The sequence below is a fragment of the Corynebacterium pilosum DSM 20521 = CIP 103422 genome (assembly GCF_000373805.1).
GTDB lineage: Bacteria > Actinomycetota > Actinomycetes > Mycobacteriales > Mycobacteriaceae > Corynebacterium > Corynebacterium pilosum.
In genome coordinates this window covers 46,997-104,667 of the sequence record NZ_KB892469.1, presented here as the reverse complement: position 1 = coordinate 104,667, position 57,671 = coordinate 46,997, and the positions used below count along the sequence as shown (strand labels likewise).

The following is a 57,671-nucleotide window of genomic DNA, read 5'->3' as shown; positions in this document are numbered from 1 at the left end:
ACTCCGTACTCGCCGCTAAGACCGTCGCGCCGCCGCAGTTCCAGCCCTGGCCGGTCATGGCGTAAGGGTCAACTTCGCACACCAGGTGCTCGATGGGTTCTGTCCACTCCGAATAAGCCGAACTCAGCTCAACTTTCTCCCGCACAGCTGGCGGATCCGGCAACGCCCACACGGCTAAAGCCGGAGCAGCAAGAAACGCCACTACCGCTGCCAGTGAGGCCGCGAACAGGCGGCCTGTGCGGCGCGGACCGAAGCGATAAGAAGGCGAATACGAAAGCATGGACCCAGCCTAATAGTTAGAGTAGAGACATGAACGATCTCTATCAATTTGTCAACGGACCTTGGTTGAAGTCCCACGTCATCCCCGACGACCGCGGTGTCGACGGCACCTTCCACAAGCTGCGCGATGATGCCGAAACAAACGTGCACGATATCGTGGCCGAAGGTAACGGGCTCGCCTCCACCTTGTTCGCCTCCTTCATGGACACCGACGCGATCAACAACGCCGGGGTTGCCCCGCTTGACGACGATTTCGCCCTGTTGTCCGTCGCAGATATCGACGAGTTCGCCGCCGCCTTGGGCAAGCTCGAGCGCGTCGGTGTCGGTGCCCCGCTGACGTATTTCATTGAGAAGGATTCCCAGGGCGAGAACTCGGTCGCCTACTTGGTGCAGTCCGGTCTGGGGCTTCCCGACGAGGCCTATTACCGCTCCGAGTCCCACGCGGACACGTTGGCCGAATATGAAAAGCACGTGGCCGAGATGCTGGGATTCTTGGACCCCGAGGTGCTCTTCGGGCTGCCCGTGGAGGCCGCTGCCACCCGCATTGTCGCCATGGAAAAGGAACTGGCCGCCGGCCACTGGGACGTGGTGAAGACCCGCGACGCGATGGCCACCTATAACCCCACCGACATCTCCGAGCTGCCGGAGATTATCCAGACCATGCTGGCGGGATCTGGGCTGACCGAGGGCCGTGTGATCAACATGATGCCGTCCTTCACCGACCACTTGGCCCGCCTGCTACGCCCCGATAACTTGGCGGACTGGCAGCTGTGGGCCACCTGGGCCATTCTGCGCTCCCGCGCCGGCGTGCTGGCGGAAGAGATCGGCGCGAAGAACTTCGAGTTTTATGGCACCACTCTTTCCGGCGCAACGCAGCAGCGTGACCGGTGGAAGCGCGGCGTCGGGCTTGCTGAATCGCTGGTGGGCGAAGACATCGGTAAGGAGTACGTGGCACGCTTCTTCCCGCGTGAGTCCAAGGAAAGCATGCTGGAGCTGGTGACCTACCTGATCCGCGCCTACCGCGAGCGTATCTCCCAGCTGGAATGGATGACGGAGACGACCCGCGTGCGTGCCACCGAGAAACTGGCGCAGTTCAATGCGAAGATCGGCTACCCCGACATTTGGCGCAGCTTCGATACTTTGGAATTCAGCCCGGCGGGGACGCACGTGGTCGACAATGTGCGCCGCGGGGCCGAGTTCGAGCACGACTACCAGCTGAACAAGCTGGGCCGTCCCGCCGACCGCGACGAGTGGGTGACCACCCCACAAACCGTCAACGCCTTCTACAACCCGGTGGTCAACGACATCACCTTCCCGGCCGCGATCCTGCAGCCGCCATTCTTCGATCCAGAGGCCGACGCCGCCGAGAACTTCGGCGCCATCGGCGCGGTGATTGGCCACGAAATCGGCCACGGCTTCGACGACCAGGGCTCCCGCTACGACGGCCTGGGCAACTTGAATTCTTGGTGGACGGAGCAGGACCGCGAGGCCTTCGACAAGCTCACCTCAACGCTGGTCAAGCAGTTCGACGGCCTGATCCCCTCCGTTCTGGAGGGCAAGGAAGGCATCGATGGTGTCAATGGTGAATTCACCTTGGGCGAAAACATCGGTGACCTGGGTGGACTGGGCATCGCGGTGGTGGCCTACCAGATGTATCTGAAGGACAAGGGCCTGGACGACGGCCCCGAGCAGCCCTTCGACGTCGAGGGCGCCGACCCCGCCTTGGACGAAGAGGAATACACGGGCATGCAGCGCCTCTTCCTGGCCTGGGCACGCGTGTGGCGCACCGCCATCCGCCCAGAGATGGCGGAGCAGTACTTGGCGATCGACCCACACTCGCCCGCCGAGTTCCGCTGCAACGTGATCGCCGCGAATATCGACGACTTCTACGAGGCGTTTCCCACTATCGACGAATCCTCCCCGATGTGGATCGCCCCGGAGAACCGCGTCACCATCTGGTAGCGCTAGCGGTCCATCCAGGAGAGCTCGGCCAGGACACGCTTGTCCTCCGGGTTCTCCGGCGGCCAACCAGTCAGGCGCATCCTTGAGGTGGTGTGACCCCTCGCGATTTCGCGGCCGGGCACCAACAGGTTCGGGATGCGCAGCAGGAAAGAGCGGGGCTTATCGTCGATAAGCACTGTTCCGACGGCACGCTGGCGGGTGTACTCCGAAATTTTTACTGCGCCGACGCTGGACAATTCCTCCTCGGTTCCGGAGCCACGCACGTCGACGGCGGGGCCGGAACCGTTAGAGTATTCAGCGCCGTTGTCGGCTTCGAGGATCACGCGGATCACCTCGCGCACCGCCACCGCGTTCGAGGTCAGCGGCGCTACATAGCGGGTGCCCAACACCGGGTGCTCGGTGGCGGTGAACAGCGCCTCGGGTGCCTCGTCGGTCTCCGTGTACACGGTGGCGAACTGCATCAAGCGCCGCTCCATGTCGTGGCCGATGTGGATTTCGATCCCCACCTTGCCGTCCGGGTCGACGAAACGGTAGGAACCGAGCAGGTCCTGAATCGCGCCGAAATGCGCGACGATCGATTCCTTGGTCGGGTCTAGTTCGACATCATAAATTTCTGCAACACCACTCATGTCGCTCTCCTTGGGGTAGCTGGGCCAGCGTGGACGTGTTGCCATTCAAATGTACCCCTCTGCCATCGCCTACGCTTAGGAGCTATGACTCCTCCACCGAAACTAGAACCGGGCGACCCCACGGACGACTACCCCATCAACGAGCAAGGGACCGCAGAATTCAACGTCGGGGGCGTGCGCCGCACCCTCCCCGAGGATAAGCAGTTGGAACAGTTGGTGTCCTACATGGACGCCACCTATCCCCTGCCCGAGTTCACCCCGCCGTGGAAGGGCGGGTCAGGCGATCCGGCCCCCGCTGATCGGTATACGGCCCTGCTGCCAGACCGCATCACGCACGCCGCGATGTTGATGCTGGGCTCCGCGGTGGATCACACCATGCCGGGGGTGGCGTTCTCCGAAGGCGTAGAGGCCACCGAGGTGGCGCTGGGTTCGTCGTTAAGCGCGGCCCAGTTCACGCCTTCGGAGCCAACCGGGCGCTGGGCTGTGTCTTTGCACTCGGGCGGCTGGTGGCGCGGGTCCGGCAATGCGCTGGAGCATTCCTGGCGCCCCGAGGTGGCTGCGGCGGCCCAGCTGTCCGGCACCACGATCCTGGATCTGGACTACCCTCTGCTGCCCGACAACACCCTTGACCAGGTGCTCGACGCGGTGCTGCGCGCTATCGATTATGCGCGTGAGCAGGACGCTGCCTCCGTGACCGCGTGGGGGTATAGTTCCGGTGGCGCTCTGGCTGCGCTGGTGGCCGACGAGGTTGACGCGCTGGTGCTGACATTTCCGGATCTCGCGTCGGTGGCAGCACTTCCCGACGAGCTGCGCGCCGGCCTTGAGGTCCCGGAGGTGACGCGGTGGCCGAAGACTTTCTTGCAGGTAGCGCTTAACGACGAGGTGGCCGCACGGCCGGAGGTTGGCGATGCCGCTGAGAACGTGCAGGTAGCGAAGTATTACTCCACGCACCGAATTGCCACGCCCGCGGTCAACCGCACCAAAATTAAAGACGCCGCGGAATTTCTCCGCGGCGTCTGAGGGAGGGGCTGGCTGCTTAAGGCAGTGCCGACATTGGCACATCCGGAAGCTGCAGTTCCGGAATCTGCGGCAGCTCAGGCAGCACGACCTCCGGTGCCCCGGTCGGGACCAGCCAGTCGCGTGGGATCGCGTTGGTGATTTCCTTCGGTGTGTTCGGAGGTAGGGCATCAACCACGCGCTGTGCCGGCGCCTGGATCGGGCCAACGGAGCTGGTCAGCGGCTGGCCTGGTGCGCCTGCTCCACCTGCAGGGCCGCCGACGAAGCCACGCACGGCGTCGTCAGTGTTCACAGACGCGGGGCCGTAGGTGATCGCTGCGACGGTGAATCCGTGGCCGTAGCTTGCGGTCGCGGTGATGGAGGTGCGGTCATCGGACCAGCCGAACTTGGTGCCCTGCACTCCTGGCAGGCGGGAGGTGCCATAGTTCTGAGCGAACCCGTCTGCGGCGATAGGGGCTGCACCCGACATACCGCGGAGGACAGGTGCTGCCACGGGGTCTGGCTTGATGGCCTCGATGAAGCGGGCGACATCCACCGCGGAGGTGCGCGAGTATCCCCAGTAGCCGGAGGAACGGGTGGCGCCGAGGCCGAACTGGCGGGCGACATCGTTGATCGCGTTCGGGTACGCCCGGTCGAGCTGGGTGGCGATGTTGTCATCAGAGACGCGCAGCATGTGCTCCACCTGGGCCTTGTGCCCTGGGGCACCGTGGTGCAGAACCCAGTAGCCCAGGTAAAGCTTGGCCAGGCTGAGCGCCGGGCGCGATTCGTGCCCGTTCGGCGACGCCGCAACCCTGCCGTCGGAGTAGACCACGGCCAAGGAGGTGCGCGCGGGCACTCCTGCCGGGTTCAGCGTCATGGCATTGGCGGCAGGCACTAGGCCGAGCGTGACGACGAGGGCGAGAAAAACGCCGACTAGTTTCCTCATGGTGTTCGCATCCTCACCTGTTTTAAGTTTCTTCGGAAATCGGTTCCGTGTGAGTATAGCCCAGGCGTCCAGTTCTAGAGGGTTTTTGAGATTGTTCGCGCATCGATGACGAAACGGTAGCGCACATCGGAGGCCACAGTGCGGTCATAGGCGCGGTTGATGTAGTCGGCGTCGATGACCTCGATTTCTGGGGTGACATCGTGGTCCGCGCAGAACTGCAGCATCTCTTCCGTTTCCGGGATGCCGCCGACGAGGCTGCCTGAGAGCTTGCGGCGCTTGCTGGTAAAAGCGCGCGCGGGCACCTGAAGCGGCTCATTCGGCAGCCCTAGCTGGACGAACGCGCCATCAAAGCGCAGCAGCTGCATATATTCCGCCACGTCCAGATCCACAGAGACCGAATTGACGATCAGATCGAAATAGTTCAGGTAATCGTCGTTAAGCCCCTGCGCTGTGGGGATCAGCTCGCGCGCGCCGAAAGCCAGGGCGTCCTCGCGCTTGCGGTCGGAGTGGGAAAAGACGGTGACCTCCGCGCCCATCGCCACCGCGATTTTCACGGCGACGTGGCCGAGGCCGCCCATGCCGACGATCGCCACCCGTTTGCCGGGCCCTGCTCCGAAGTGCTTGAGCGGGGAATACGTGGTGATTCCCGCACACAGCAAGGGGGCTGCCGACGCCGAATCAAGCGCCTCCGGGATGCGGACGACGAAGGCCTCTTTCGTGATGATCTCGCGCGCATAGCCACCCTGGGTGTACTCGCCGCCGGCGTACTTGTTCTCCGCGCCGTAGGTCATGGTGGGGCCGTTGTCGCAGTAGGACTGCTCGCCGGCCTGACAGGGCGCGCACTGGCCGCACGAATCGACGAATACGCCCACACCGACTCGGTCGCCTACTTGGTGCCTGGTCACTGCGGGCCCGACCTGGGTGACACGCCCCACGATCTCGTGGCCTGGGACCAGCGGATACGTCCGCGGGCCGAACTCATCGCGCACTGTGTGGATATCCGAGTGGCAGATGCCGGAATAGTCGATGGCGATGCGGACATCGTCGTCACGCATCTCGCGGCGGTCGATGGTCATTGCTTCCAACGGGGCGCCGCCCGACGGGGCACCCCACGCAGTCGTTGTATTCATGCTTTTAAGATACGTCGAACAGTGCGCGGGCGCCGGTTGTGCGTTAGAGATCCAGGATCGAATCCGCCTCGCTGAGCTCCTCCTCGTAGACGGGCTCTGGAGTTTCGCACAACATGACGGTGGCACCCGTGGCGTCGCTGACCAGCAGCAGTGGGCCGAATGATGATTGTTCGGGCCCGCGAATGATCTCGCCGCCGAAGTCCTTCACCAGGCGGGCTGCCTCGTCGATATCGCGTACGCCAAGGTAGGACTGCCAGAAGCCGGGCACCTCATTGGGGAACTGCTCGGTCGCGTCCCACAGGCCGGCAAAAGCTGCGCCGTCTTCGAGGACGAGGGAGTAGCCGTCTTCGGTGGCGGTCTCCCAGTTGAACAGGTTGCGGTAGAAGTCCGCGGCCTGCTCGAAGTGGCCGGTGGCGGTGTACTCGTGCCACACCGGGGTGCCGGGTTCGCCGGCGGCGACGAAAGCGTCCTCCCCTGCAGGCTGGATCAACCCGAACAGGCCGCCGGCGATGTCGGAGCACAGTGCCATCTGGCCCAGCGAGACCTCCGTGGCTGGGGAGAGTACGCGCCCGCCAAGCTCTTCCACGCGCGCGCTATCTGCCGCGATGTCGGCCGAGAGGAAATGGGTCACCCACGTATCTGGGCTGGTGGATTCATGCGGCTGCTGGATAAATCCTGCTACGGGCAGGCCCTGGAGGCGGGCGATGGTGTAGTCCGAGGAGACGTCTTCGTCACTGCTTGCCACACCAGCCGCCGCCTCGTCCCCGCCAGCCCCGCCGATGTCCCACCCCAGCAATTTGGCATAGAAGTAGGTGGATTTGCGCGGGTCCTTGGTGGACATGTCCACCCAGTAGGGCATTCCTGGACGGGCTTCAAAAGCTGGCATGGGTTTAGAGATTCCTCCACTTTTCGGGGTCAAAGTCATCGTTTGCGGTGCGTTCGTCGAAAAAGTCGGCGCTGTCCGCGTCGGTGGTCACGGTGGCGGTGACGCCACCAACGGTGACCTGGTCGCCATCGTGCAAGGTCAGCCCCCGCTGGGTGGCTTCTTCACCGTTGACCAGCACCTCACCGGTGGCGATGAGTTCTTTTGCGTGGCCGCCGGTGTCGACCAGGTTGGCTAGTTTGAGGAATTGGCCGAGTTTGATGGAATCTCCGTTAATCGCAACGTCCATAGTGCACCACCTTAACGGAAAACTCAGGCCAACAGCGTCATCGCGCCTTCCACCACCATCCAGATACCCAGCGCCACAAAGATCACGCCCGCCAGCATGTCGATAAGCCAGCCGTAGCGCTGCAAAGGCTTCGCCACCATGGTGATCAGGAGCGCGAAGGAGACGAACCAAATCACGCCCACCACCGCGAGCGTGACCGCGACGACCGCCATCCAGCCCCACCCCATGTCAGGGCGCACAAACTGGGCAAACACCGCCCCGAAGAACAGCACCGCCTTGGGGTTAGAGAGGTTCGTCGTTAAGCCCAGCCCGAACGCGCGTGACGACGGCATCTCCGGCGCACGCACCACATGCGCGGCGTTGACACCGCGCGACCGCAGCCCACTGTGCACCGACATCGCACCCATCCAGGTCAAGTAGGCGCCGCCCACCAGCTGGAGCACGCTGAGAATCTGCGGCACCGCCTGAATCAGGGCGGACAAGCCCAGCAGGGAGGCGATGATCCAGATGGTGTTTCCCGCCATGATGCCTAGGGCGCAGGCCACACCGTTGGCGCGTGACTTCGCGCCGATGCGGATGATCTGGAACAGATCCGGGCCCGGGCTAGCAATCGCGACGATCCACACACCAATCAAGGTGAGGAGGGAAGCAGTGGTCATGCGCAGAAATCTTAGTTCACGGGGCTAAGCCTGGTCCCTCGGCATGATGGTCATCGTGTCGATGTTCACGTGCTGCGGCAGGCTGGCCACCCAACGCACCGCCTCCGCAACGTCGTCCGCGCTGAGGTTGAGCTTGTCCTCGTAGACGGCGTCGGCACGCGCACCATCGCCCTTGAAACGCTTGCGGGAGAAGTCAGTCTGCACGCGCCCCGGGTCGATCTCGCTAATCCGGATCGGATTATCGGCCTCCTCAATGCGCATCGCGCGGGTCAGCGCCCGCACGCCGTGCTTCGCGGCGTTATAGCCCGCGCCGCCGGCATAGGGGGTGAAGCTGGCCATCGAGCCGATGTTGATGATCTGCCCTTCCGCTTCAATCAGCTTCGCGTACAGCGCCTTGGTCACGCGCACCAGGCCCAGCACGTTGACCTCATACATAAAGCGCCAATCGTCCTCGTCGGCATCACGCACCGGGTCCAGCCCGCGGGCCCCGCCGGCGTTATTGACCAGCAGGTCGACCCGATCAAGCTTATCGACGAGGGCGTCCACCGATTCCTGGCTAGTCACATCAAGCTCAACGGCAATCCCGCCGATCTCTTCTGCCACACGGGTGATGTTGTCTACGTTGCGGGCCGCAACGTAGACGGTCCACTCATCCTTGGCTAAAGCACGGGCAATGGCTTCCCCAATACCTTCGGAGCCGCCGGTCACTACTGCAATTCTTTTGTTCTGTGTGTTGGTCATGGCCCCAGCCTAGCGAGATGTGAACTCCTGCACATGGGTTGAACTGAGATAATTCATTTCCAATTGGCGGGCAGTATTTCTAAGAGAGCACGCGTCCTCATAGCCACCAACCGGGGACCGTGGCCCCGACCGCTTCGACAGATACCACTAACCATTACCCCCACGCGCAAACAACTTGGCATACCCACAAACCATGATGGCAACGGCAATTATGGCCGTTAACGCGAGGTCAAAGACGAGATCCTGATTCTGATTCATAGGATCAGCTACGAGGAGCCCCGCACAGACAATCCACACCCCGAGAAGAAGTACCGCTAGCGTAGCCATCTTTCGCGTCCCCCTCTCCGTCGCGGGAAGGAAACGAAGCCCATGGACGCAAAGGGCTAACGCTAGAAGTACTCCCATCGTGATAACTAATGGGCGTGAATCCGAACTGGTGAAGTCCATCGTCCGGCTTACTATTAGCGGTATGAGCAGAATGACCACTAATGGGATGAAATCAATCTTTCGACTCACAGTGCGCATCACTCCGTCACCTCAAATCCTTTCCACCTTTTGCAGTTATCAGTGAGTGCCTATCACTGATATTATTCTGCTGCATACCACTCCGAAAGGGTTTGGTTCATTCACTACACTCACAGCCATGTCTTTCAACCTCGACGCGATCGGCACCGGCCTTCCCGTGGCTGGTGTCATTGACCAGCTTCCCGCTACCGGTCCCCTTGTCGTCGAGGCTCCTCCCGGCACCGGTAAAACCACGCTGCTTCCTCCGGCGATCAGCAAGATAGCAGGAAAAGTACTGGTCACTGCCCCGCGCAGGGTGGCGGTGCGGGCGGCGGCACGTCGGCTGGCGCAGCTGGATGGGTCGCGGTTGGGTGACCGCGTCGGTTATTCCATCCGCGGCGAGCATTACGACGCCTCCCTAGTGGAGTTCGTGACCCCAGGCGTGCTGCTTAACCGGTTGCTGCGCGACCCAGAACTCACCGGCATCGGCGCTGTCATCGTCGATGAGGTACATGAACGCCAGTTAGACACCGATCTGGTTCTGGCCATGGCCATGGAGGTCGCCGCCCTTCGCGAGGACCTTTATCTTGCCGCCATGTCCGCCACCCTCGACGCCCAAGCACTCGCAGATCACATGGGGGCCACCGTACTGTCGACAGAGGCCGTCACCCACCCCCTTGACATCAGCTACCATCCGCACGAGGGCCGCGCGCGCGGCACCCGCGAGTTCTACCAACACATCGCAGACCTTGCTGCCACCAATCAGTCCAGCGAGCGAACGCTAGTCTTCGTACCCGGCGCGCGCGAAGTAGAGCTAGTCTGCCAGGCACTCCCCCACGCAGCGCCCCTACACGGCCGCCTCACCAGCAAGGAACAGGACGAGGCCCTCAACGGCGACGCACCAGTAGTCGTAGCCACCACCATCGCCGAATCCTCCATCACCGTGCCGGGCGTGCACCGTGTGGTTGATGCCGGCTTGGCCCGCGTCCCACGCCGCGACGCCGCCCGCGGCATGACCGGCCTGGTCACCGTATCGACCGCCCGCTCCAGCGCCGATCAGCGCGCCGGCCGCGCCGGACGTCTCGGCCCCGGCACAGTACTGCGCGCCTATTCCCAGGACGACTACCAGCACTTCGCACCCGAGATCACCCCGGAGATCGCCACCAGCGACCTCACCTCCGCGGCACTGACCTTGGCCGCGTGGGGTACACCCCGCGGCACCGGCTTACCGCTTATCGACGATCCACCCGCCCCTGCCATCCGTGACGCTCAGAAGGTACTTCAAGCTCTCGGTGCTGTTGACGATGCCGGACACATTACCGATCACGGCACCACCCTGGCCCGCATGCCTTTGGACCCGCGCCTGGCATCGGCACTGGTCATACATGGTGCCGGCGCCGCTAACACTGTCGCCGCCCTAGCCGAAGGATTATCGGGCGATCTGGATCAGGTGCGCGCCCCAAAACGGCAGGTGGAAAGGTTGGCACGCCTCGTCGATAAGCAAGGGCCTGTACCCGCCGGCGACGTGGTGGCCAGCGCTTTTCCGGGCTGGGTGGGCAAGCGTGTCGGCGAGGAGTACCTGCTAGCGGCGGGCACGCGGGCGAAGCTCGACTCCTCACTGGTCGGCATGCGATCGTCGGAGTGGATCGCCGCCGCTGAAGTGCAGCTCACCGCACGCGGGGCCATCATCCGCTCGGCCGCGGCTTTAAGCGGGGTGCCCGAGGACCGCGTCGCTGAAGAAACGCGCGCCAGCCTCGACGGCGGCAAGGTGCGGGGACGGAAGGTTAAAGCAGTCGGGGCTATTGAGCTGAGCTCAACTCCTGTGAAGTTATCGCCCGCTGAAGCCGCGGAGGCACTCCACGATGTGGGTTTGGAGCACTTCACTTTTTCCGAGAAGGCCCAAGCGCTGAAGGACCGCATGGACTTCGCACACCAACACCTAGGCGAGCCGTGGCCCGATGTCGCGGAGGGCGACTACTCTCCGGAGATCATGCAACTGGCCAAGGGTGCGTCGATAAGCGCGATCGATATGTACCCGGCGCTGCACCGCCAACTGCCCTGGCCGGAGGCTTCGCGTTTCGACGAGCTGGTGCCCGCCCGCCTAAGCGTGCCCAGTGGGTCCAATCCACGGATTTCTTATGCGACTGGGCGGCCCATTGTCCGCGTCAAGCTGCAGGAATGTTTCGGTTTAGCCACTTCGCCGGAGGTGTGCGGGGTGCGCGTGCTGTTCCACCTGCTGTCGCCGGCGGGTCGTGAGCTCGCCGTCACCGATGACCTGCGCAGTTTCTGGGACGGGCCCTACCAAGACGTGCGCAAAGAGATGCGGGGGCGCTACCCCAAGCACCCGTGGCCCGAAGATCCGTGGACTGCGCAGGCGACCGCGCGAACCAAGAAACGGATGTAGGGGCGGGGCTGGTGCGGGGCTGGTGCGCTTCGGGGCCTTCCCCTGTTTCACAAACCGATATAGTCCTCTGGCTATAGTGCTCCCCTTTTCACAAACCGATATAGTCCTCTGACTATAGTGCGAGTGGGCTGTTGAAAACCTAATGGCAACGTGCAGTATGTAGCGAGGACTATAACGGTTTACAAAATAGGCCGGTTCCGAACCGGTCGGTGGCCGGTCTCCACCACCAAAACCGCAGGACGCCTGCAATGCAGGCGCGTGCAGGTTATCAATCAGCTGCGATTGCCAACCTGCACGTATAAAACTTATCTCGACCAGTCGTCCAGGACCTCAAGATGGTCAGCCGCCGGAGCCCAGGGCCACAAACCGATATAGTCCTCTGCCCATAGTGCGACCAACTTGTTGAAAACCTATCGACAACGCGTAGTATGTAGCGAGGACTATAACGGTTTACAAATGGGCCGGTTCCAAACCAGCCGGCGGCTGGCATCCGCCACCAAAAACCGCAGGAGGCCTGCAATGCAGGCATGCGGCTTGGTTGCCACAAACCCCTACGCGAAGAGGCGCGCCTCGTTCTCCGCGATCACGGCGGCCATGTCTTCGTCGCGGAGTTCGGTCAATTTCTCAACGACACCGCGCAAAGAGGTCGAGACTTCGTCGGCAAGCGAACGCGGGTCGTGGTTGCCGGGGCTGCTGGGCAGATCGGTCTCCAGCAAGAGGCGGTCCGCGGGCACCTGGGAAACATAGGCCCGGCCGCGTTTGGTCTCGAGCATGCGTGGGTTGATACTGATGTGGCCACCAGTGCGGATGTGGCGGGTTAGTTCGTCGCTGGTGCCAGAAAACCAGTGGATGATCGGCACCACGCCGCGCTCGACGACGCGCAGCTCCTCCAGCACATCAAGGACAGCCGTCACGGAGCGCACGGCATGGATCGATGCCACATACTGCACACCACGGGAAGCGGCGGCATCGCAGGTCACCGCCATCACGCGACGGAACACGTCCACTTGCAAGTCGGCGGAATCCATATGGCGGGGTGCGAAATCCAGACCCACCTCGCCCACGAAACGGGTCTGCTGCAGCGCCGCCTCAAAAGCATCGAGCCCGCCGTCATCGACGTACCACGGGTGGTATCCCACCGCGCTTCGCACCCCGGGCACGGCCTCGAAATCGGTGGGCACAACGGTTTGGGCGACGATCTCCACGTTGCGGGCGGAGAGCCCGTCGATAAGCACCGTGCGGGAAAAACGAGGAAGAAAATCGAGGTGGAAGTGGGTGTCAAGCATCGGCGGTTTCCTTGCGCATGCGCGGGGCGTTCGGGAAAGGCTCCAGACCGGCGAGGCGGCGAATGGCCACTCCGGCCATCATCTGGCCCATGATCGGCGGCATGTAGCTCATCGACCCCAACGTCTCCCCTTTCGTGCGCGCGCCCGGATTGGCCACGCGAACCGGTTCCTCCGCCGAGTACAGAACCTCGATGCCGCGGATCCCGCGCACCAGCGCCTCGTGGCGGATCACCTTGGCCATCGGGCAGTTCTGTGTGCGTCGGATCTGGGCCACGCGCAGGTGGGACGGGTCCAGCTTGTTCGCCGCGCCCATCGCGCTGAGCAGGTAAATGCCCCGCTCAGCGCACCACTGCGCCACGGCCAGCTTCTGCGAAATGGTGTCGATGCAGTCCAGCACGTAGTCCGGCCGCGGCAGCGCACTGAGCACATCGGACACGTTGTCGGGCATCAGTTTGATGTCGCGGACGGTGACCTGGCAGTCCGGGTTGATCTCATGGATCATCTCCGCCATCACCTCCGGCTTGCGCCGCCCCAGCGTGGAGCTAAAAGCCAGCGCCTGCCGATTGATATTGGATTCTTCGATCACGTCGCAGTCCAGGATCACCAAGCGCCCGACCCCACCACGCGCCAGCGCTTCCGCACACGCCGACCCCACCCCACCAAGGCCGAGCACCAGGACGGTCGCCCCGAAAAGTTTCTCCAGGCCCTCCTCGCGGAGGATCAGTTTCAGCCTGGCATGGCGCTCGCTATAGCGCATCCGCTTCCCCTTTTTTGCTTAACGACGATTTCTCGCGCAACTAAGCATACTTAGCCATACTTAGGCCGCCCACTCCTGCCAGCCCAGGTACACACTTAGAACAACGACCAAGGTCAGCAGCGCGTAGCGCACCAACTTCGCCCCGCCTCCCAGCACGGTGCGCGCACCCAGCTGAGCACCCCCGATATTGGCCACCGCCAGGGCCAGCGCCAGCCCCCACTGCACGTGGCCGCCCACGATGAATACCGCCAGCGCGCCCACATTGGTCGCGGTGTTGACCACCTTGGACATCGCCGCTGATTTCAGGAAGTTCTGGGAGAAGATGGCGGTAAAACCCATGATCAGGAACATTCCGGTCCCGGGGCCGAAGATGCCGTCGTACAGCCCCACGGCCGCGACCAGCAGCACACCCAGCAGTACTCGGGTGCGGCCGGCCACGCCCTCCCCTTCTTCCTGGCCGAAGGACGGTTTGAACGCCACGAAAAGGCCAGCGGCCACGAGCAACACGATGATGAAGGGCCGCATGAAGGTATCGTCGATAAGCGATGCCAGCGTGGCACCCACACCCGAACACACCGCCGCCGCCAGTGCAAAGGGCCACACGTGGCGGGGCACGCCGACGCGGCGGACCAGCGTGAATGCCGCCGACGCCGTGCCCGAGACCGCGGCGACCTTATTCGTAGCCAGCACGCTGGCGGCGGGCATGCCGGTGGTGGCCATGAGCACGGGGATCAGGATCAAACCTCCACCGCCGATGACCGCGTCCACCCACCCTGCGATGGCCGCAGCTGCGAGAAGAAGGGCAAGCACCTTTTCTACGATAATGTATAGGCCGTGTTGAGGTGGATTCTGGTCATCGTGGCGTCGTTGGGGCTCGGCGCGCTTTTTACCTACCTCAATGTTCCGGCGGCGTGGATTCTGGGCGCGATCATCGCGTCGGGCGCCATGGCGTTGGGGACGGGCCGCGAGCTGAAAGTCGACCGCACTTTTCACCGCTTCGGCCGTGGCATCATCGGCGTGCTGGCCGCAGTTCCGCTGTTCGGCGTGCCGGCTTCAGAACTGCTGAGTTATCTGCTGCCTGGGCTGGTGGTCGCGGCGGTAACAGTAGGTATTGGCATCGGCGGAGGGCTACTGTTGTCGCGCTACGGGGTCTCGCGCGAAACGGGCGTGCTCTCGATGTTGGCCGGCGGCGCGTCGGTCATGCCCGCGATCGCCACGGATCTTGGCGCCGACGTCCGCTATGTCGCCCTCACCCAGTACCTGCGCCTGCTCGCCGTGTCCATGACTTTGCCGATTGTTGCGTCTTTCTTGGACACTCCCGGCGCGAGCACGATGGCGCTTGACGACGATATCCCCTGGTGGATGTGGCTGATTGTCGCAGCGATCGCCTTAGTGGGCGGCCCCATCGCGCAGGCACTGCGGATCCCGGTACCTAGCGTGTTCGGGCCGTTGATCATCACCGTGCTCGTGTCCCTGATTATCCCCGGTGGCGTGGTCGCCCCACCGTTGTTGGGCGTGCTGGCGTTTCTGGCCATTGGGTGGGAATGCGGCGGTGCCTTGTCGGTGCCGGCCTTGAAACGGTTCGCGCGCCTTCTGCCCGCAACGATCACCTTCATCATCGTGGTCATGGGAGCATGCGCGCTGACCGGCGTGGGGCTGATGTACTGGCTGGACATCTCCTACTTTGAGGCCTACCTGGCCACCAGCCCCGGCGCACTAGAGACCGTTCTGGCGCTCTCCGCCGAGGGTGGCGCGGGCCCAGCAGTGATCGCCATCCAGCTGATTCGCCTGATCAGCATCCTGGTGATCGCCGGCTACCTGCCGAAGATCCTGCGCCGGATTTAGCCGGGCGGGGCTTGCCCCGCCCCTAGCCGTTGAGGATCTCGTCGCGCAGCAGGTCCATCGGCATGGAGCCCAGCTTCAGCGCGGCATCGTGGAACTCGGTGAGGGTCTGCCCCTCAGCCAGTGCGTCATGGCGCAGGTTGTGCCAGGCGCGCTCGCCCAAGGCGTAGGACGGGGCCTGGCCCGCCCAACCGAGGTAACGGTCCAGCTCAAAGGACAGGTTGACCTCATCCATGGCAGTGTTATCGCGCAGGAACGCCTTCGCATAGGAGGCATCCCACACACCAGTGCCCTCCGGGACCTTCTTGTGCAGGTGCACACCGATATCCAACACCACGCGTGCGGCACGCAGGCGCTGGGAATCCAGCAGCCCCATCTGGAAACCCGGATCCTGCAGGTAGCCGAACTCGGCCATCAAAGACTCAGCGTAGAGCGCCCAGCCTTCACCGTGGCCGGAGTGCCAGTTGACGGCGCGGCGCCACAGGTTCAGGTTGTCCTTCTCCGTCAGGGTAACGCCCAGCTGCAGATGATGGCCGGGCACGCCCTCGTGGTACACGGTGGACAGTTCCTGCCAGGTGTGGAACACGTTCTGGCCCTTGGGAACGGACCACCACATGCTGCCTGGACGTGCGAAGTCATCGCTTGGCGGGGTGTAGAAGATGCCACCGGAACCGGCCGGGTCGATCTTGCATTCCAGCGTCTTCAGCTCTTCGGGGATGGTGAAGTGCGTGCCGTCCAGCTCCTCGAGGGCACGGTTGGACACCTTCTGCATCCACTCCTGCAACGCCTCCACGCCGTCGAGGCGGTAGCGGGGTTCCTCGTTGAGTCGTCGATAAGTAACACGGACGGGGCAGTCATCGTCGTACAGCGTGCGCGCGAGCTGCTTTTGCTTGCCGACGATCGCGTGGAGCCTTTCGAGACCCCACTCGTAGGCCTCGTCCAAATCGGTCTGGAAGCCCAAGAAGTATTCGGAGAACAGTTCGTAGCGTTCGCGCCCGAAGGCGTCTTCGTGGGGAGCAAGCGGGGACAGTTCTGTCGACAGCCAGTCCGCCATCTCAGAAAAGGCCTGCTTTGCAGAATCAACGGGTGCAGACTCTGGATCCACTCCGAGCCCTTCAAGCATGCTGCCTTCGTCGGCAAGCTCCTCGCACTGGCTGATCACAGCGTCAATCTGGCGGTGCGCGGCGACGCTGCCCTGGGAGGCGGCCTCGGCCAGGGACTCGCGGTAGCCGTGCAGGGAATGTGCCACCTGGGAGAGGCGGGCGGCGATGTTGTCCAGCTGCTCAGGGGTATCGCGCGGCATCAGCAGGAACGTGTCGCGGATGGTCTGCACCGGTGATTCGATGTTGTTCAGCAGGCGCAGCCATTCGCCCTGGTGGTGCAGTTCCAGCTGCAGGCCTAGGCGGTCGCGCAGGATGGCGGCGGTGACGTGGTCGATATCGTCGAAATCATCGTCATCGTCGGAGTCATCGGTGCCGTCGTTAAGCGCGTCGACATCGGCGATGAGGTCGCGGATGCGGTCAGCGATGGAATCCCAGTACTCGGGCGAGAAGTCCTGGAGCTGGTCGTCGTAACCAACCAGGCCCAACTCTGTGGCTTGGGTCGGCGAAATCTCCGCCATGTCATAGACGAAGTTTTCGCACGTCGCGTCCAACAAAGACGGTTGGCGCGCTTCGGACATCTCGGATTCGGAATGAAAATCAGAAGACTGTGAAGTCATGGTTAGGAAGTGTAACGAATTCTGTAATGGGTGCCTACTTATATGTCGATAATGCTAACTTTAGACCCCCGTTTGTGCAGGTCACTAGTGAACATTGAGAACATCACTAGACTTAAAGACATGACTGGACACGATAAGGAACTACAAGACTCATTAGAAAAAGCTCATGCCCTAGTGTCCGATGCACAACACATTGAAGTTTTCACCGGCGCGGGCATGTCCGCAGATTCCGGTATTGCCACCTTCCGCGACGCCGAGACTGGCGTGTGGGAAAACGTAGATCCCAACATCATGGCCTCCGTCGATTCGTGGGCAGAGAACCCCGGACAGATGTGGGCGTTTTCCCAGTGGCGCTCCTACTTGGCCGGCCAGGCTGAGCCCAACGCCGGACATATCGCGATCGGCGACTGGGGCAAGCGCGACGGCGTGAAGGTCACCGTGACCACCCAAAACATTGATGACCTGCATGAACGCGGAGGCTCCACCGATGTGGCTCACCTGCACGGCTCCCAGTTTAATTACCGTTGCAGCGTCTGCTCGCGCCCATGGGAGGGAGAGGTGGAGTATCCCACCGAGCCTGTCGAGCGCCTCACCCCACCCACGTGTCCCGCATGCGGCAATTTAGTCCGCCCAGGCGTGGTGTGGTTCGGCGAGGCCCTTCCGCAGGGCGGGTGGATGAAGGCAGAACAGCGGATGCGCGAGGCAGACCTAGTGGTGATCGTCGGCACGTCCGGCGTGGTCTACCCGGCTGCCGCCCTGCCACTGATCGCACGCGAGCGTGGGGTGCCGATCATCGAGGTCACCCCGAAAAGGACGGAACTGTCGAAGATCGCCACCGTGGTCGTCGAGACCACCGCAGCGGAAGGGCTGCCGCGCATCTTCGCCGACTAATTGCAGGGCATAATTGCAGAACTCGGCGCCGCGTGGCCCTAGAGTAACTAGGCATGCGTGAGATTTTCGCCGATACGCGCCCCCTCAAGGTGCGCGCCTATCGCACTTTGTGGATCGCCAACATTCTGACCCAGCTGGGCGCCCAGATGACGGTGGTGGCGGTACCCGCGCAGATCTACGCGCTGACCGAGTCCTCTGACTATGTCGGTTTGACCGGACTCTTTGGCTTGGTTCCCCTGATCATTTTCGGGCTTTACGGCGGTGCCATTGCTGATGCCTTTGACAAGCGCCTCGTCCTCATCGCCTCCACCGTGGGCATGATCGCAGCCTCGGTGGCCTTTTTCGTGGTCACGGTGGCGGGCAACCCGAACGTCTGGGTGCTGCTCAGCATTTTCGCCCTCCAGCAGGCGTTTTTCGCGGTGAACCAGCCCACGCGCACAGCGGTGTTTCGCTCAATTCTCCCGCTGGATCAACTCGCAGCCGGGGCCAGCCTGAACATGATGGTGATGCAGGCCGGCGCCATCATTGGCCCACTGGTGGCGGGCGCCTTGATCCCGTTTATCGGCTTTTCGTGGATCTACTTCATCGACGTCGCCTGCCTAGTTCCCACGCTGGGCGCGGTGCTCACGCTGCCCTCGCTGCCCCCGACCGGGGAGCAGGCCGAAGCGCCAGGGTTGCGCTCTATTGCCTCCGGCCTGCGCTACCTAGGGACGAAACCGGTGCTGCTGATGGCGATGGGCCTAGACGCCGTGGCCATGGTGTTTGGTATGCCGCGCGCCCTCTACCCAGAGATGGCTGGTGTGAACTTTGGCGGCTCCCCGCTCATGCTCTCGCTGCTGTACTCCTCCATCGCGATCGGCGCTGTCGCCGGCGGGCTTTTCTCCGGCTGGGTCTCGCGCGTGGTAGAGCAGGGCAAGGCGGTGGTGGTGTGCATCGTGGTGTGGGGCGCGGCCATCACGCTTGCTGGCCTTTTCACCATGGTCAGCCCGCCTGCGGTGACGGTGTGGGCGTGGTTGGTCGTCGCCATGCTCATCATCGGTGGTGCTGCGGATATGTTTTCAGCCAGCCTGCGCAATGCCATCTTGCAGCAGTCCGCCACCCCGGAGATGCAGGGGCGCACGCAGGGTGTGTACATCATCATCGTGGTCGGCGGACCACGCATCGCGGATCTGTTGCATGGGTGGGCCGCGCAGTTTTTGGGAGCAGGCTCCGTCACCCTCATTGGTGGGGTGCTCGTCATTCTGGGCGTTGGGGTATCGGTGCTGCTAGTTCCACAATTTCTGCGTTATAGGAAGCCCAACTAAACCGCTCTGTCTAGAAAACGGGGGTACCGAAAGACAATGCGGTCTACCAATTGTTTAGAATTACTTTCATGCCTTTGTCACGTCCCCCGTTTTCCAGCCCGCGCACCCCTGCGTCGAAGTGCCTGCACTTGATCCGGCTCAACCCGATTACGTCGCGGAGTGAACTAGTAGAGGCCACCGGCCTTTCTCAACCGACCATTACCCGCGCGATCGCAGCCCTAGTCAAGGCCGGCTACGTCGTCGAGCGCAATGACCTCACCCGTTCCCAGGGCCGCGGCCGCCCGACCATTCCGCTCGAGCTGGCTGAACCGCACGGCATCCACGCCGGCATTGCCGTAGGCACCACCTCCACCTACGTGGCGCTCTTTGACCTGAAGGGGCGCACGTTGCGCGACACGGACATCGATATCCCCGTGGCCAACCTCAGCCAGGATGACTTCATCCAGCACATCATGGCGGGCCTCAATCGACTTACCGCCGGCCTCGACAGGCCTCTCACCAGCGTCGGCGTGACCACCTCCGGTTCCGTCACACCCGATGGCGTGGTCAATGCGCCCAACCTGGGCTGGCACGATGTGGATATCGCCTCCCAGCTGCGCGAACAGTTCTCGGTACCGGTGACGGTCTCCTCGGCAGTCCCCGCGATCATCGGCTCTGAGATCCAGTCGACCATCGATGTCGCCGCTCAGCACATCATGACCCTTTTTGTCGACGACTCCATCGGCGCCGCCGTCTCCTCCGAGGACGGCGTGACCCCCATCGTCATCGACCGGCCCGACCTGACTACCTCCGGGCTTATCGACGACATCGGCTCCCCTAGCGTGCGGACCCTCGTCGAAGCGGTCGAGCACGCTGAGGAGGACTCGTCGGCACGCGCCGCTTTGGACAAACGCGCCGAGGCCCTCGGCGAGGTCGCAGCCGGGCTGGTACAGAAGCATCGCCCCACCATCCTGGTGGTTGCGGGCTCCGCTTTCGTCGATGATCAGGCAGGTCCTGGCATTTTTGCCCGGGCTGTTCGCGCTACCCTGCCGGACGACCAGACCGTGGAGCTGCGTCTGATCCCTACCCACCGCGAAGTGGTGCGTGATATTGCGCGTGCCGTGGCCCTCGATTTGGTGCTTCGCGAACCGCTCTCGCTAGACACGCGCTAGCAGTCACAACTCCGCAATATCGGCCACGCTGGTGAACACCCGCCCCTGCAGGCCGGCGGCTTTGGCGGCGGCGACGTGGGCGGGGTCGTCGTCGAAAAAGATCGTGTCAGAGGCCGTCGCCCCCATCGCGTCCACCGCCACCGTGTACACCCTGGTATCCGGCTGACGCACCCCGATATCGCAGGAAAAAATCACTGCGTCGAACTCGTCGAGCCACTCCTGGCGCGCGCGGAGACGCTCCGCGATGCTCACCGGAAGATCCCCCACCACACCGCAGGTATAGCCTGCGTCGTGGAGCTTCAGCACCGTATCGACATTTTCGTAGAACGGGTTCATCAACGTTTCCCAATCCGCGGTGATCGCGGCCTCCACGTCCAGCTCCGGCGCGCCCGCAAACGCGGCCACCTTCTCCCACCAGTGCTGATCAGAGTGCGCCCCGACCTCATAGGCCGGGCGTAATTGGTGGTAGGCAGTCCACAGCGCGTCCACGTCCGACACCCCAGCCGCCACTTCCACCCGACGGCACCCCTCGGCAGTCCTGCCTTCCATCAGCACGCCGTAGAGGTCGAACAGTAACGCGGTCATATGCCCAACTCTACCCGCGAAAAGCAGGCCTACACATCGCAGGCGTCCAGCACAGCATCCAGCGCAGGGGCAAGGCGCGTGCGCCACACAATGTCCACGCGGTGGTCCGCCCGGCCTGGCCCGCCATTGATCACCGCCACCGGCATACCGCGTTTCTGTGCTTCCAGCACCACGCGGTATCCGCTCATCACCGCCAGCGAAGACCCCAGCACGAGCAGCCCGGTTGAGGCTTCGACCAGGTCCTGGCTTGCTTGTCGACGAGCGCGTGGCACCGCTTCACCGAAGTACACAACGTCCGGCTTCAACCGGGGCGAGCTGCACCGAATGCACGTGATGGTGTTGAAGCGAGCGGTGGTGTCGTCGTCAAGCTCAATGTCCCCATCCGGGTTGATCTGGTACTGCGACACATCGACGGACTCGCGGTAACCGGGGTTGGCGGCGGCCAGGCGCTCGTCGAACTGCGCGCGCGGCTCGCGGAAGCCGCAGTCTAAGCAGACCACGTTATCCATGTCGCCATGCAGCTCCACCAGGTGCTCGGTGCCGGCGCGTTCGTGCAGGCCATCGACGTTCTGGGTGATCACCCCGCTGATCAGCCCGGCGCGCTCAAGCTCCACAAGCGCGAAGTGGTTGCGGTTGGGGTCCACCGCGCGCATCTGTGCCACGCCGATATAGGCGCGCGCCCAGTAGCGGTGCAGTGCCTGCGGTGAGTGGGCGAACTCCTGGTAGGTCATGGGACGGCCGGAGCTCAGCCGCCCGCCGGGGCTGCGGTAGTCCGGCACGCCGGAATCGGTGGACACGCCGGCACCGGTCAACGCGGCAACGGGCCCGGCGCGCAGCATGTCGACCACACCTGCCAGCGCCTCCTCCGGGTCGGTGGGCGTGGTCGTTTCTTCTACCACGCGCTGGATAGAGCGGACTGCAGAAGCGTGGACGCGCTGGACCTCGGGGTCGTCGAAGGTGTTGCCGGAAGGATCTGCCACTACCGGAATGGCACCTCCGCTAGCGCGCGGCGCAGCTTACGGGTCCGCAGGCGCTCTGGGTTTTCGGTGAGCGATTCCATGGCGCGCACAGCGCACATCACGTGCGCTTCCTTGGAGTTGGAGTAGAACGCCTGGGCGCCGGCCGGCAGTTTCGGCACTGCGTGCAGTGGCAGGTCCGAGACCGCCAACAGGGTGCCGTAGGGCACGCGGTAGCGGTAGCCGTTGGCGGCCAGGGTGCACGATTCCATGTCCACAGCCACGGCCGTAGAGCCGCGCAGCCACTCCCACAGGTCCTGCGGGGTGTGCCACTCCCAGTTGCGGTCGTCGGTAGATAGCACGGTGCCCGAACGCATCAGGGAGGACGCGTCGCCGTAGATCTCGCGCACGCTGCGNTCTAGGGCGCGCTGGATCTCCGGGATCGCGGGCACGGGCAGGGTGGGGCTGATGTGCGTGTCCAGGATGTGGTCCTTGCGCTCATAGGCGTTTCCGCTGATCAGGTCGCCGATGCGCATGCGGGCGTCGAGGCCGGCGCAGTGGCCGATCATGATCCACGCCTCGGGGCGCAGCACCGCCAGGGAGTCCGTGATGGTCTTCGCATTCGACGGGCCCACGCCAATATTGATCATGGAGATGCCGGTGCGGCCTTCCGCCACGAGGTCGTAGCGCGGCATCTGGAAGTTGGAATCCAGGGAGAGGTCCTCCACCGCAATATCTCCCGCATGCTCGCGGGTGATCTTCCTGCCGTTTGGCAGGATCAACGCTGTGTAGCGCGATCCTTCGCGTGCCAGCTCGCCCAGCCCGAAGCGGACGAACTCGCTGGTGTGCATGTCATAGTTAGTGAACAGGATGTACTTCTGAATCGTGTCCACTTCGATGCCGGTGTAATGCTCAATACGCGCGCACGCAATATCGAAGCGCTGCGGCCCAAAGTGGAACAGGGGCTTTTCCTCGCCGTGGAAGGCGTCCCACTCACCGTCGATGATCGCGTCGTGGACCTCATCCAGCGTCGGGCGCGGGATCGCCGCGGCATCCTTCCCGGATCGCCGTGCTTCAGAGATCCCCTCCATACCGCGGATATATTCGGGCGGGACGCACGTGTCCGAGTATCCCACTGAGATCTCGCTGGGATAATTGTCCGTCAATCGCGTGAGCTGGTGGCGCAAATAATCGCCCATCAGGTCCGGCCGCGACACGGTGGCCGAGTAGGCCCCTTCTTCGTCCACATAACCAAATGGTTCGGTGCGGTCAATCGGCGCCCAGTCCATGATGTCTACTCGGACCTTCGGGTAGCGGACTTCGTCGTAACGCGCGTAATCGCCCTGTTCGATGATTTCGCGCGCCTTCTGGCACGACGCCTGATACATCTCAATCAGCGCGTCGACGGCCTGGTCAACTGTCTGAACGTGCTCCATAATCCCACCTTAGCCATTCCCGCGTGGCTGCGCGCATCCTTAGACGGCGCAGCGGAATCCGATGTGGCTTGTCGACGAATCCTCCGTCTGCCCTTGGCGCGCTTGCGGGCGGTACCGGTGGCAATACTCGGGGGCGCACAGATGCGAGCCTCCCTTGACCACCCGGCGCGGGTAGCGCTCACCTACCGATGTTGCTTGTCGACGAGCAGCCTGCCATTCTGCCTCAGGGGCGCAACACGTGGCGGCAGCCTGAAACTGCTCGCGCTGCGGGCCTGTGCCATACAAGGTGGTGGTCCACTCCCACGTGTTACCGATCAAATCAGCGAAGCCCCACGGATTAGTCCCGAAATCACCCACCGGGGAAGTTCCGTGCCAAATGCCGGTGGCGCCTTTCGCACCCTTGTTGTCGTAGGGGAAGTGGCCTTGGTAAGTGTTGGCCTGCAGCTGTTGGTTCGGCGCGTACTCATCACCCCAGGCATAGACGGTGGCAGTCCGACCAGCCCGCATGGCGTATTCAAGTTCGTCCTCGGTGGGCAGGCGGCGACCAGCCCATTCGGCGTAGGCTTGGGCATCCTTAAAACTGACATGAACCACCGGGTGATCTTCGTCACGCGTATCACGCCAATTAGCGCCGGGCTGAAAGCGCCACCACTGCGACCAATCCCGGAGGTCCACCGGGCCGACCGTCGGGGTGAATACCAGCGAACCGGCAACAAGCAGTGCAGGATCGACACCGGGATATTCGGCAGGATCTGGCTGTTGCTCGGCGGTGGTGACATAGCCCGTTTCCTCGACAAATGCTGCGAATTGGGCTTTGGTCACTGGGTGTTGCTCGAGCTGGAAGTCGTCGACATGCGTGGCGCGCGGCGGGCCTTCCTCTGGGTAGAAGTTGTTCGTGCCGGCGGTAAACTCGGCACCGCGAACGTCGATAAGGTCGGTGAGAACGCTTCTAGTATTCCTAATCATTAGATGCTCGAATCTTCATAGATTTCTATACCGTGGTGAGCTAGTACGCCTACAGTCGAACGTAACACTTATTCCTTATAATTCCGGGAGTTCTTATATGTTTGAATTTTTTCAGTGGCTATCATCAACTGCCACCACAATTTTCGTTTTAACCTCAATGTTTAACGTGGGCCTAACCCAAAACCCCAAGAAGATTGTGCAACACCTATCAAACTGGCAGTACCTCACCCGCATGGTGGTGGCCAACCTATTCGTCGTCCCTGCGGTGATGCTGCTGTTTATTACCATCTTCGAAATCGACGGCCCCTACGCCATTGCTCTGACAATCTTCGCGTGTGCGGCTGGGGCACCCCTGTTAATCAAGCTTACACAGCAAAGTGACAACGATATCTCCGCCGGTGCCACTATCCAAATGGTGCTCATGGTGGCCACTGTATTTATTCTTCCGTTTTACCTTTCACTGCTCCTAGAGGGCGTAGAGGTGGGCATTTGGGACATAGCGAAGCCTCTGCTGCTGCAGATGATTTTGCCACTGGTAATTGGCATGATTTTGCACCAAGTGGCCGAAAAGTTTGCGGGTGTGATTCAGCCGTGGATCGCGAAGATATCGAACATCGCTCTGTATACGCTGCTGGGTGCCACCATCATCGGATACCTGCCACAGTTGGCTGACTGGCAGCTTTGGAAAGCCATTGCCGTGGGCATGGTTGCGCTGTTGCTTACCTTCTACATTGGCTACGGCACCGGGCATGGCAACGAAACCCGCTCTCAACTCGGCGCTTTGGGCACCGCGCAGCGCAACACAGCTGCTTCCATGATTACTGCCGGTTCTTTTACAGACCCGATGGTGTTTGTGACCATTGCAATGCTCAACACCTTGATGATGTTCGTGCTGCTCGGGCTGGCAACACGGCTTGGCAATGACGCGAAGATCGCCTTCCTCGAACCGCTCGAGGCCGACATGCCCGGTGATGCCAAGCGCCCCTACGCTAACGCCTAGCTGGCTGGTTGGCTGGCTGGCTGGTTGGCTGGTTCGGCGGCTGGTTGTTCCCCGCCACCACGACCGCAGCGCACCACGACCGCAGCGCAAAAGGAAGTAATCACACTCTGAGGTCTTTCACTCTGGCCCCAAAAACGCCGGAATTTGAGAATCCTCAATGTGTGATTACTTCCTTTTGCGGTGTATCGGGGCCGCCATCGAGGCGTATAAGGCGATTCGGGGATGCCCAGAGGCGATTCGGGGATGCCCAGGGGCGGTTCGGTGCCGCAGCGAGGTTACCGGCAACGCCGTATCTGCAAAACCGGCACCGCAGCTTCTAATCGCCAGCATGTAATCGCCTGCACCTAATTATCGGCACCGCCTTCCTCAAGCACCTAGTCGGCCGGGTCGGCCCGGAAAGGGTTGGGCCGCTGGGATGTGATCTGGATGCTCTCCTGGGGCATTTCGATTCCTTCGCGGTCGAAGGCCTCTTTTACCGCGATCATCGCTTTGCTGCGTACACCCTTGTTGGAGAGATTCGGGTCGTACCAGAACCACACCAGCAGCTCCACCGAGGACGACTGAAACTCATTGACCCATGCCTCAGCTGACGGGTCTTTTAGATCGTTTACGCTGTTCACAGCGTCGATAGAAATCTGTCGAGCGTGGTTTAAGTCCGCATCGTAGCTCACCCCCACGACGAATTCGCCGCGCCGGGAGCCGTTGCGCGTCAAGTTGACGAAGGATTCTGTCAGCATCGTCGAATTTGGCACATACACCCGTAGCCCGTCACGTGTGCGCAGCCGCACGTAGCGCAGGCTGAGTTCTTCTACTCGGCCAGCAATTTGATCAGCCACGATGATTTCATCGCCGATCACGAAGGCTCGTCGAAAAGCGAGGATGGTTCCCGCAATATAGTTTTCTGCGATATCTTTCAGCGCAAATCCAACCACGATGCCTACGACGCCTGCGCTAGCCAGCACCGGGCCGAGGTCAATACCAACCATGCGTAAAGCCGTGGCCACAACGACAATTACTACCAGGGATTGCACAATGCGTGAGACAATCGCTACAGCGTTTGCCTGCTGGCCGTCATCAGCGGTGTAGTTACGCCCGAAGCTGCGGATCCGTTTTGCTAGCCACGCTGCAAGAACAATGCCGATAATCACTAGGGCGATGGCGAATATCCAGTCCACCACGATCGATTCGCGGGCTTGGCGCAAAAACTCATTGAGGTCCATTTTGGGTTCCTTCATCGATGAACGGATTTATCAAAATTCCTTTAAATTATTGCCCAACCTACCTACAGTGGGGGCTATTACTCATTTTCCTAAGTGCCAGAAAGTAATCTTCAATGACTAGCGAAGCAACAAATAAAGCAACAAATGAAGCAGTAAATCAGGATTCTTCTCAAAAATCTCAGCCCAATATCCTCGTTTTGTGTATGGACCAGTGGGATATGCATATGGACCTGCCTGAGGGCGTGGAGCTGCCTAACCTGAAGCGCCTCGAAGACAAGGGCGTGACTTTGGAGCAGCACTATTGCACGGTGCCGCAGTGCACTCCGTCGCGTACGACGATGTGGACCGGCCAGCACGCCAAAACTTTGGGTATGTGGGACAACACCGACTTTGCGTGGATTAAACCGCTGGGCCCGGACACCCCTACCGTGGGCGATATGATGCGTGAGCAGGGCTATTACACTGCTTTTAAGGGCAAGTGGCATCTTTCGGAGATCAATGCTGGCACGCAGGACGCGCTGGAAGATTACGGTTTTTCGGACTATCAAACCTGGGGCGATAATTGGGGCCGTCCGATGGAGGGCCAGACCCACGACGGCACGGTTGCTGAGGAGACGGTGGATTGGTTGCGCTATAAGGCGCCTCAGGATCAGCCGTGGTTGCTGGTTTCCTCCATGGTTAACCCGCATGACATCATGTTTTTCCGCGCCAGCGATGTCGAGGAAGGCGATCCGCGTGGCTTCACCTATGCCAAGCAGCATGGTGTGCAGTCGATGGGCATCCTTGAGCAGTGGCATGATCCGTCGCTGCCGAAGTCGCTTGACGACGACTTGGCTGACCAGCCTCTTGGCGTGCACAATTACCGGGATTTTGCCCGCATGAATTACACGGCTCCCCCTGAGAGTGAGGAGGGCCACGAGGTGTGGAAGCAGCGCCGCAACTACTTGATTAATTCGATGCGCTTGGTGGATTATCAGTTTGGTCGAATTTTCGACGAGTTGGATCGCCAGGGCCTGTGGGAGAACACCGTGGTGCTGTTTACTTCTGATCACGGCGAGATGAATGGTGCTCATGGCATGACGCAGAAGGGCGGTATTCACTACAACGAGGCCACTGTGGTGAACATGACGGGTGTGGTCCCTGGTGGTGCGCAGGGTCAGCGTTCGTCGGCCGTCGGCTCGCACGTGGACGTTACGCCTACTATCCTCGCTTTCGCTGGGCTTAACGACGAAAAACGTGCTGAACTCTACCCGGACCTGCCGGGGCGTGATCTCTCTGGCATCTTCACTGCTCCGGAAACCACCACCCCGCCTCGTGGTGATGCGGATGAGCCTGGCGATGGTGCCTTGTTGATGTGGGAGGGCTTGCACCAGCTGGATCCGCAGTGGGGTATTGAGGGTGCGCTTGGTGAGTTGACGGGGCTGCCGCTGGACACTGAGGCACGTGTGGAGGCGATGAAGGAGACCGGTAAGAAGTATGGTGCGCCCGATTTTAAGCGCCGGACGTTTTTCCGCGCTGTGGTTGACGGCCAATACAAGTTGGTGCGCTGGTTCTCTCCCACCGAGTACGCCCCACCCCAGACTGTCGAGGAGCTTTATGAGACCAGCGATGTGACTGTCCATGATCTGGTTAATGACCCGGATGAGCTGGAGAACATTGGTAACCCAGATAATCCAAAGTTTGACAGGGATCTCGTCGATAAGCTCTTGGCTAAGCTCAACGCACTGATTAAGCATGAGCTTGGCGACGACGATTGCCCGATGGACTTGGACATGTTTGGCACCCGCGATGTCACCTACAACGCCTAGGTAGGTTTCGAGGCGCGCCATGGATTCATCGTCTTTCAAGCATCAACTGGCGAAGATCTGGAACGTTGATGCCTCTGATCTTCCCGACGAGTTGGTGAAGCACGCGAAGAACGTCCACGTGGATCGTATCGACGAGGATATTGCTGGCAGTTTAGCTGAGCTTGACGTACAAACGGAACCTGCAGAACAGCTGCCGTTTGTGCCAAAAGTGCGGGGTAAGAATTACTTCGAGGATGACTTCCGCCCCGCTGAGCAACCCTGGCCTGTAGTGATGATCCATGGCACAGGCGCTGACCGTGACTATTGGCACCCCATGGCCGAAAACCTCCGTGCCGACGGCTGGGGTGTCTACGCCCTTAACTTTGGTAATCATGGCACCCGCCTGATTGAAGATTCTGCCACCGAGGTGGAGGCCTTCATCAGCGCGGTGCTGAGGCATACAGGTGCAGACCGGGCGATTTTGATCGGCCATTCCCAAGGCGGGTTGTTGGCACGGTATTGGATGCGGCATTTCGATGGGGCGAGGCGCACCAAACACCTGGTCTGTCTCAGTTCTCCGAACCATGGGACGACATTGGGCGGGATCGCCAGCCCGCTGGTGACCAATAAAGTGGCGGAAAAGGCGATGCGTTCGTTGATCCGCTACGCGCTTGGCCCGGCGGCCTTCCAGCAGATCTCTGGTTCTGAGCTGTTGCAGAAAACCAACGCGGGTGGTGATGTGGAGGAGGGCGTGACCTACACGTGTGTGGCCACGCGTTTTGATGCCATTGTCCAGCCGCCGGAATCTTGTTTTTTGCGTTCTTCGACTCCCGGCCAGGTGCGTAATGTGTGGGTCCAAGACTTAGAGCATGGTGCCCAGGTACATCACGACGAGATGCCCCAGGATGTGCGTGTGATCCGTTTAGTTCGGGCAGTGCTGGACAACCTGGCAGAAAAAGAAAAGAATATGGACAAGAACAATGACACCAGCAGCGCATAACGACGAAGCAATCGCCAACTACTGGAGTGGCCGCGCCCCGCACTATCACAACCACCAAGTAGCTAGTCAGCGTGCCAACAAAGACCGTGCTGCGTGGCGGAAAATTTTAACGCGCTTCCTCCCAGCTCTGCCAGCCCGAATTTTAGATGTGGGTTGTGGCTCCGGCTACCTCTCCCATCAGATGGCTCACCTTGGCCATGAGGTCACCGGCATTGATTTTTCTGAGACGATGCTTGAGCAGGCGCGCCTGGCAGGGGAATCGTCGTCAAGCACTGCTACTTTCTTAGCGGGTGAGGCAGCCAACCCGCCCGTGCAGGGTCCTTTTGATGTTGTTGCGTCGCGCTATCTGCTGTGGACGCTGCCGGATCCAGCAAGCGCACTGGCGGCGTGGAATGAACTGTTGGCACCGGGCGGGCGGATCATCGCTTTCGACGCGAATTGGTTCCCGGCCGGTGCTAACGTGGAGGTGTCTGTGGAGTCTGATCACGGCGCGGACGCGTTTACCAAGGTGTATCACCGCGAGCAGCTGGAAGCCTTGCCCCTGGCGATGGCTACTAGCACCCAGCCTTATCTGGACTTATTTCAGGCTGCGGGCTTTGAACAGGTGCAGTGCTATGAGCTGGAGGAAATCTCTGCGTTGGACAAAGAATATGGTGTTTCAAAGGGCCATACCTATGTCACACAGTATGGTTTTGTGGGTATAAAGCCAGGTCAGTGACCCTGGTACGCCGCTGGTACGCTGTTGGCACACCTCTGGTACACCGCTGCGCACCCTAGGGCAACCAACCCACGTCTCGCCCGGTATTGTCACCGTTATGGGTTTATCAGATATCGTCCGCGCTGCAGAACGTCGCATTAACCGCCGCGGAGTTCGCCGCAAATCTGAAAGTGGTTGGGTTCCACAAGTTACGGGGTTTACCGGCTATGGTTCCGCCCGGCGCGCCCACGTGCTGGGTCGGGTGGTGATGGGCGACCATGAAGAACCCCAGCTTGAAGTGGTTCGCGGCTACCGCCAGTTTTTCACCACACAGGTTCCGCATATCGGTGTGTCGGTGCGCCTGGGTGAGCAGGAAGTTCGCTCTGAAACTAACGATAACGGCTATATCGATGTGCTTATTGCCGATCATGGTTTGGACCCCGGATGGCATGAGGCTGAAATCACTGTGGACGGTGGCACTACCGCGAACGCGCCGGTCCAGATTGTGTCGAAAGATGCGCGCATTGGCCTGGTGAGCGATATCGACGACACGGTAATGGTCACCATGCTGCCGCGCGCTGTCTTGGCCGCCTGGAATTCGTGGGTGAAAAAGACCAACACCCGCCAACCTGTGGAGGGCATGGACGCATTTTACGCCGAGTTGCTTGCCGACGACCCTCACGCGCCTGTCTTCTATTTGTCCACCGGCGCATGGAATACCTATGAAACGTTGGTGCATTTCATCAAGAAACATGATCTGCCCGAGGGCCCGTTGCTGCTGACCGATTGGGGCCCCACCCCAACTGGATTGTTCCGCTCCGGCAAGGAGCACAAGAAGGTGCAGCTGCGTAACCTGTTTATCGAGTTCCCCGAAATCAATTGGATCCTTGTCGGTGATGACGGCCAGCACGACCCGTTGATCTACGGCGATGCCATTTTCGAGCATCCAGACCGGGTGAAGCAAGTGGCAATCCGCAAACTCAGCGCCCAGGAGCATGTCCTGTCTCACGGTACAACCAGCGCCCTGGCCCAGCCAGCGCACTACCCGGATACTCCTACAGTGTACGGCCATGACGGCTACGAGCTGTTGCGCAAGTGGCGCGCCCAGAAAAGTCGTGCGTCGGATCGTCGATAAGCAGCGTTAACTCCGCTCCAATGGCGAACTAGCCGATTTTGTATTACCCTCCGAAGCACGCTGAAAATTTTAAGGGGGGATTTCTATGCGTACAGAATTACGCGTACTTGCATTACTCATCGGGGTGGCGCTTACTACGAGCGCTTGCTCACCTGCTTCTACTGCTTACAAAAAGAAAGAGCCTACAGCAGTTGATCAAGAAACTGTGGCGGCACTGTGTGATGCGGCCAGACAACACGATAATGTACTTGCTGAGCAGCAACGGAAATTCACAGCCGTTGCTGATCGCACTGCAACGGACGCATCTGTGGCGCACTACATTGAAGAAGCCCACGCCCAGGCACAGTGGTACCGCACCGTTGCGGAACACACGCCAGAGAACCAGAAAGCGCTGGCACTAGCAACCTCGTCGCGTTTCGACGAGGTAGTTTCTGATGTGCTTGATGCGCTTCGCCAGGAGGACGCGGGCAGCCCAGAGCTGGAGCCTCTGAGTACACTGCGTGCTTCCGAGGTCGATGCTTTTGTGGACAGCATGTGCGGAGCTGTCTCAACCAAGGACGCCTCTGAGGTGGTTGAGGTCGCGCAACACAATGACCCGACGCAGATATGCACGGTGTCTGAGCAGGCGGCGAAGTCCATGGGCTAAGTCATTGAGGCCTACGGCAACCCTACAATGCAAAAACAACCACGTGAGTATTTGGAAATGGCTGTGGAGGCGAATGCTTACAATTCGGCGTGGTACTCAGCAGTTGCATCACTTGTCCCCGAAGATCTGGCCCGAGCGGCCCAATCGTTGTCTGAAACTTCCGGGATGACCCAACAAATGATTGTGACCTACCTGACCGCGGGGGAATCGATCGACAATGCCGCGGACTACGATCCCGCAGCTTTGTCCGAAGTGCACGGCTACATCGCGGATACCTGCAACTATTCCTTCAACGGGACGCGATTAGGGGTCGACGACGTCTTAGGTAGAAATTCCACCTCAACAGCCCAACCACCCGCCGAGGCGACTCCAGAAACCACTCCAACTCAACAAGCTTTTGGGAAGTCTGGCATTTCGACACCTCCTACTGACCATGACGCGCTGTGTGCTCTCGTCCACGACTACTATTTATCTTCCATAGACGACCTACTTGCCCTTTGGGCACGCGAGGATTACTCCCTCACGGAGGAGATGATCCATGGTGCCGAATACGATGCGAAGTGGTACCCGCAATTTCGCCCCTACGTACCAGACGAGTTGACCCCAGCCATCGACTATGTCTTGGAGAATGCTGATGCCTTCCTTGGCCATCTCCGCACCAACGGTTTTGATGTTTCGAAACCACAGCCACACTTCATGTCTCCTTTTATCGAAAACCAATCCATCGTCAGCACCTACTTGGGCGAACAGTGTGTTCCTGATTATGAGGACACCATGGCAGGTAACCAGGCACCCTGACTATCTGCTGTGATGCTGCACCGCTGAGCTGCCCGCGCTGGGTCTGGGATTTCGTGGAATAATACTGCTATGAGGTTTCGTATTGGAGCTTTAGCGGTAGCCGTCTCGGCTGCCGCTTTGCTTACGTCGTGCTCCTCGGCCGATGGTGGGCGGTCGCTTGCCGCTGGTGATGCATTTCCTCGTACCACGGTCGTGGCGGATTCGTCGTCACCTGGCTCCAATAACTCGTTGACATCCACGCGGGGCACGAAGACCAGCCTGGCGTCGTTAGATCTTGACGACGCTGTGGCCAACCTCGAAGACGAGTACGACGTTGAGATCGGTGTAGCGCTGTATACGCCGAAGACTCAGTACTTTGCGGGATCGCTGAAGACACTGCCAGCCTGGTCCACGATCAAGGTTCCCCTTACACTGGTGGCGGAGGCGCACTGCGACATCAACGAGCGTTCACGAGAGAACCTGATTCGTGCCTCCTTGGAGTGGTCGGACAATGATGCTGCATGGCGCTTGTTTAAATGCGAGGGAATATCTGAGGAACAGGCCCGCTCCAAGATCGAAAACGTGATCGCTCGGGCAACTCCGGGTGTTGAGGTCCCCGATGCCTACGGCATGACTGACTGGACCTTCAAAGACCAGGCAAAGTTCGGGTACTACCTCAGCAGGCTTCCGAAAAACGTGCTAACGGTCGATGCGATGTACGAGGTGGTAGAAGAGCAGCGTTGGGGTCTCGGCGAGATTGATGACGCTGCGTTCAAAGGTGGCTGGTCTGACGATGATGACGGCTCATTCCACTCCCGCCAGTTCGGGTTCGTCGAACTTGATGGAACCGTGTACGGCATTGCGCTGGGCGCGCGGTCAGAATCGGGTTCGGAAGAGGATAGCCAGGATGCTTTAAGCGACTTGGCGACAGAGTTGGGCACGGTGGGTTAGAGCGCTAGCTGGAAGCGCTGGGCTGTCAGCGCAGCGCCCGCGCGCCAGGTGCGCTCTAACGCGACAGTACTGCGTGGTCGACGGCAGAAAGGCCATCGTTGACCTGGTACTTCACAGCCTTGATGTCGGTGATACCGAAGCCGCCTAGGCGGTTGGAGTGCTTCTCGATGTAGGTGTCTGCCGCCTCCTCAGAGGTGAACAGGTACACGCCACCGGCAACCTGGCGGGATGGGTCTTCCGTCCAGACCTTCAACACCAGGTCCTTCTCACTTGCGATATCTTGTGCCAGGTCTGCATATGCTGCTTCTGCTTCGGCGCCGTAGGGGCCAGACGATGGAAATTCAAATACCACAATTGTGTTCATGTGGGCCATCATAGCGGTTCGCATCACTTGCTAGGCTGGGCGTATGTTTTCGGGAAAATCTTTGAACGAGTCCACCATCGACCTGCTGCGCGATATGATCCGCAACGCCTGCGTCAATGACCTCACCGCCGATTCTGGCGCGGAAGTCCGCAACGCTGACACTCTCGAAGAGTTTTTCTCCGACGAGATCGCCGCCGGTACCGTCACGGTGGAACGTTTCGAGCCCCACCCCGGCCGCGTCTCTATTGCTTTCACAGTGGAAGGAACTGACCCCGATGCTGAACCATTGACCTTGCTTGGCCACACCGATGTGGTGCCCGTCGATACGCCCAAGTGGACCCAGGATCCGTTCGGCGCCGAGATCGTCGACGGGAAAATCTACGGCCGCGGCGCCACCGACATGCTTTTCATCACCGCCGCCATGGCCGCCGCGACCCGCGAGGTTGCGGCTATCGCCGCAAAGGAAAAGGCGAAGCCCTCGGATGGACACGTCCGCCCGCGGGGCACGCTGACTTTTGTTGGGCTTGCCGACGAAGAAGCCCGCGGCGGCCTCGGTGCCGGGTGGTTGGCTCAGCACAAACCGGACGCTTTTTCGTGGAAGAACTGCCTCAGCGAAACAGGCGGTTCGCATTTGTCGGTGAGTGACGGGTCGGACGCATTAATTGTTGTCGTGGGTGAAAAGGGTGCAGCGCAGCGACGCATTCACGTCCACGGTGATGCTGGCCACGGCTCCACCCCGTATGGCCGCGATATGACAGTCGGCGTGATTGGTGAGGTAGCCCGTCGCCTCTGCGCGATCGAACCCGAGGTGTCTTCCAGCGACCTGTGGGAAGGCTATGTCCGCGCCTTCAAGTTTGACCCTGAGACCGAGAAACAGCTGATCAACGGCGAAAAATATGAGGCACTCGGGCCCCTGGCCCGTTACTCGCACGCGATGAGCCACACAACCTACGCCCCCACTGTTCTGCGCGCCGGTGGCGCAATCAACGTGCTGCCCTCACACGCGTGGGTGGAGCTGGACATTCGTCCCCTGCCCGGCCAGACCCAGGAGGAAATCGATGAGGTGCTACGCAACGCGCTGGGCGACCTGGCTGACCGCGTGGAAATCGAGCACCTGATCACCGAAGACGCCACCGTATCTCCAGCAGAGGGCCCACTGTATGAGGCGATCGTCGACACGTTCCACGAGTTCTTCCCCGACGTTCCCGTCATCCCCACCATCGCTGCCGGCGGTTCTGACCTGCGCTTTGCCCGTCGCCTCGGCGGTGTGGGCTACGGCTTTGCGCTGCATGCGCGCGAGCGGCTTTTCGACGAAGTCCTCAACCAGTTGCACTCCCATGACGAGTACGTGGACGTGGAAGATGTCGAGCTGACCGCCCAGGCCTACTTCTCCCTGGCGCGCCGTTTCGTGGGGGCTTAAGGGAAACTAGCCCGTCACCCTCTGCTAGTTCCAACGCACAATGCTGTAGCTGAACTGTTGGAACAGGGGCGTTTTGCCGCCCCACAGCCCAAAAAGTGCCCAGTTCCAACAGTTCAGGTTCAGCAGTTTGGGTTAGTTCTTGCGCCAGATCGCAGCCGACAACACGGTAGCGAACGCGCTCCACAGTGGGTACGGGATCAACCATGCGCCGCGTGTTTTGTTCACCTGCATCGCCCGGCGCGTCAGGTCCGCACTGGACACAGTCAGCGCCGCAGCACCGGCGGTTGCCAGGGCTGGAGACTTACTGCGGAAGAACAGGGCGCACCACCCCGCGTTGAGCGCCAGGTTGATTCCAAGAGCGGTGGCCAGGGAGTTGCGCATCTGCTCGTCGTTAGCCTCGTCGGCATCGGCAATGGACAAGCCGCTGACCAGGGCAATGTCCGTGTAAAGCGCGGTCCAGGCCACGGGGAATAACCACTTCGGCGGCTGGAATGATGGTTTGCGGCGCGTGCGGTACCAGAGGCTGTCCGGGTCGGTCGCGATGGTGCCGAGGGTGGCCGCAGCCGCCGTGGCTAGGCCGGTGCCTCCAACGATCTTCCGGCGGCGCTTCTTGCGGGCTCTTTCTAAAAAGTTCATGCCCCCACCCTACAGACTATCCGACACCGGCTGCGTAAATCGCATAAATTGAAGTGTATGACTACTGATATCGGGCCTGATACCACTCCGATCACCCGCCCCGTCGACGGTTCGATCATCGACTACGCGCCCCTCTACTCAGCGGACGGTACGCGCCACGCCGTCGACGCTGCTCGCCTCGCCCAGGCGCAGTGGGCATCCACCCCGGTTACGAAGCGCAAGGCGATCATGCTGCGCTTCCATGACCTGGTGCTGGAGCGTCGCGACGAGATACTCGACCTGGTCCAGGACGAATCGGGAAAGAGTCGCCGCTCGGCCTTCGAAGAGGTACTCGACGTTGCGATCACGGCCCGCCACTACGCCTACGCCGCGCCCCGTTTGTTGAAGACGCGACGGGCGAAAGGTGCTCTACCGGTGGCCACCCGCACGCGCGTGCAGCGCGAACCAGTAGGTGTGGTCGGCATCATCGCGCCGTGGAATTACCCGCTCACGCTCGCTGTCTCGGATGCGATCCCCGCTCTCTTGGCCGGTAATGCCGTGGTACTTAAGCCCGATTCGCAGACGCCGCTGACCGCCTTACGCGCGGCCGCACTCCTTGAGGAAGCGGGGCTGCCAGAAGGCGTGTTCACCGTGCTGCCTGGTCCGGGCGGTGAGGTGGGTCAGGCGATCGTCGAAACGTGCGATTACCTGATGTTTACCGGGTCTACCGCGACCGGCCGCACCCTGGCGGAGCAGGCAGCGTCGCGCCTGATTGATTTTTCTGGCGAGCTCGGCGGCAAGAACCCGCTGATCGTGACGTCGGACGCGGACGTGGACGCCATCATCCCCGGCGTGCTCAACGCCTGTTTTTCCAACTCCGGCCAGCTGTGCGTGTCCGTGGAGCGGATCTACGTGCACGCCGATGTGGCCAACCACTTCATCCCTGCGTTCGTGACCGCCGTGGAGGGCATGCGCGTTGCCGGTGACAAATCCTGGGAGACGGACATGGGCTGTCTGATCAGCATGGATCACGTGGATCAGGTGGCGGACTTTGTCAGCGACGCCGTCGCTAAAGGGGCCACGGTGGCTGCCGGCGGGACGCGCCTGCCCGAGCTCGGCCCCACCTTCTATGCGCCGACGGTGCTTGTCGACGTCCCCGCCACCGCCGACCTGTACCGCGAAGAGGTCTTCGGGCCGGTGGTCAGGGTGGAGGTGGTGTACTCCCACGAGGAGGCCATCTTGAAAGCCAACGATACTGAATACGGACTCAACGCCGCGGTGTTCGGCCCGGCGCGCACCGCACGCGAGATTGCATCGCAGTTGCACGTGGGCACGGTGAATATCAATGAGGGCTATGCCGCCGCGTGGGCGAGCGTGGATGCCCCCATGGGTGGGTGGAAGGCCTCCGGAGTCGGGCGGCGCCATGGCGACGAGGGTTTGTTGAAGTACACCCAGGCCCGCACCGTGGCTGAACAGCGCATTGTGCCGATCGCCGGGCCGGCTGGCGTGGATAAGGAGAAATGGTCGGGCCTACTGACCGCGGCGTTAAAAATTGGGCGCGACTACCTGCGCTAAAAGCGCTAACGTGGGATGTATGAACACCACTGCATTCATTACTGACCTTGCCGACCGCGCCGAGTTCTCCCTCAACCAGATCCGCGATTTCACCCCCGCAGAGTTCAACGCCCACCCGCAGATGCATCCCAATTCCGCCGCGTGGCTGTTGTGGCACACCGGCCGCGAAATGGACGCCCAGTTGGCTGCCCTGTCCGACCACGAAGAGGTGTGGACGGCGGAGGGCTTCCAGAAGCGTTTCGGGCTTGGTGAGCTTGGCGATTCCTTCGGCTATGGCCACAGCCAGGACGAGGCGCGCTCGATCCAGATCGAGGACCAGCAAGGCCTAACCGAGTATGTTCGGGCCACGATCGCTGAGGTGAAAAAGCGCGCCGACCAGTGGGAGAAAAAGGACTGGGAGGAAGTCATCGACACCTACAACGGCGAAGACATCACCCGTGCGGTGCGCGTGACCTCCCTGCTCATCGACGCGATCGAGCACCTCGCCCAGGTCAACTACATCGCCGGATGCAAGGACTTCGGCTAGACGTTTAAGGCTGCTGCCACTGGTATTCCGTCTGGTCGCCGGCGTGGATCCGCACGCCCGGTTGCGGTTCCAGCCACACGTCGACCTGCAGTTTCTCCTCCGCGTTCTCGCGGTTAGACACGACATAGCTGATCGTTTCGTTGGCCGTGTCGACGACCTCCAGTGTGGCGGTTGCTAGCCACGCGTGACGACGACGCACCGCGATCAAAGCCTTGTGCGCCTCCAGAAGCCAGCGGCCCTCGTCGGCAAGCTCGCTCGGTGTTGCTGGAAGAGGTGGGCGTACTGGGTCGTCGGCGGCAAAACCTTCGCCGCGCAGGCCGGTGAAGCCCTGCTCGTCGCCGCAGTAGATCGACGGGCTGCCGGGCAGCGTCATCAGCATGGCTACAGCGGGGATTACGTGGTCCTGCCCGACCGTCGAGGCGATGCGGTTAACGTCGTGGTTGCCGACGAAGGTGTTGGTGATCATGTGCTCGGAGAACTCGCTGTGGCGGCCCAGGGCGTGGGCGAGCTCGAAGAAGTTGACGTCCTTGATGGAGCTCCAGATGGCTTTCCACAGCTCGTATTGGGTGACGGAATCAAGGGTGCCTGCTTCAGCGATCTGGGCGTAGTCGCCGTGAATGACCTCGCCTAGGAAGATGGCGTCGGGATAATTCTGGCGTACGCGTCCCAGCACTTCGCGCCAGAAGTCAGCGGGGACGGAATAGGCAACGTCGAGGCGCCAGCCCGAAATCCCCTTGGTCAGCCAGAACTCCATAATCTCTACGACCTTGTCGCGGACCCGCTGGTCGTCGTGGTGCAGCGTGGCCAGTTGGTCGTGGCCTTCCCAGTTCGTGTCGCCTGCCAGGCCCTCGGCCACGGCGGGGTGGTTGCGGTCGACGTGGTTGAACACGCCGTCCAGCATTACGCGGATCCCCTTCTCATTGCAGGCCTGCATGAGGGCATCGAAATCCTCGTTGGTTCCCAGGCGCGAGTCGATGCGGAAGTGGTCCAGGGTGTCATAACCGTGGGTGGCAGACTCAAAGATCGGGCCCAACAGCAGGCCGTTGCAACCCAGCTCGATGAGGTAATCCAGCCAGGGCTCGAGGGAGCGCAGGCGGTGGCCGGAATCGTCGCCTTCGCGGTCGCGGATCGGGGCACCGGAGGACCCCAGCGGGTATACGTGCCACCAGATGGTGCTTTCTAACATGTCCAAAACTCCTTGTTGAGCAATACTCAGTAACTGTTGTTGAGTCTAGCTCAAACAAGGTATGCTTGCCACTATGACACCCTCCCAGCCCGCTCCCCGCAAACGCTTAAGCGCTGAACAGCGCCGTGAAATGATCCTCGACACCTCCGGCGAACTTTTCCGGCTCGCGCCCTACTCCGAGGTCAATACCCAAGCCATCGCCGACGCCGCCGAGACCTCACAAGCCCTCATCTTCCACTACTTCGGCTCCAAGGCCGGGGTCTACGTCGCATGGCTGACCTCCGTCTATGAGGCTGCGGGGGCCCACGTCATCGACGCCGTGCAGGCACTTCCGCCCAACACGAACAGGCGCGACATCCTCCGCACCGGCATGGAGGCGTTCACCGCCTATATCGCCGAGCACCCAGCGGACTGGCTGGCGACACAGCGCTCCGGCGACGAGCCCGCCGAGGCCACACACCTGCGCCTGGAATGGCACGACACGCTGCAAGGCTACCTTGAGCGCTTGCTCGAGCCCGGCAGTGAACGGCAGCGCTTCGCCATTTCCGGTGGGATCGGATTCTTCGAGGCCACCAGCTTCGAATGGGCAGACGCCGGCTTTCCCGAGGAGCAGCGCTGGCCGCTCATCGAATCCGTCCTAGGTGCGGTCGAAGGCGCTCTCGGCGACTGGGGCTGAGCAGGCTAGGCAGTTACCGGCTCTTTCCTTCCGTGATCAGTGCGGGCAGAGCTTCACGCAGGCGACCGGTCCAATCATTCGAGCCCTCCTCATAGAGAACCTTGTGCTGCTGCAGACCACGGTGGGTGAAGTTGAGGCGGGTGAATACCTCGCCGTCCTCCTCCACTTCCTCCAGCTCAAACACCAGGTCAGACCCAGTCCATTCGGACACCTCGTCGGCGTGCCCGGTCTGCTCCACGTGCCACACCACACGCTGCCCAGGCTCAGCGGTGACAACGCGGTACTGTGCATAGTTCTCTGGCAGGTTGAGCTCGAAGATTTCGCCCTCTTCAGAGGGATCACCTTCGATGGCATCGGCCCACCAGGTGGATGGCTGAACGATGGCGTTGTAGACCTCGTCGGCACGCGCATCGATGCTGACGGTGAGCTCAAAGTCATCGACCTTCTCGGCGTGGGTGCCGTCCGAGTATTCCTTGTCCGCCATGACGTCGTCGGGATCATAAATCGCGACATGAGCACCGTTTTCACGCAGCCGGCGCAGACCTTCCTTGACCACGCGGCGGCCGATCTTGTTGAAGCTGGCCACCTCCGAAATGTCGAGGACAAGCTGGTCGCTGGTGAGTCGGTGCTGGCTGATCTCATAGAGCACATTCTCCGCGGCGGTGAAGTTGATCACGCCCTGCAAGGTGATCAACGTGGCGTCGCCCTCGCGCTCGATGGAGCGGATCCCGGGCGGCGCATAGTTCGCAGCACCCATGAGGTGGAGATCCATCTGTTCCGACATCTGCTCAAAAGCTTGCACGCCGCGCACGGAGTTGCCCTGCTCGTCGAGACGCGGGGAAAAAGTAGCGATGCCCATCTGGCCAGGCATCGTGCCAATCAAGCCACCTGCCACGCCAGATTTCGCTGGGATCCCCACCGTGTACATCCAGCGGCCGGCGGCATCGTACATTCCGGCGGAGCTCATCACGGCCAGGGCGTGGCGCGCGGCCCGCGACGAAAAGATCCGCTCACCAGTGACGGGCTGCACCCCGCCATTGGCCAGCGTCGCCGCCATGACGGCAAGATCGCGGGTAGTCACCATCACCGAACACTGACGGGTGTAGCTGCGGATCACATCCTCTGCGGAATCCTTCACGATCCCATAGTTGCGCAGCATGTAGGCGATCGAAAGGTTACGGTCGGCGCCGGCGAGCTCGGAGTCGGTGAGTTCTTCGTCGATACGCAACTTGCGCCCGGCAAGGTCGGAGAAGAGCTGCAAGATACGGTCCGCGCGGGAATCGATGGAAGAATCCGTCCCATTGATCAGCTGGTTAATGGCGATCGCGCCCGCGTTGATCATGGCGTTGTCCGGCCGCTTTGATTCCTCCTCCAGGCTGAGCTCATTGAAGGCCTCGCCGGAGGGCTCCACCCCAACGACCTGGCTTACCGCGTCCTCACCCGCCTGATCCAACGCCAACGCGTAGACGAAGGGCTTGGAGATGGACTGGATGGAAAACTCCACCTCATCGTCGCCCACCGAGTAGAGCCGGCCGTTCGCGGTGCATACCGCCAAGGCTAACTTGTCGGGGTCCGCGTCCTTCAGCTCGGGGATATAGTCGGCGACAGCACCGCCGTCCTTATCGTGGACGTAGTCGAGGATGTCTGCCAAATAGTCAGGGATCGGGGAATCTAAAGCCATCAGTTGTCCTCCTCACGTGGTTTGCCCTTGCCCTCAGTCACCAGCGCGGGCAAGGATTCGCGCAGGTAGAGGACCCAATCGTTGGTGCCCTCGGTGTAGACCTCCATGTGGTCCTGCAGACCACGGTGGGTGAAGGTGAGCTCGGTGGCATCAGGCTTATCGACGAGGGGTGCAAACTCGAAGACGAGGTCCGTGTCATTCCACTCGTTGAACTCATCCGCATGCCCCGTCTGGTCCACGTGCCACACGATGCGCTCATTTTCCACATACTCAACCACGCGGTACTGGGAGAAGTGGTCCTCCAACTCAACCTCGAACACGTCGCCTTCGTCCTGTGCAACGCCCTCGATATCGCGTACCCACCAGTTTTCGGGGTTGGTCACCGCGTCAAAGACCTTCTCCACCGGCGCGTCGATCGTGACGGTGAGCTGGAAGTCCTCCACCTCTTCGGCCTGGGTGCCGTCGGAGAACACCAGGTCTGCCATCACGGTATCGGGATCATAGATGGCGCAGTGGAAACCCTCCTCGCGGATGCGGCGCAGGCCCTCCTTCACTACGCGGCGGCCCATGCGGTTAAACCCGGTCACCCGCGACAGGTCCAACACGATCTTCTCGCTGGTGAGGCGGTGTTCACCCAGCTCATGCAGCACGTTCTCCGCGGCCGGGAAGTTCACCATGCCCTGCAGGGCGATCACGGTGGCATCGCCCTCGCGCTCGATGGAGCGAATGCCCGGCACAGCATAGTAGTTGGAGCTCATCAAATGCAGGCCCATTTCTTGGCTGAGCCGCTCAAACACCTTCACACCGCGGGTGGAGTTGCCCTGCTCGTCGAGACGCGGTGAGTAGGTAGCGATTCCCAACTGGCCCGGCATGCACCCAATCAGCCCGCCGCCCACGCCTGATTTGGCGGGGATACCCACGTTGGCCATCCAACGGCCGGCGGCGTCGTACATTCCGGCGGAGCTCATGACGGCCAGCGTTCGTCGTGAAGCATCCTCCCCGAACACGCGCTTGCCGGTGATCGGCTGCACGCCCCCGTTAGCCAACGTTGCGGCCATCACGGCAAGATCCCGCGCGGTGACCATGAAGGAACACTGGGCGATATAGCTGTAGACGGCATCATGCGGCTCATCCTGGATCATGTCATAGCTTTTCAGCATGTGCGCGATCGACAGGTTGCGGTGCGCGGCCAGCTTGAACTCTGTGTCCGTGATGTCTTTCTCAATCTGCATCGGCCGCCCCGCCAGATCCGAAAAAAGCTGCTCGATGCGCTCAAGGCGGTCCTCCACGCTGGAGTCCGACCCATTGATCAACTGGTTCACGGAGATCGCGCCCGCGTTGATCATCGGGTTATCCGGGCGCTTCGACTCCTCTTCCAGGCTCATCTCATTGAAAGCCTCACCGGAAGGTTCCACGCCCACGACTTGGTCGACAGCCTCGTGCCCCAAGTCGTCCAACGCCAGCGCGTACGCAAAGGCCTTCGCGATGGATTGAATGGAAAAAAGCTGCTCATCGTCGCCCACCGAGTACAGATGCCCAGTGGTGGTGCAGATGGCCAGCGACAAATACTCAGGGTCAACGTCCGCCATCTGCGGGATTGATTGGTTTGGCTCACCACCGTCAAGATCGCGGACCTCGTCCAGGATGGTGTTCATAAAATCGGGGATGGGGCTGCGCATGCTAGTGAGTCTACGGGGTCCACAAAATTTCGGGCGGACACGGCACGATTGATTAATTTTCTTTCATTTATCTGCCAGTTCACTGACTTTTCCGTAAACTCGTCCGTGAAAAACTAATCCGTGGCCACTAATGGGTCACGCTTACCTAAAGGAGAACACCATGCGCGGAAGCGGACTTATCTGGACCATCGTTGGCATTCTACTAATCATCGTCCTTGTTATCTGGCTGATGAACGCCCTCTAAACCTTCAGTCACACCCGATTGTGCGACAGCCCGCACCCCTTTCCAGTCGGGGTGCGGGCTGTTCTTCGTCGATAAGCTCACAACCGCTTGAAAAGTGGGCCTGATAAGGGAAAACTAGAAGTATGACTAAGGACAACCTGACCCTCCCCGTGCCTGAGGGCTTGGCTGAAAGCGCCGCCCTCATTGGCTCCCCGACCGATTCGCTTTCCGACGATCAGGCGCGCGACTTCATTCTGGCCCAAATTGAGCAGGCTGATGTGGATGACAAGAACGTGGTTGTCGTGATTCCCGACGGCACCCGTTCCGGCCCGCACGCCCTCATGATCCAGTCGGCCTATGACGCCCTCGAGGACCGGGCGAAATCCATCACCATCCTGATCGCCCTGGGTACGCACGCGGCGATGGAGGAGGCTGCCATCGAGAAGCTGCTGGGTGTGGGCTCCGGCGAGCTGAAGACCCGCTTCCCGAAGGCGGAGATCCTCAACCATGATTGGCAGAACCCGGATGCCATTGCCTCCCTGGGCACCGTCCCTGCGGAAGAGATTGAGCGGCTGACCCAAGGCCTGCTCACCGACCGGGCGATGGACGTGCAGATCAACAAGCTGGTCGCCGAGGCGGACGTGAACCTGGTGATCGGCCCCATCTTCCCGCACGAGGTTGTGGGTATGTCCGGTGGTAATAAGTACTTTTTCCCGGGCTGCTCTGTCCACGATGTCATCGATATTTCGCACTGGGTGGGCGCGCTGATTACGGCCTCAGACATCATTGGCACCCTGGGGATTACGCCGGTGCGCCAGCTGATTAACACGTCCTCGGACATGATCCCGGGCGAGAAGCTGGCCATCACTTACGTGGCCACAACCGGCGACGATGATTCCATCACGCTGCACTCCGTCGCGTTCGGCACCACCGAGTCCGCTTGGGCCGCCAACGCGGAGATCGCCCACCAGACGCACATCAGGTGGCTGGACGCCCCCTACAAGCGCATTGTGTCAAAGGTTCCGGAAATGTATGAGGACCTGTGGACCGGCGCCAAGGGCGTGTACAAGATGGAGCCCGTGTGTGCCGATGGTGGTGAGATCATCGTGTACGCCCCGCACATCACCGAGATTTCGGAGATGCACCCGGGCATCGGCAAGATCGGCTACCACTGCATCGACTACTTCATTAAGCAGTGGGACAAGTTCAAAGACCACCCCTGGGGCGAGATCGCGCACTCCACGCACGTCCGCGGCCTGGGCGAGTACGACGCGGAGACCGGTGAGGAGACGCTGCGCATCAACGTCACCCTGGCGTCGCAGGTTCCACCGGAGGTGTGCGAGGCCTATAACCTGGGCTACGCCAACCCCGACGAGTTGGACTGGGACGCGCTCCAGGCCGACGAGGACACCCTGATCGTCGAGCACGCCGGAGAGATCCTGCACCGGCTGAAGGAGTAAACTAACGCAGGAATCCACTACCCTTGTCTTCTGAACAGTAGAGACAAGGGAGTTCTAGTGGCACGGTTGAGTTTGAAAGATATTGAGGCCCGCATTGAGCCATTGGGCGGGCGCGATTCCTATGATCGCGAGATCATTTTCGAACTGCTGGATGCTTACGGTAAGCCCAAGAGCTCCATAACGCGCCTGCGCAATGGCTCGATCAACATTGCGGAAGATCCTGAGCACGAGATCGGCCAGAAGAATGTTGTCTACTTCCGCGAGCTCACCGCTGGCGAAGAGCCTTTCAAGGTGATCAGCGAGCTTGCCCAGTCTGCTCATGTGCGCCGTTTCAGCCCGCGTTTTGTCATCGTCTCCGACTACTCAGAGTTTGTTGCGCTGGATACGAAAACGAATGAGAACCGCGTTTTCCCCGTTGCCGAGCTGCCCCAGCATTTCACGTTTTTCCTCCCGTGGGCAGGAATGGAGAAGGCACAGTACGTCGCGGAGTCTCACGCCGATGTCAAGGCCGCAGAGCGCATGGGCAAGCTTTTCGACGAGCTCCTCTCCGCCAACCCGGGGCTCTTCGACTCGGAGAACGACCGCCATGGGTTGAATGTGTTTTTCACTCGTCTGTTGTTCTGCTATTTCGCGGAGGACACGGGGATTTTTGCTGATGGCCAGTTCACCAACGCTGTCGCGTCGCATACCCACGATGATGGCAGCGATGTGCAGGAGTTTCTCGCTGATCTATTTGCCGCACTGGATGAGGATAAGGCTGATTCCAAGCCGTCGTACCTAGCGGATTTCCCCTATGTCAACGGCCGGTTGTTTTCCACAGAGGCCTCTCTTGTGGTTCCGAAGTTCTCCGGGGTGGCGCGCACCCAGTTGATCGAGTTGGGCACGTTGATGTGGCAGGACATTAACCCGGACATCTTTGGCTCTATGTTCCAGGTGATCGTCACACCTGGGAAGCGCTCGGACTTGGGGCAGCACTACACCAGTGTGCCCAACATTTTGAAGACAATCGAGCCTCTCTTTTTGGATAAGCTGAAGGAGGAGTTCGACCAGGCCTTCGACAGCGTGCCCAAGCTAGAGAAGCTGCATGACCGCATCGCAGACATCAAGGTTTTTGACCCGGCATGTGGTTCCGGCAACTTCCTGGTCATTGCGTATAAGGAATTACGCAAGCTGGAGCACGCCATCATGGAGCGGATCTTAGAGCTGTCCAATAATTATGTGCTTTTCGACGAATCCCGCATCAACATTGAACATTTCTACGGCATCGAGATTGACGATTTTGCGGTAGAGATAGCTATCTTGTCCCTGTGGATTTCCAAACACCAGATGAATGTGGAGTTCGAGGAGAAGTTCAAGACCTCCCAGTCCATTATTCCGCTTAAGGAAACTGGCCAGATTCGTGCAGGGAATGCCGCACGCGTCCAGTGGGAATCTGTGTGCCCCAACAACGGCACCGACGAAATCTACATCATCGGCAACCCACCGTACGGTGGCTCTAAGAAACAGACCAAAGAGCAGAAAGCCGATTACGAGTTCGTCTTCGTTGACGAGAAATACTCCAAGAACCTTGATTACATCGCCCTGTGGTTCATTAAGGGGGCCCGATACATTCAAGGCACTCGTGCAGAGCTAGCTCTCGTTTCTACGAACTCCGTTTCACAGGGCGAACATGTGGGTTTGATGTTCCCCAAGATTCTTGACCTTGGGGTAGAGATCGGTTTCGCGTACACCTCTTTCAAGTGGGAGAACAACGCAAAAAACAATGCAGGTGTCACCGTTGTGGTCATTGGGTTGCGAAACAAATCTGACAAGCCCAAGTACATCTACCAAGATGAAATCAGCAAAGAAGCCAAGAACATCAATGGTTACCTGGCCGATGGTCCGGATGTGTTTGTAACACGTTCGTCTCAGAATCGAAACACGAACCTGCCGAAAATGTCTTTCGGAAGTATGCCGATTGGAAAACCACTTACCCTGACGCATGAAGATTACGCAAATTTGGTTGGCGAATATCCTGAGGCCAATGCATTTACTCGAAAATTTACCGGCAGTGAAGAATTCATCTACGATAAGATCCGCTATTGCCTCTGGATCGAAGACTCCGACGTTTCGGCGGCGCTACAAATTGAGCCAATTCGCCGGCGAGTTGACGCAGTGGAACAATTCCGGAGCGAAAGCGGCCGTAAAGATACGAATAAACTAGCCGCCACTCCATACAAGTTTGGTGAAATCAGGTATAAACCAACTGATTCCATTATTGTCCCGAGCGTATCCTCTGAGAACCGTGAGTACATCCCAATGGGGTACCTAGATTCTGACACTGTTATTTCCAATCTTGCCTTCGCTGTCTACGATGCTGAGCCGTGGCTTTTTGCGCTGCTCACTTCACGTATGCATATGGTGTGGACAGGTGCTGTGGGCGGAAAAATGGAAACTCGTTACCGCTACTCAAACACTATCGTTTACAACAACTTCCCAGTCCCCGAGCTAAGTGAGGCGGACAAGGAAGAGCTCACGCAGGCTGCGCTGCGGGTCCTCGATGTGCGGGAGTACTACTCAGAGAAGACGCTCGCGGTGTTGTACGACCGCAAGAAAATACCGGAGATGCTTCGGGAAGCACACGGTGTCGTCGATAAGCTTGTCGATAACCTGTATTCCAAACAAGCTTTCGATAATGATGAGGCCCGTTTGTCGCACCTCTTTGCTATGTATAAAGAACAAACCGCAACCACCCCGGCAAAGAAGGCGAAGAAGTAATGGGCAAGCACTCCAAACCCGAAAACAACCTAGTCAACGTCCAATACGCGCAGGCGGGCACGTCGATCCACACTGATGAACTGGGCATGCGCGAAATGCAGGCGCGCGCCTACGAAAAGCGGGCAGCTCAATACCTTCTGATCAAAGCGCCGCCGGCATCAGGTAAGTCACGTGCGCTGATGTTTATCGGGCTGGATAAGCTTTATAACCAAGACCGGAAGAAGGTCATCGTTGCGGTGCCCGAGAGAACGATTGGTGGTTCCTTTGCAAACACTGACCTCGTCTCACACGGATTCTTTGCCAACTGGGAAATTAAACCGGAAAACAATCTGTGCACACCGGGTTCTGACGGCAGCAAGGTAGACCAGTTCGTCTCCTTCCTGAAAGGCCCAGACTCTACCCTGGTAAGCACCCACGCCACGTTGCGCTACGCCTACGACAAGCTCACACCCGAGGACTTTGACGGAACTGTCGTTGCTATCGACGAATTCCACCACGTCTCCGCAGATACAGAAAGCAGTCGCCTAGGCGCAGTCCTGCGCGATATCATGGCGAAATCTGATGCCCACATCGTGGCCATGACCGGCTCCTACTTCCGCGGTGACTCAGTCCCCGTGCTCTCGCCGGAGGACGAGGCAAAGTTCGATACCGTCACCTATAACTATTACGACCAGCTCAACGGCTACGAGCACCTGAAATCACTGGGCATTGGCCACCACTTCTACCAAGGCCGCTACACCGACGCCATTCATGAAGTCCTGGACCTGGACAAGAAGACCATCATCCACATCCCAAGCGTGAACTCCGGCGAATCCACTAAGGAAAAGTACGAAGAAGTCAGTACTATCCTGGACGTCATCGGCACCGTTGACGAAGAAGAGGATGATACCGGCGTCATCGTCATGCGACGCCACGACAATGGCGAATACCTGCGCGTTGTCGACCTTGTCGACGACACCGATATGAAGGCCCGCGCCCGCAAACTGCTCTACCTTACGGAATATGCGTCCAAAGATCCTGCTGCTGTAGACATCATTATCGCCCTGGGCATGGCGAAAGAGGGTTTTGACTGGCCCTACGCAGAACATGCACTGACAGTGGGCTACCGGGCATCGCTAACTGAGGTTATCCAGATCATCGGACGTGTCACCCGTGACAGCCCAGGCAAAGAACACGCACAGTTTACTAATCTGATCGCCGAACCCGATGCGACGCAGGGGGAAGTGACAGTGAGCGTGAACAATATCCTGAAAGCGATCACGGCGTCCCTATTGATGGAGCAGGTGCTGGCACCCAACTTCGACTTCAAGACCAAGAAAGGTAACGACGACCACCCCGAGCCCAGCACCGTGAAGATTAAAGGCTTTAAGGAGCCGTCGACAGCGCGCGTTCGGCAGATCGTGGAATCGGACCTGAATGATTTGAAGGCCACCATTTTGCAGGACGACACCTTTGCCAAGGCAGCACTGGGAAACATCAATCCAGAGGACACAAACAAGATCCTCATCCCGAAGATTATTCGTGAACGCTACCCAGAGCTTAGCGAGGTCGAAGTCGAGGAAGTCCGTCAACGAGTTGTTGCCGATTCCGTTATCAAAAACGGTGAAGTACGTGAAGTTGGTGACCAGCGCTTTATCAAGATGGCACACAGGTTTGTCAACATCGACGAGTTGAGCCTTGACCTCATCGATTCCATCAACCCTTTCCAGCGTGCGTTCGAGGTGCTTTCCAAGTCAGTCACCGCTAACGTATTCCGCCTGATCTCCGATGCCATCGCGGCTACCCGCATCACCATTGAGCCGCAAGAGGCACTCGACCTCTATCCTCAAATTAAGAACTGGGTGAAAGTAAACAATGGTAAGCGGCCCGACCGCCGCTCCGAAGACCCCACCGAAAAAACATACGGTGAAGCTCTCCTTGTTCTGCAGAAACTCAAGCAGGAACGCCAGCAACAACTTAAGAGCCAAGAGGCACCAACGGAAGGCAACTAAATGGCACACTTCGATCTCTCCGCTCTCGACGACCTCATCGCCGACGACACCGACGGCCTCCTCGACGCGCCCAAAAAGCCCCTCCCTGTCACCGAAGTCGACCGCCTACGCCGCTCCTTCCAGGAGATCAACGACTTCTACCGTGAACATGGCACCGAACCCAGTGCCTCCACGTTGGTGATTTCCGAACGTAAACTCGGTGCGCGGCTGACTGGCATCCGCTCCAATCTGCAGAAATGCGAGGAACTCGCCGACATCGATGAGTTCAAGCTCCTAGAGCCAGAAAAAGTGCCGGAAACCATCGACGATATCCTTGACGATGACTTTGACCTGCTTGACGACGACTCCGGAATCTTTGACGTTTCCAACCTCCCAGAAGCACCCCGATACGACCACGATGGCGATTCTGCCCAACGCCACAAAGCGGACAACTTCGAAGCATTCGAGCCACTATTCAAGGCGAAGCACGCTGAGCTGCATGATGGCAGCTATACGATGATTCCTTTCCGCGGGCTACCCACCATCCAAGAAGGAACTTTTTTCATACTGGGTGGCGTGATGTTGTTCGTTGCCGAAGTGCATGAGCCCCAACTGACGAAGAGTGGCACGCGTGAACGAACAAAGGAGAGACTCCGCGTGATCTTCGAAAATGGCACCGAGTCCTCGATGTACCGCCAATCGCTGTCTATTCGCCTTTACGAGCAAAACGGCCGCGCAATAGTACGAACCGGGTTTGATGCTGACGAAATCGGCGATGCCGACACAGAAACCGGGCACGTCTACGTATTGCAATCGCAGAGCGATGACCCCGCGATTTCTGGCATCCCCAATTTGTACAAGATTGGGTTCTCTACTACCCCCGTCGCAAAGCGCATTGCTCGTGCGGAGAAAGAGCCCACCTACTTGATGGCACCTGTGGAAGTTATCGCCGACTACCGGGTGTATAACGTACGCCCATCTGCCATCGAGGCACTACTGCACCGCGTTTTCTCGCCGGTTCGCCTACAGATTTCCCAGGTGGGCGTTGACGGACGAACCTACGACCCCTCTGAGTGGTTTGTTGCGCCACTATACGTGGTCGACCAAGCAATCACGATGATCCAAACCGGTGAAATCACTCAATACATCTACTCCCCCGAACAGCAGAAACTGGTTCATCTCGAATAGTCCGTCCAAATGAAAAAATATTGGTGCAAACACCTGGAAAGTGATCATGGACCCGATTCCCTCCATGGACGATGTACTCGGGCGCAAGGACAATCACATGAGATTCGATTACTGGACCGTTAGTGTGGTTCCGCGCCCGATGGGCATCACCACCATCGGGGTCGGGGTCATCGTCATCGACGCGACCACGGGAGAATCCATGAGTAGGTTCCGCACCGATCGTGGGATCCACCACGGTTTCGAAAATCGTGACGCCATCCAACGTGACCTGCAAAACTTCAAGGCGGAAATCGAACGTCTTAGCACTCCCGTCGAACCCCTCAACCTCGAAGGTGTACATTCTCTATCGAGCTACCTCCAGTTTGTAAGCGGGCACTGGCAAAACCTCATCAAAGTAACTCCACGACAAAGTATGGCTGCATAGAATCTCTCCGAAGCGACGGAACTACTGTTCGCCACACTCATTGGAGAGCCACCGGAAGACCAATGCAGGAATGGGTAGGGCAGAAAAGGACTACGGTAAATTCCAGCTTTTTCAGTGACCCACCCAAACCGATACCTTTTTGTTACATAAGCCTGACAGCTAAAACATTACACGTTTTTTACCTGCACTTTTGCGAGTGAGGCGGAACAATTTCTGGGCCCAAACTGAACGTTGCCGTGTAAAATATAGTGGCGAAGTTCACTTCGAGTTTCTATTCTGGGGATCATGAACATTAATAAGAAATCATTCATGGCCATCGCGTTCACTGCTTCCACCGCTCTTGCACTGACCGCGTGTGGCACCGACGCAGACCCACAGCCCTCTACCGCCACCGCTGAGCCAGGCAATGAAGCCGTAGAGTCCGCATCCTCTACCGCCGCTGAGTCCGCTGAATCCGAGGCAGCTGACGCAACTACCGCAGAGCCCACCGAGACCGCCGCAGCAGCCGACGGTGAAGACCCAGTCTTCGCAGCACTCGATGCTGTGACGGCACAGTACTCTGACGCAATCATCGTTAACGTGGACCGCGAAGACGACACGGATAAGTACGATGTTGACGCTGTTATCGGCAACGAACTGGTCGAGTTCAAGGTTGAGGCAGGCACCGGCAACGTCATCGAAGAGGAGCGCGAGCAGAACGAGGACGAGGTCAACCAGGTTGCCAACGTCAACGTTTCCATTGAGGATGCAATCCAGCAGGCCCTGGACCAGCACCCAGGTGCAGTCGTCGATGAGGTCGACCTCGAGGAAGAGAACGGCCAGCTCGAGTGGCAGATCGATCTGGATGACACCGAGCGCAATGACCTGGCAGATGTCCGCATCGTAGCAAGCTAGTACTATTGCGATCTAGACGAGCAGGGGCAGTCGCCCGTCGTTAAGCAATCAACGCCACCCGCACCCCGGGTGGCGTTATCCTTTTGCCATGGAGATAGACATTATCCAGCTGAAGCTGGAACGCATTCGGGCGCGGCTTGCCACGCTGCGCGCGATCGACCCGGCCGACGATCCGACGGTGCAGGCGCGTATCGACGAACAACTGGATGAACTTGAAATGTGGGAGCAACAAGAAAAAATGTTCCCACCCGACTAACCTCATACATCTATAGTTTTTATTTTTTAGTTGTAGAGGATTTATTCATGCAGCTTTTGTTTCGTGTTCTCCTATTGGTTTTTGGCCATGCGATCATGGCCATCGGTATCGCTTTCTCGCTCGCCAGTGATCTTGGCACCACACCGATTTCTGCATTGCCGGCGGTGTCCAGCCTGATCAGTGGGTTGAGTGTGGGTACCACGACGATCTTGGTGAACGTGGTCCTGGTCGTCCTGCAGATTCTGATCATGCGGCGCGACTACGCCCCCATCCAGTTGTTTCAGCTAGCGCTGCTGCTGTACTTCGGCCCATTCATCGACGCGGCCGTGTGGGCTTTGGATCAGATCGGCGTGGGCTATTCGAATTACTTCCAGCAGTGGCTGCTCACGATCGCGGGCATCCTCGTCGTCGGTGTCGGCGTGACCATGCAGGTCCGTGCCAAACTTTTCGTACTTCCCGGCGAAGGCATCGCCCAGGCGCTAAGCTATGCGCTGCACCGCCGGTTTGGTGCAGAGCCCCAGTTTGAGTTCGGTCGGATGAAGATCGTGACCGACTCCACCCAGGTCCTTGTCGCACTTGTCCTCGCCCTGACATTCTTGGGCGGGTTCATCGGCGTGCGTGAGGGCACTATTGCCGCAGCGCTGTGCGTTGGCTGGGTGGTTACCGCGTGCAATAAGGTGTTCCCACCGAAGACGCCGCCGCACACCAAGGAAGCAACCACGGAGGATTAGTTCATGGTCAAACGCGTTCTGGTTTTGGCGGCCGGCATCAGCCTGATGGCCTTTGGTGTGGCGCTGACGATTCTGTCGACGCTGGGCACTACTCCGAATTCCTCCCTGCCGGCGGCACTGAGCCCCATCACGGGGTTGACCGTGGGCATGCTGACCCTTTTATTCAACCTGCTGTACGTGGGCCTTCAGATCGTGTTATTGCGTGAGCGTTACCAGTGGATCCAGCTCTTTCAGCTGGCCACAGGTGCACTGTTTGGGGTGATGATCGACATCGCCGCCCTGATCGTCGTGCCCCTCCAAAGCGACAACTATATCCTGCAGTTCATCATGGCGATGGCCGGAGTGGTTGCCATGGGCCTTGGCATCGGCATTCAAGTCCACGCCAACGTGATTAACCTGCCGGGCGAAGGCGTGGTCCTAGCCATCACCTCCACCTTGAGGCGCACCTTTGGCGAGCACCACAAACACCTTCACTTCGGCAACATCAAGATCGCGAGCGACCTACTCCATGTTGTCGTCGCGGTTCTTTTGAGCTTGGCCTTCCTGGGCACCATTGTTGGTGTGCGCGAGGCAACGGTGATCTCCGTGTTTGCTCTCGGCCCGATCTCAAAGTGGTTCCTAGATAAGTTCCCGCCCTACCCGGCGATCGACTTTTCACGCTTCCGAAAAAAGTAGATTGCATGTGCATTCAAAGTTGAATGCAAGTTGATTGCATTTGCAATATACTTTGATTTTATGCACTCAATCGACATTCCCGAGCTGGTCAATACCCTTATTGACACTGGGACCAACACTTGGGACATCGAGGCAAAAGACGCCCGCGGTGGCCTTCCCAACACCATCGACGAAACATTGTGCGCGTTTGCCAACATGCCTGAGGGAGGCACTATCGTTCTCGGCATGTCCGAAACCCCCGAGGGCATGGGCATCACAGGAGTGCACAACCCTGCCGAGCTCATCCAAGGCCTAGCCAGCAAAGCGTGCGAAAGAATCGTTCCGCCAGTTCAGCTCGGAGCGAGTGAGTGAGCAACCATCGATGGTTACGACGTGGTCGCATGTGTCGTTCCGCCACAGCCATCAGATCAACGCCCGTTTCGCGTCGGCAAGCACGGGCCAGCGTTCACCCGATCCGGGGACGGCGATCATCAGCTCAGTGAACAGGAAGAGCTGTACCTGATCAGCCAGCGCACCCAACCAGCGCACGATCGTCAGCCCGTCGAAGGCGCTGATGTTGAAGCAGACTTAGTCCCAGAACTTCTCGAACAGTACCTTTCCGCGCAACGCCGGGAAAGCCCACGCCTGCGCTCGATGGGGCGCGACGAACTCCTTGTCCGCACCAACGTGGTCGATCATGCCACCGGCCTGCCTACTGTGGCAGCCGTGTATGCGATGGGAATCCACCCCCAGCAATTCCTGCCGCACACAACAATCAAAGCGCATGCGGTCCCCGATCCAAAGCTGCGCAACACAGTGCGGCTCACCGACCGGGCTGAATTTTCTGGACCCGTGCCAGACCTGCTCGATTCCGCCATCGATTGGGTGCACAAGCACCTTATGCACGGTGTCAGTTTCTCCGGTGGACACGGCTACAACACCAGTGAAGTGCAGATGGTCGCTGTTCGTGAGATTCTTGCCAATGCCCTTGTACACCGTGATCTTTCCGCCGCCAGTTTTGGCAGCTACCCGATGCTGATCAAGCAGCCAACCAAACTAATCGTGACTAATCCCGGTGGCCTGTGGGGCTTAACCGAACGAAGGCTGGGCACCACCAGCCCACGTGCTCGTAATGCCGTGTTGTACAAGATGTGCAGCGCAATCACCTCTGAAAATGGGACAAGGGTGATCGAAGGCCACGCCACCGGCATCCCTGAGGTTCGCCGTACCCTGCGCGAGGCATTTCTTCCCGAACCCTTTTTCAAAGACGAAGTCATTTCCTTCACCGCCATCATCAGTTCCTCTTCCACGCTGCCGACTGAAGACCTACAGTGGCTTCGCACTCTGCCCGCTAACCAGGTGCTTTCAGTTGCACAGAAGCACGCCCTCGTCGACATGCGCCATGGCAACGAAGTGACAAATTCGAGCTATCGGGAGCGGTTCCCCATGGATTCCGTAGAGGCTAGGGATGAGCTTCAAGAATTGGTGCAATACGGCCTTGCCCATGTGACCGGAGCCGGACGGAGCACCAGTTACTCACTTGGACCAGGATCGGCCGGCGGCTCAAATACTAATGAGGAGGCTGGCACTCCCCCATCCGTGCGTTCAGTTACACCGACTAGTGACCAAGAACGAGTCACACACGCTCTCCGTGCTTTCAATGAGCCACGCCGACGAGCTGACATTGCTCACGCCACAGGTCTTACTGAAAACCAGACGTATCGCGTCCTTAAAGCTCTCATAGATCAAGGCATAGTGGCCACGGACAAAGACCCCTCCGACAAGAGGGCATACCGTTATTTCTTAAACCCGGGCTCCCTAAACACCGTGCTCAAAGATTAGGGCCGTGGTGGTCGATGCAACATCGGGGTGCGAGGAGATGGAGTCGCTGACGAAATCGCGCAGCTCACGCGCGCTGGCCACGGCCACGTGGACGATAAAATCATTGGAACCCGCGATGAAATAGGTGTGACGCGCCTGCGGCAGATCCACGAGGAAACGGTAGAAACTGCGCAGGTTGCTGCGCGATTCTGATTTGATGCGGATCGAAATCAACGCCTCGGTGTCCTGGCCAAGCGCCTGCGCATCCTCAACGATGGTGAACTGCTTGATCACGCCGCGAGCCACCAGCGACTGCAGTCGACGATGCGCAGTGGACTCAGACACGTTAACGGAGAGTGCAATTTTCGCGAGTGAGGTGCGGGCATCGTCGCGAAGTATCTCAAGGATGGCGCGGTCGACGGCATCGATTGGCGGATTCATGCGCGCAACCAGCCGACGATGAAAGATTCTTGCATATCCATCAATCTACTGGAATCATCTACCGACTTGTCATCAGTCTCTGGCGGGCCCCGCTTTCTTCAGCGATAGTTACCTTCACAACATTGGAATGTGAGGAGGAATACGGTGAAAGCTTTTGTAATCGGCGCCGGAATGACGGGCCTGTCTACCGCATGGCATCTGCAAGAATACGGCTATGACGTGGAGATTCTAGATAAGATTGGTGTCGCTGCTGGTTCGTCGTGGGGCAACGCAGGCTGGCTGGCACCGGGCAAGACCATTCCCCTCTCCAACTCCTCCTTGTGGGGCTACGGCCCTACCGCGCTGCTGGATAAAAATGCGGCCCTGAGTGTCCCCTTCCGGGTCGATCCAAAGTTGTGGGCCTTCGTCGCAAAGTTCATGGCGCACGCTAATGACAAAGCCTGGGATAAGACCATGGCTGCCCTGACGCCTGCCGACTTGGGCGCGCTTGACGCATTCGACGAGCTTATCGACGGCGGCGTGGATGCCGTCACCCACAAGGGTCCATTCATCGTCGGCTTCGAAGATGCCAGCCAGAGTGGCGGTTTCGTCGATGAGGTGGAAGGTGCGATCCGGCACGGCCAGGACATTCCTTTCAAGAAGATCTCTTACGACGAAGCCCTTGAGTATGCGCCGATGCTGGCACCGCGCGTGCAGGAAATTTACTCCATGGAGGGCCAGCGTTATATCGAGCCAATGGTCTTCTGTGAGGCGCTTGCGCAGTCCGTGGAGCGTCGCGGTGGAACCATCACCACCGGTGCCGAGGTTGTGGAGGTTCAGTCCACCCGCCAGCCGGCAGTGAAGCTGGAGACCGGCGAGTGGCTGACCGCCGACGTTGTGGTGATCGCCACCGGCGCGTGGATGCCCGATCTTGCCCGATCGCTGGGCGTGCGCACGATGGTGCAGGCAGGCCGTGGCTACTCCTTCACCGTGGAGACCGAAAAGCCTTCGACGCACTCGGTATACCTGCCACATACTCGCGTGGCGTGCACACCTGCGCCGACGCGTGTTGGTCGCTTCCAGATCGCCGGCACCATGGAGTTCCGTGGCCCCGACGAGGCTTTCCAGCCAGCGCGTGTGGAATCCATCATCGAGGTGACCAAGCCGATGTTCCAAGGCATCGACTGGACCGACATCCAGGACGAATGGGTCGGCTCACGCCCCGTCACCCCGGACGGCCTGCCACTGGTCGGCGAGACGAAGGCGCCGAACGTGTACACGTGTGGCGGCCACGGTATGTGGGGTATCGTTCTGGGCCCACTATCCGGCAAGCTGCTGGCCAAGCAGATCGCTACCGGCGAGGTGGATCCGGTCTTGCGTCCTTTCGACCCGCTGCGCTAGTCGCCTTTTCTCGTCGGCCCGCGATGCGTGCCGCTGTACGTACCCCTCCGCGTTTATATTGCGGGTTGCCAGTTGAAACTCATGTGGCATCACGCGGTTAACGCCGAGAGGTAAGTGGATACGAGGTCCCGTCCCCGCTAGCGCGGGGAACACTAACGCTAAGGCAAAGCTCGATAGCCTGATTAGGGCTCATCCCCGCTAGCGCGGGGAACACCATGTGG

At 59.9% G+C, this 57,671-nt stretch carries 53 protein-coding genes and 2 pseudogenes (1 of these 55 cut by a window edge); 31 read left to right on the top strand and 24 right to left on the bottom strand.

All coding sequences use genetic code 11. The features are described 5' to 3' along the window. Positions 1–280, bottom strand: the 5' end (the start) of a protein-coding gene (locus B097_RS0110510) for a hypothetical protein (RefSeq protein WP_018582489.1). It extends 377 nt beyond the left edge of the window; the window shows 280 of its 657 coding nt (coding positions 1–280); it begins with the start codon at positions 278–280; its stop codon lies off the left edge, out of view. 29 nt (positions 281–309) lie between these two features. Here B097_RS0110510 and B097_RS0110505 point away from each other — a divergent pair, with 29 nt between their 5' ends. Next, positions 310–2,241 carry a M13 family metallopeptidase gene (locus B097_RS0110505; protein ID WP_018582488.1) on the top strand — a complete coding sequence of 644 codons (1,932 nt, stop codon included), beginning with the start codon at positions 310–312 and terminating at the stop codon, positions 2,239–2,241. A gap of 2 nt (positions 2,242–2,243) precedes the next feature. On the opposite strand, the gene B097_RS0110500 is transcribed toward B097_RS0110505, so the two are convergent. Beyond that, entirely contained in the window at positions 2,244–2,870 is a 627-nt protein-coding gene (locus B097_RS0110500) for a CG0192 family protein (RefSeq protein ID WP_018582487.1), read from the bottom strand. 84 nt (positions 2,871–2,954) lie between these two features. Between B097_RS0110500 and B097_RS0110495 the strand changes: the two genes are divergently transcribed. Continuing rightward, positions 2,955–3,890 carry an alpha/beta hydrolase gene (locus B097_RS0110495; RefSeq protein WP_018582486.1) on the top strand — a complete coding sequence of 312 codons (936 nt, stop codon included), beginning with the start codon at positions 2,955–2,957 and terminating at the stop codon, positions 3,888–3,890. A 16-nt stretch (positions 3,891–3,906) separates the two neighbouring features. Here B097_RS0110495 and B097_RS13180 read toward each other — a convergent pair whose 3' ends face one another. The 6 genes from B097_RS13180 to B097_RS0110465 all read right to left on the bottom strand — a co-directional run bounded on the left by B097_RS13180 (position 3,907) and on the right by B097_RS0110465 (position 8,514). Beyond that, on the bottom strand, positions 3,907–4,812 hold the full coding sequence (locus B097_RS13180) for a serine hydrolase (RefSeq protein WP_018582485.1): 906 nt from the start codon (positions 4,810–4,812) through the stop codon (positions 3,907–3,909). 74 nt (positions 4,813–4,886) lie between these two features. Next, the gene (locus B097_RS0110485; protein ID WP_026254467.1) at positions 4,887–5,942 is read right to left on the bottom strand and encodes an NAD(P)-dependent alcohol dehydrogenase; all 1,056 of its coding nucleotides are present in this window, start codon (positions 5,940–5,942) and stop codon (positions 4,887–4,889) included. Positions 5,943–5,985: 43 nt separating this feature from the next. Then, the gene (locus B097_RS0110480) at positions 5,986–6,828 is read right to left on the bottom strand and encodes a VOC family protein (protein ID WP_018582483.1); all 843 of its coding nucleotides are present in this window, start codon (positions 6,826–6,828) and stop codon (positions 5,986–5,988) included. A gap of 4 nt (positions 6,829–6,832) precedes the next feature. After that, the gene (locus tag B097_RS0110475) at positions 6,833–7,114 is read right to left on the bottom strand and encodes an RNA-binding S4 domain-containing protein (RefSeq protein ID WP_018582482.1); all 282 of its coding nucleotides are present in this window, start codon (positions 7,112–7,114) and stop codon (positions 6,833–6,835) included. A 23-nt stretch (positions 7,115–7,137) separates the two neighbouring features. Next, a complete protein-coding gene (locus B097_RS0110470; protein ID WP_018582481.1) occupies positions 7,138–7,773 on the bottom strand; it encodes a LysE family translocator in 636 nt (211 codons plus the stop codon). Positions 7,774–7,797: 24 nt separating this feature from the next. Beyond that, positions 7,798–8,514, bottom strand: coding sequence for an SDR family oxidoreductase (locus B097_RS0110465; RefSeq protein ID WP_026254466.1), 717 nt, complete (start codon positions 8,512–8,514; stop codon positions 7,798–7,800). A gap of 643 nt (positions 8,515–9,157) precedes the next feature. On the opposite strand from B097_RS0110465, the gene B097_RS0110455 reads away from it, so the two are divergent. After that, a complete protein-coding gene (locus tag B097_RS0110455) occupies positions 9,158–11,422 on the top strand; it encodes an ATP-dependent RNA helicase (RefSeq protein ID WP_018582478.1) in 2,265 nt (754 codons plus the stop codon). A 551-nt stretch (positions 11,423–11,973) separates the two neighbouring features. Here B097_RS0110455 and B097_RS0110450 read toward each other — a convergent pair. From B097_RS0110450 to B097_RS0110440, 3 genes are read right to left on the bottom strand one after another with little or no spacing between them, the layout of a single operon-like run. Next, positions 11,974–12,708: a TatD family hydrolase gene (locus B097_RS0110450; RefSeq protein WP_018582477.1), complete on the bottom strand. Its 735-nt coding sequence runs from the start codon at positions 12,706–12,708 to the stop codon at positions 11,974–11,976. Beyond that, the gene (locus tag B097_RS0110445) at positions 12,701–13,465 is read right to left on the bottom strand and encodes a tRNA threonylcarbamoyladenosine dehydratase (protein ID WP_018582476.1); all 765 of its coding nucleotides are present in this window, start codon (positions 13,463–13,465) and stop codon (positions 12,701–12,703) included. The genes B097_RS0110450 and B097_RS0110445 overlap by 8 nt, the downstream gene beginning before the upstream one ends. Positions 13,466–13,525: 60 nt before the next feature. Continuing rightward, the gene (locus tag B097_RS0110440; RefSeq protein ID WP_018582475.1) at positions 13,526–14,275 is read right to left on the bottom strand and encodes a TSUP family transporter; all 750 of its coding nucleotides are present in this window, start codon (positions 14,273–14,275) and stop codon (positions 13,526–13,528) included. Between the two features lie 24 nt (positions 14,276–14,299). Between B097_RS0110440 and B097_RS0110435 the strand changes: the two genes are divergently transcribed. Then, the gene (locus B097_RS0110435; RefSeq protein WP_018582474.1) at positions 14,300–15,310 is read left to right on the top strand and encodes an AbrB family transcriptional regulator; all 1,011 of its coding nucleotides are present in this window, start codon (positions 14,300–14,302) and stop codon (positions 15,308–15,310) included. Positions 15,311–15,332: 22 nt separating this feature from the next. On the opposite strand, the gene B097_RS0110430 is transcribed toward B097_RS0110435, so the two are convergent. Next, entirely contained in the window at positions 15,333–17,027 is a 1,695-nt protein-coding gene (locus B097_RS0110430; RefSeq protein WP_018582473.1) for a DUF885 domain-containing protein, read from the bottom strand. A 120-nt stretch (positions 17,028–17,147) separates the two neighbouring features. Here B097_RS0110430 and B097_RS0110425 point away from each other — a divergent pair, with 120 nt between their 5' ends. The 3 genes from B097_RS0110425 (at position 17,148) to B097_RS0110415 (ending at position 20,373) form a co-directional block, all read left to right on the top strand. Further along, positions 17,148–17,918, top strand: a complete 771-nt coding sequence (locus B097_RS0110425; protein WP_026254464.1) for an NAD-dependent deacylase — start codon at positions 17,148–17,150, stop codon at positions 17,916–17,918. Positions 17,919–17,971: 53 nt separating this feature from the next. Then, positions 17,972–19,222 (top strand): MFS transporter, encoded by a 1,251-nt coding sequence (locus B097_RS0110420; RefSeq protein ID WP_018582471.1) that lies wholly within the window; start codon positions 17,972–17,974, stop codon positions 19,220–19,222. A gap of 68 nt (positions 19,223–19,290) precedes the next feature. Next, complete coding sequence (locus B097_RS0110415; protein ID WP_018582470.1) at positions 19,291–20,373, top strand: ROK family transcriptional regulator; 1,083 nt, start codon at positions 19,291–19,293, stop codon at positions 20,371–20,373. Between the two features lie 3 nt (positions 20,374–20,376). Here the strand turns inward: B097_RS0110415 and B097_RS0110410 are convergent, their stop codons facing one another. The 4 genes from B097_RS0110410 to B097_RS0110395 form a co-directional block, all read right to left on the bottom strand. Further along, positions 20,377–20,958, bottom strand: a complete 582-nt coding sequence (locus B097_RS0110410; RefSeq protein ID WP_018582469.1) for an HAD-IA family hydrolase — start codon at positions 20,956–20,958, stop codon at positions 20,377–20,379. 29 nt (positions 20,959–20,987) lie between these two features. Further along, positions 20,988–21,938 (bottom strand): Sir2 family NAD-dependent protein deacetylase, encoded by a 951-nt coding sequence (locus B097_RS0110405; protein ID WP_018582468.1) that lies wholly within the window; start codon positions 21,936–21,938, stop codon positions 20,988–20,990. Next, positions 21,938–23,350, bottom strand: coding sequence for an AMP nucleosidase (gene amn, locus B097_RS0110400; protein WP_018582467.1), 1,413 nt, complete (start codon positions 23,348–23,350; stop codon positions 21,938–21,940). The genes B097_RS0110405 and amn overlap by 1 nt, the downstream gene beginning before the upstream one ends. A gap of 39 nt (positions 23,351–23,389) precedes the next feature. After that, a complete protein-coding gene (locus B097_RS0110395) occupies positions 23,390–24,316 on the bottom strand; it encodes a formylglycine-generating enzyme family protein (protein ID WP_018582466.1) in 927 nt (308 codons plus the stop codon). A 97-nt stretch (positions 24,317–24,413) separates the two neighbouring features. Between B097_RS0110395 and B097_RS0110390 the strand changes: the two genes are divergently transcribed. After that, entirely contained in the window at positions 24,414–25,316 is a 903-nt protein-coding gene (locus B097_RS0110390; RefSeq protein ID WP_040429591.1) for a bile acid:sodium symporter family protein, read from the top strand. 374 nt (positions 25,317–25,690) lie between these two features. Here the strand turns inward: B097_RS0110390 and B097_RS0110385 are convergent, their stop codons facing one another. Further along, positions 25,691–26,536 (bottom strand): mechanosensitive ion channel family protein, encoded by an 846-nt coding sequence (locus B097_RS0110385; protein ID WP_018582464.1) that lies wholly within the window; start codon positions 26,534–26,536, stop codon positions 25,691–25,693. Positions 26,537–26,649: 113 nt separating this feature from the next. On the opposite strand from B097_RS0110385, the gene B097_RS0110380 reads away from it, so the two are divergent. The 7 genes from B097_RS0110380 (at position 26,650) to B097_RS0110350 (ending at position 33,529) form a co-directional block, all read left to right on the top strand. Continuing rightward, entirely contained in the window at positions 26,650–28,344 is a 1,695-nt protein-coding gene (locus B097_RS0110380; RefSeq protein WP_081618057.1) for a sulfatase-like hydrolase/transferase, read from the top strand. A gap of 19 nt (positions 28,345–28,363) precedes the next feature. Then, positions 28,364–29,323: an esterase/lipase family protein gene (locus B097_RS12930; protein ID WP_018582462.1), complete on the top strand. Its 960-nt coding sequence runs from the start codon at positions 28,364–28,366 to the stop codon at positions 29,321–29,323. Next, the gene (locus tag B097_RS12925) at positions 29,304–30,041 is read left to right on the top strand and encodes a class I SAM-dependent methyltransferase (protein WP_048402765.1); all 738 of its coding nucleotides are present in this window, start codon (positions 29,304–29,306) and stop codon (positions 30,039–30,041) included. The genes B097_RS12930 and B097_RS12925 overlap by 20 nt, the downstream gene beginning before the upstream one ends. 97 nt (positions 30,042–30,138) lie before the next feature. Further along, a complete protein-coding gene (locus tag B097_RS0110365; RefSeq protein ID WP_026254463.1) occupies positions 30,139–31,155 on the top strand; it encodes an App1 family protein phosphatidate phosphatase in 1,017 nt (338 codons plus the stop codon). 307 nt (positions 31,156–31,462) lie between these two features. After that, the gene (locus B097_RS0110360; RefSeq protein ID WP_147287105.1) at positions 31,463–31,801 is read left to right on the top strand and encodes a hypothetical protein; all 339 of its coding nucleotides are present in this window, start codon (positions 31,463–31,465) and stop codon (positions 31,799–31,801) included. A gap of 27 nt (positions 31,802–31,828) precedes the next feature. Next, positions 31,829–32,599 (top strand): hypothetical protein, encoded by a 771-nt coding sequence (locus B097_RS0110355; protein WP_040429590.1) that lies wholly within the window; start codon positions 31,829–31,831, stop codon positions 32,597–32,599. A 69-nt stretch (positions 32,600–32,668) separates the two neighbouring features. Further along, positions 32,669–33,529: a hypothetical protein gene (locus B097_RS0110350; RefSeq protein WP_147287103.1), complete on the top strand. Its 861-nt coding sequence runs from the start codon at positions 32,669–32,671 to the stop codon at positions 33,527–33,529. A gap of 55 nt (positions 33,530–33,584) precedes the next feature. Here B097_RS0110350 and B097_RS0110345 read toward each other — a convergent pair whose 3' ends face one another. Beyond that, positions 33,585–33,893, bottom strand: coding sequence for a monooxygenase (locus B097_RS0110345; RefSeq protein WP_026254462.1), 309 nt, complete (start codon positions 33,891–33,893; stop codon positions 33,585–33,587). Positions 33,894–33,936: 43 nt separating this feature from the next. On the opposite strand from B097_RS0110345, the gene B097_RS0110340 reads away from it, so the two are divergent. Then, entirely contained in the window at positions 33,937–35,313 is a 1,377-nt protein-coding gene (locus tag B097_RS0110340) for a M20/M25/M40 family metallo-hydrolase (protein WP_018582455.1), read from the top strand. A 132-nt stretch (positions 35,314–35,445) separates the two neighbouring features. On the opposite strand, the gene B097_RS0110335 is transcribed toward B097_RS0110340, so the two are convergent. Beyond that, on the bottom strand, positions 35,446–35,949 hold the full coding sequence (locus B097_RS0110335) for a TspO/MBR family protein (RefSeq protein ID WP_018582454.1): 504 nt from the start codon (positions 35,947–35,949) through the stop codon (positions 35,446–35,448). A gap of 57 nt (positions 35,950–36,006) precedes the next feature. Here B097_RS0110335 and B097_RS0110330 point away from each other — a divergent pair, with 57 nt between their 5' ends. Then, a complete protein-coding gene (locus B097_RS0110330; protein ID WP_018582453.1) occupies positions 36,007–37,503 on the top strand; it encodes a succinic semialdehyde dehydrogenase in 1,497 nt (498 codons plus the stop codon). Between the two features lie 19 nt (positions 37,504–37,522). Continuing rightward, positions 37,523–38,029, top strand: a complete 507-nt coding sequence (locus B097_RS0110325) for a DinB family protein (protein WP_018582452.1) — start codon at positions 37,523–37,525, stop codon at positions 38,027–38,029. 4 nt (positions 38,030–38,033) lie between these two features. On the opposite strand, the gene B097_RS0110320 is transcribed toward B097_RS0110325, so the two are convergent. Next, complete coding sequence (locus tag B097_RS0110320) at positions 38,034–39,215, bottom strand: alpha-amylase family protein (protein WP_018582451.1); 1,182 nt, start codon at positions 39,213–39,215, stop codon at positions 38,034–38,036. Between the two features lie 73 nt (positions 39,216–39,288). Between B097_RS0110320 and B097_RS0110315 the strand changes: the two genes are divergently transcribed. Next, a complete protein-coding gene (locus B097_RS0110315) occupies positions 39,289–39,891 on the top strand; it encodes a TetR/AcrR family transcriptional regulator (protein ID WP_018582450.1) in 603 nt (200 codons plus the stop codon). A gap of 427 nt (positions 39,892–40,318) precedes the next feature. On the opposite strand, the pseudogene B097_RS0110310 reads toward B097_RS0110315, so the two are convergent. From B097_RS0110310 to B097_RS12920, 3 genes and pseudogenes are all read right to left on the bottom strand, one after another. Further along, a pseudogene (locus B097_RS0110310) lies at positions 40,319–41,572 on the bottom strand (glutaminase); the annotation flags it as partial. Then, entirely contained in the window at positions 41,572–41,976 is a 405-nt protein-coding gene (locus tag B097_RS13765; RefSeq protein WP_280523388.1) for an SRPBCC domain-containing protein, read from the bottom strand. The gene B097_RS13765 and the pseudogene B097_RS0110310, both read right to left, overlap by 1 nt. Positions 41,977–42,006: 30 nt before the next feature. Beyond that, positions 42,007–43,251, bottom strand: a pseudogene (locus B097_RS12920) (glutaminase); the annotation flags it as partial. A gap of 366 nt (positions 43,252–43,617) precedes the next feature. Here B097_RS12920 and B097_RS0110295 point away from each other — a divergent pair. From B097_RS0110295 to B097_RS12905, 11 genes are all read left to right on the top strand, one after another. Then, the gene (locus tag B097_RS0110295) at positions 43,618–44,934 is read left to right on the top strand and encodes a lactate racemase domain-containing protein (RefSeq protein ID WP_018582447.1); all 1,317 of its coding nucleotides are present in this window, start codon (positions 43,618–43,620) and stop codon (positions 44,932–44,934) included. A 57-nt stretch (positions 44,935–44,991) separates the two neighbouring features. Continuing rightward, on the top strand, positions 44,992–47,691 hold the full coding sequence (locus tag B097_RS0110290) for a DNA methyltransferase (RefSeq protein WP_018582446.1): 2,700 nt from the start codon (positions 44,992–44,994) through the stop codon (positions 47,689–47,691). Further along, entirely contained in the window at positions 47,691–49,682 is a 1,992-nt protein-coding gene (locus tag B097_RS0110285; RefSeq protein WP_018582445.1) for a DEAD/DEAH box helicase, read from the top strand. Before B097_RS0110290 ends, B097_RS0110285 begins: the two co-directional genes overlap by 1 nt. Beyond that, positions 49,683–50,849, top strand: a complete 1,167-nt coding sequence (locus B097_RS0110280) for a GIY-YIG nuclease family protein (RefSeq protein WP_018582444.1) — start codon at positions 49,683–49,685, stop codon at positions 50,847–50,849. It abuts the gene before it with no gap. Between the two features lie 64 nt (positions 50,850–50,913). Further along, positions 50,914–51,273, top strand: coding sequence for a hypothetical protein (locus B097_RS0110275; RefSeq protein ID WP_147287101.1), 360 nt, complete (start codon positions 50,914–50,916; stop codon positions 51,271–51,273). A 285-nt stretch (positions 51,274–51,558) separates the two neighbouring features. Then, positions 51,559–52,167 (top strand): PepSY domain-containing protein, encoded by a 609-nt coding sequence (locus B097_RS0110270; RefSeq protein ID WP_048402769.1) that lies wholly within the window; start codon positions 51,559–51,561, stop codon positions 52,165–52,167. 88 nt (positions 52,168–52,255) lie between these two features. Continuing rightward, entirely contained in the window at positions 52,256–52,423 is a 168-nt protein-coding gene (locus B097_RS13530) for a hypothetical protein (protein WP_018582441.1), read from the top strand. Between the two features lie 47 nt (positions 52,424–52,470). Further along, entirely contained in the window at positions 52,471–53,154 is a 684-nt protein-coding gene (locus tag B097_RS12915; RefSeq protein ID WP_018582440.1) for a YczE/YyaS/YitT family protein, read from the top strand. A 3-nt stretch (positions 53,155–53,157) separates the two neighbouring features. Further along, positions 53,158–53,829, top strand: a complete 672-nt coding sequence (locus B097_RS12910) for a YczE/YyaS/YitT family protein (RefSeq protein WP_018582439.1) — start codon at positions 53,158–53,160, stop codon at positions 53,827–53,829. Between the two features lie 60 nt (positions 53,830–53,889). Next, complete coding sequence (locus B097_RS13760) at positions 53,890–54,180, top strand: AlbA family DNA-binding domain-containing protein (protein ID WP_152668901.1); 291 nt, start codon at positions 53,890–53,892, stop codon at positions 54,178–54,180. Between the two features lie 21 nt (positions 54,181–54,201). Then, a complete protein-coding gene (locus tag B097_RS12905) occupies positions 54,202–55,650 on the top strand; it encodes an ATP-binding protein (protein WP_018582437.1) in 1,449 nt (482 codons plus the stop codon). Here B097_RS12905 and B097_RS0110240 read toward each other — a convergent pair. Further along, on the bottom strand, positions 55,627–56,070 hold the full coding sequence (locus tag B097_RS0110240) for an Lrp/AsnC family transcriptional regulator (RefSeq protein ID WP_018582436.1): 444 nt from the start codon (positions 56,068–56,070) through the stop codon (positions 55,627–55,629). The genes B097_RS12905 and B097_RS0110240 overlap by 24 nt on opposite strands. Positions 56,071–56,214: 144 nt before the next feature. Between B097_RS0110240 and B097_RS0110235 the strand changes: the two genes are divergently transcribed. Then, positions 56,215–57,450, top strand: coding sequence for an NAD(P)/FAD-dependent oxidoreductase (locus tag B097_RS0110235; RefSeq protein ID WP_018582435.1), 1,236 nt, complete (start codon positions 56,215–56,217; stop codon positions 57,448–57,450). Positions 57,451–57,671 lie beyond the last annotated feature (221 nt).

Coding starts and splice junctions, on each gene's coding strand:
- B097_RS0110470 (WP_018582481.1), bottom strand. CDS start 7,773: ATGACCACTGCTTCCCTCCTCACCTTGATTGGTGTGTGGATCGTCGCG.
- B097_RS13530 (WP_018582441.1), top strand. CDS start 52,256: ATGGAGATAGACATTATCCAGCTGAAGCTGGAACGCATTCGGGCGCGG.
- B097_RS0110505 (WP_018582488.1), top strand. CDS start 310: ATGAACGATCTCTATCAATTTGTCAACGGACCTTGGTTGAAGTCCCAC.
- B097_RS13180 (WP_018582485.1), bottom strand. CDS start 4,812: ATGAGGAAACTAGTCGGCGTTTTTCTCGCCCTCGTCGTCACGCTCGGC.
- B097_RS0110495 (WP_018582486.1), top strand. CDS start 2,955: ATGACTCCTCCACCGAAACTAGAACCGGGCGACCCCACGGACGACTAC.
- B097_RS0110315 (WP_018582450.1), top strand. CDS start 39,289: ATGACACCCTCCCAGCCCGCTCCCCGCAAACGCTTAAGCGCTGAACAG.
- B097_RS0110275 (WP_147287101.1), top strand. CDS start 50,914: ATGGACGATGTACTCGGGCGCAAGGACAATCACATGAGATTCGATTAC.
- B097_RS0110395 (WP_018582466.1), bottom strand. CDS start 24,316: ATGATTAGGAATACTAGAAGCGTTCTCACCGACCTTATCGACGTTCGC.
- B097_RS13760 (WP_152668901.1), top strand. CDS start 53,890: ATGCACTCAATCGACATTCCCGAGCTGGTCAATACCCTTATTGACACT.
- B097_RS0110450 (WP_018582477.1), bottom strand. CDS start 12,708: ATGCTTGACACCCACTTCCACCTCGATTTTCTTCCTCGTTTTTCCCGC.
- B097_RS12915 (WP_018582440.1), top strand. CDS start 52,471: ATGCAGCTTTTGTTTCGTGTTCTCCTATTGGTTTTTGGCCATGCGATC.
- B097_RS0110240 (WP_018582436.1), bottom strand. CDS start 56,070: ATGAATCCGCCAATCGATGCCGTCGACCGCGCCATCCTTGAGATACTT.
- B097_RS0110270 (WP_048402769.1), top strand. CDS start 51,559: ATGAACATTAATAAGAAATCATTCATGGCCATCGCGTTCACTGCTTCC.
- B097_RS0110350 (WP_147287103.1), top strand. CDS start 32,669: ATGAGGTTTCGTATTGGAGCTTTAGCGGTAGCCGTCTCGGCTGCCGCT.
- B097_RS0110345 (WP_026254462.1), bottom strand. CDS start 33,893: ATGAACACAATTGTGGTATTTGAATTTCCATCGTCTGGCCCCTACGGC.
- B097_RS12925 (WP_048402765.1), top strand. CDS start 29,304: ATGACACCAGCAGCGCATAACGACGAAGCAATCGCCAACTACTGGAGT.
- B097_RS0110365 (WP_026254463.1), top strand. CDS start 30,139: ATGGGTTTATCAGATATCGTCCGCGCTGCAGAACGTCGCATTAACCGC.
- B097_RS0110425 (WP_026254464.1), top strand. CDS start 17,148: ATGACTGGACACGATAAGGAACTACAAGACTCATTAGAAAAAGCTCAT.
- B097_RS0110340 (WP_018582455.1), top strand. CDS start 33,937: ATGTTTTCGGGAAAATCTTTGAACGAGTCCACCATCGACCTGCTGCGC.
- B097_RS0110500 (WP_018582487.1), bottom strand. CDS start 2,870: ATGAGTGGTGTTGCAGAAATTTATGATGTCGAACTAGACCCGACCAAG.
- B097_RS0110430 (WP_018582473.1), bottom strand. CDS start 17,027: ATGACTTCACAGTCTTCTGATTTTCATTCCGAATCCGAGATGTCCGAA.
- B097_RS0110330 (WP_018582453.1), top strand. CDS start 36,007: ATGACTACTGATATCGGGCCTGATACCACTCCGATCACCCGCCCCGTC.
- B097_RS0110390 (WP_040429591.1), top strand. CDS start 24,414: ATGTTTGAATTTTTTCAGTGGCTATCATCAACTGCCACCACAATTTTC.
- B097_RS0110445 (WP_018582476.1), bottom strand. CDS start 13,465: ATGCGCTATAGCGAGCGCCATGCCAGGCTGAAACTGATCCTCCGCGAG.
- B097_RS0110325 (WP_018582452.1), top strand. CDS start 37,523: ATGAACACCACTGCATTCATTACTGACCTTGCCGACCGCGCCGAGTTC.
- B097_RS0110280 (WP_018582444.1), top strand. CDS start 49,683: ATGGCACACTTCGATCTCTCCGCTCTCGACGACCTCATCGCCGACGAC.
- B097_RS0110485 (WP_026254467.1), bottom strand. CDS start 5,942: ATGAATACAACGACTGCGTGGGGTGCCCCGTCGGGCGGCGCCCCGTTG.
- B097_RS0110420 (WP_018582471.1), top strand. CDS start 17,972: ATGCGTGAGATTTTCGCCGATACGCGCCCCCTCAAGGTGCGCGCCTAT.
- B097_RS0110475 (WP_018582482.1), bottom strand. CDS start 7,114: ATGGACGTTGCGATTAACGGAGATTCCATCAAACTCGGCCAATTCCTC.
- B097_RS0110320 (WP_018582451.1), bottom strand. CDS start 39,215: ATGTTAGAAAGCACCATCTGGTGGCACGTATACCCGCTGGGGTCCTCC.
- B097_RS0110455 (WP_018582478.1), top strand. CDS start 9,158: ATGTCTTTCAACCTCGACGCGATCGGCACCGGCCTTCCCGTGGCTGGT.
- B097_RS0110480 (WP_018582483.1), bottom strand. CDS start 6,828: ATGCCAGCTTTTGAAGCCCGTCCAGGAATGCCCTACTGGGTGGACATG.
- B097_RS0110285 (WP_018582445.1), top strand. CDS start 47,691: ATGGGCAAGCACTCCAAACCCGAAAACAACCTAGTCAACGTCCAATAC.
- B097_RS0110385 (WP_018582464.1), bottom strand. CDS start 26,536: ATGGACCTCAATGAGTTTTTGCGCCAAGCCCGCGAATCGATCGTGGTG.
- B097_RS0110335 (WP_018582454.1), bottom strand. CDS start 35,949: ATGAACTTTTTAGAAAGAGCCCGCAAGAAGCGCCGCCGGAAGATCGTT.
- B097_RS12930 (WP_018582462.1), top strand. CDS start 28,364: ATGGATTCATCGTCTTTCAAGCATCAACTGGCGAAGATCTGGAACGTT.
- B097_RS0110410 (WP_018582469.1), bottom strand. CDS start 20,958: ATGACCGCGTTACTGTTCGACCTCTACGGCGTGCTGATGGAAGGCAGG.
- B097_RS12910 (WP_018582439.1), top strand. CDS start 53,158: ATGGTCAAACGCGTTCTGGTTTTGGCGGCCGGCATCAGCCTGATGGCC.
- B097_RS0110295 (WP_018582447.1), top strand. CDS start 43,618: ATGACTAAGGACAACCTGACCCTCCCCGTGCCTGAGGGCTTGGCTGAA.
- B097_RS0110415 (WP_018582470.1), top strand. CDS start 19,291: ATGCCTTTGTCACGTCCCCCGTTTTCCAGCCCGCGCACCCCTGCGTCG.
- B097_RS0110380 (WP_081618057.1), top strand. CDS start 26,650: ATGACTAGCGAAGCAACAAATAAAGCAACAAATGAAGCAGTAAATCAG.
- B097_RS0110355 (WP_040429590.1), top strand. CDS start 31,829: ATGCAAAAACAACCACGTGAGTATTTGGAAATGGCTGTGGAGGCGAAT.
- B097_RS0110465 (WP_026254466.1), bottom strand. CDS start 8,514: ATGACCAACACACAGAACAAAAGAATTGCAGTAGTGACCGGCGGCTCC.